This is a genomic window from Pseudomonas sp. S32, from assembly GCF_016648095.1.
Taxonomy (GTDB): domain Bacteria; phylum Pseudomonadota; class Gammaproteobacteria; order Pseudomonadales; family Pseudomonadaceae; genus Aquipseudomonas; species Aquipseudomonas parafulva.
Genome location: NZ_JACVVF010000013.1, coordinates 52,710 through 108,986, shown reverse-complemented (window position 1 = coordinate 108,986; position 56,277 = coordinate 52,710). Strand labels below are relative to the sequence as shown.

The following is a 56,277-nucleotide window of genomic DNA, read 5'->3' as shown; positions in this document are numbered from 1 at the left end:
CGCGACGAGGCAGCACTGGGCCAGACCCTGATCGAACACTACCAGCGTGGCGAATCGGTGCTGATGCTGTACCGCAAGGGGGCCGATCGCGCCCTGATGAGCGAGCACCTGTACAGCGTGATGCAGGCCGAGTCGGCGCTGCCCCCCGAGCAGCGTCGGTTGCGCCAGCTCACTTACCACAGTGCCAAGGGCCTGCAGGCCGACGCGGTGTTCATGCTGGGTGATTGCCAATACCTCACCCGTTCACCTTACAAGAACCAGGTGTACCGCCTGGCGGGGCTGGGCAAGGCTGGCGATGGCCAGCCGTTCGACACCGCGCAAAAGGACGAGGTGCAGCGCCTGGCTTATGTGGCCGTGACCCGGGCGGTGCAGCACTGCTACTGGCACGTGGAGCCGGCCAATGGGGAGGGTGTGGTGGCCGTGCGAGCGTCCAGCCAGGTCGATGCCGGGCAGGTATTTTTCGAGGACTACCGCGGGCAGTAGGGTCGGTGACGGTTAAGTCACCGTCGGTGAGGGGCCAGTGGCGGGGCGTTTCTTGGGCCAAGGTTGAGTGTCGGCGCCCAGAGCGGCCCGGCGCAAGGGTTGCCGCTGGCGACAGGAGTCGAATGCCACGGTGGCGTATTCGGCCTGGAGCGGTCGTACCAGGCATCATGTCAGGAAGCGTACCCATGCGATCATCATCCACACCCAAGGATCACCCCCTCGACCTCAACGGCATCGAAATCGCGGTGCGTTGCTGGGGGCCGGAAGACGGCATCCCCGTGCTGGCATTGCACGGCTGGCTCGACAACGCGGCCTCGTTCGAGCGCCTGGCGCCCATGCTTGATGGCTGCTTCGTGGTAGCCCCCGACCTGGTCGGGCACGGGCGCTCCGACCACCGTCGACACGACAGCGGCTATTACCTGTGGGAACACGCCGAAGACATGCTGGCCGTGGCTGAAAGCCTGGGCCTGGGGCAGTTTCACGTACTGGCCCATGGTATGGGTACCGGCGTGGCGTCGCTGCTGGCCGCCATGACCAGCGCCATTGCCAGCATGACCTTTCTCGACGGCATGGGCGCACCCTTCACGGTGGCCGAGCATGACCGGGTTCAGCACCTGGCCCGGGCCTACCGCCTCAAGCGCATGGTACAGCGCAGCCAGTTGCAGGGTTTCAGCGAGCGTGATGTGCAACGTTTCGACGACCTGGACACCGCCCTGGCCCAACGCCGCGAGCGCCTGGACACCGGCCTGTCCGAAGCCTCCGCCCGGCTGCTGGCCCTGCGCGATTTGCTGCAACTGAACGAGGGTTACTGCTGGCGGCACGACCCTCGGCTGGTGCTCCCCGAGCCCATGCCGCTGACCGAGCGCGAGGCCTGCGACCTGCTCGCCCAGATCCGCTGCCCGCTTTACCTGTTGTTCGGCCGCCAGGGCGCCTTCAGCGGTGAAGCCTTCGGCCGGCGCGAAGCCGCATTGCCCAGCCAGGCCAAAGTGTCCTGGCACCCGGGCGGGCACCACTTCCACCTGGATGCGCCGGACCGCGCGCTGGTGGACCAGTTGCTGCGCATTCTGGCGCGTCATGAAGGCGGGGTACTGCAGCGCCTGGTCAATGAGTAGGTGGAGTCAGTCGAAGTAGCCCCGCAGGCTGAAGCTGTAGCGGGTGTCCACGGTCGTGGCTTCGCCGCGGCTCCAGCGCGGGGTCAGGACGAACTCGAAGGCCGGCTCGTACAACCCGTCGCGCACCAGTGCACCGGCCAGTACCTCTACACCGTACCAGCCGTTTGCCACTTCGATCATGGGGCGGCCTGGAGCCTGGTAGCGCGCCATCAGGTCGCCGAGTGTCTTGGCGGTGAAGTGCTGCAGGATGCGCCAGGTGTACAGCATCAGCGCGCCATGTTCGACCCGTACCACGTAGCCATCGCGTTGATGCTTCAGGCGGCTGCCCGGCATGCGCAAGGCCGGTGTCTCGCCCTCGAGGGTGAACAGGATGTGGTAGGGCAGGTTGTCTACCCCTGCAAGTGGCAACACCACGCCCTCGCGCACCGCCTGGTCGCCGGAGTCGTTGTGGGTGAACGCGTAGGCCAGGTCATCTGGCAGTGCATGCTCCTGCTTGAAGCGCTCAAGCAGCTGGATATCCCCGAGCAGAAAGTAGTCCACCAGGTCGTTGAGCACTTCACTGAATTCGTGGCGCATCTGTTTTCCTTGTAAGTGCACAGAAACGGCTGAGGCAGATTAGCCCTACCTGTTGCCGTCTGGATGCCCTGCGCGTCCCGGTGGAGCAGCCTATCGGCTAATGTTTCTGGGTGATTTGTATCAGGTTGCCGCAGGTGTCATCGAACACCGCCGTGAGGGCAGCGTCTGCTTCTGAAGGTGGCTGGGTAAACTGCACGCCTGCCGCGCACAGCCGGGTGTATTCGGCCTGCAGGTCGCGCACGCCAAACGACGCGGCGGGTATGCCGTCATGCTTGAGCGCCGCTTTGTACACTTTGGCAGCCGGGTGTGCATCGGGTTCGAGCAGCAGCTCCACGCCGTTAGGGTCGTTCGGGGAGGTGAGGGTGAGCCAGCGGTGCCTTCCCATCGGTGTATCGTGCTTGGGTTCGAAGCCGAGTACGTAATGGTAGAAGGCCAGTGCTTTGGCCTGGTCGTCGACGAGGATGCTGGTGACCATGATCTTCATAGGCATGCACCTGGGCTGGGGCTGTTACTACCAGTAAAGACGCTCCCGCGGGTTTGACCAGCCTTGGGCGCAGCGGGTGACCATAAAAAACCTGCTCTGGTCATAGCCAAATGCTTGCCAGTACTGCGCCACCCGTGGCCCTGCGGGAGGTAAAGTGTGGTCATCATTCCCGAGCGCCCTGACGCGTCAGAGAGGAACCTGTGGCCGCCTACACCTTGCGACAACTCAAGTACTTCGTTACCACCGTTGAAGCCGGGAGCGTGGCCGAGGCCTCACGGCAGCTTTACATCGCACAGCCGTCCATTTCCACGGCGATCAAGGGCCTGGAAGAAAGCTTCGGCGTGCAGTTGTTCATCCGCCATCACGCTCAGGGCGTATCGTTGACCCCTAGCGGCAAGCGCTTCTACGCCAAGGCCAAGTCGCTGCTGCAAATGGCCCATGAGTTCGAGCAGAATGCCCTGGCCGACAATGACACCGTCGCCGGGCAGATCGACATCGGCTGTTTCGAGACGGTCGCGCCCTTGTACCTGCCGCGCCTGATTGCAGGGTTCAGGCAGCGCTACCCTGGCGTGGACATCCGCTTGCGCGACGGCGAACAGCAAGATTTGATTCAAGGCCTGACCGCGGGCACCTTCGACCTGGCGTTTCTGTACGACCATGACCTGGATGGCACCATCGAGGCCGAGCCACTGATGCCGCCGCAGAAGCCCTATGTACTGCTGCCGGAAAACCACCGCTTTGCCGGGCAGGCGCAGGTGTCGCTGCGTGACCTGTGCCCGGAGCCGATGATCCTGCTGGATGTTGCCCCGAGCCGCACTTATTTCGTCAGCCTGTTCAATGAAATGGGCCTTACCCCCAACATCGTCTTCAGCTCACCCTCCATCGAGATGGTGCGCGGCATGGTGGGGCAGGGCTTTGGTTTCTCGCTGCTGGTCACCCGCCCTCATTCGCCTTACACCTACGATGGCCAGCGCCTGGCGATGCTCGACATTACCGAGCCGGTCGCTCTGTCGGGTCTGGCGGCCGCCTGGTTGAAGCGGGTGCACCTGACCAAGCCTGCACAGTTGTTCGTCGAGTTTTGCCGGGAAGAGTTGGCCAAGTTTTAAGGGCACTGCGCTAATGCTTGGCGCCGAACACGTTGTGAAGGTGGCCTCGGTAGGCGTCGAAGGCGGCAATGGCGCCGTCGATCGCTTCGGTTTCCTGGTGCTGCGTCAGGCTCAGTTCATCGACGCCGGCAACGAAGGCCTGCCAGTGCAGGGCGCGCCCTTGTGGGTGGGCGGCCAGATGGCGGGCACCGCAAGTGCCGTCCAGGCCCAGGTGCTGGGCCCACTTGAACAGAAAGGCCGCCCCCAGGTTCGAACCCTCGCAGCAGTACAGCCAACCCAGCGCCTGGGCTGGGCTTGCCCGCACCGGCGTGGGCACGGGCGGTTGCTGTAGCAGCAGGTCCTGCATGTCCTGCTGCACTGCGGCAAAACGCGATAACCCATTAAGGCCCGGCAGTTGCTCGTTCAGCTGTTCATCCTGATAAAGCCCCACAAGGCTGCCGTGGAACTGGTACTGCACCTGCAAAAAACGGGCATAGCGTTCACGGCTTTCGAATGGCCGTGCGGCTACCACCAGCTGATCGACGCTGTCGTGCTCCCGGTGGGTGGACGCTTTCAGGCGTTTGCAGCGGCTTGCTTCAGCAGGTGGCAAGGGTACAACGGTCATCGGCAAATCCGCAGCATCAAGTAAGGTGCCCATGATGCTTGCCATTACGGCATCGCGGCAAGCTTGACGGGCGGTTACCATAGACCAGCCCTACGCCTCACCCAAGGACAACCGCCATGCCCACGCTTCAATTCCGCTCCCCGGTGGCAGAGGATGCCTACCGCTGCCATGCCATCGAAACCGGCGCCTACGAAGGGGACGAAGCCGCCACACTGGAAAAGATCGCCACCCGCATCACCCAATACCCCCAAGGCTTCCTGCTGCTGGAGAGCGATGGCGATATCGTTGGCTTCATCAACAGCGGTTGTGCCCACCAGGTGGTCATGGCGGACGAGGCCTTCAAGGAGCTGGTGGGGCACGACCCGGCCGCACCGAACGTGGTGATCATGTCGGTGGTGGTCGACCCCGCCCAGCAGGGCAAGGGCTACGCCAGGCAGCTGATGCAGGCCTTTGTCGCCCAGATGAAGGCCGCAGGCAAACAGACCATCCATTTGATGTGCAAGGCCCAGCATGTGCCGTTGTACGAGAAGATGGGCTACCGCTATGTGCAGCCGTCACCTTCCGAGCATGGGGGCATGGCCTGGCACGAGATGGTGATGGCGCTGTGAAAACGGCCGGGCCTGCGCACACCCCGCGCGGGCCCGGCTGGGCGGTCAGTCGCCGCTGACCAGCTGGCGCGCCAGCTGGTTGTGGCGCTCCAGTACCCGTGGCAGGTCCACGGTAACCAGGTGGCCGCCCTGCACCACGACGCGGCCATTGATCACGCTGGTGTGCACCTGGGTTGGGGTGCAGAACACCAACGCCGCCAGCGGGTCGTGGTGAGCCCCGGCATAGGCCACGTTCCCAAGGTCGAAAGCGACGAAGTCGGCCACCATGCCAGGGGCCAGTGCGCCGATATCATCACGGTTAAGCACCTTCGCCCCGCCCAGTGTGGCGATCTCCAGCGCCTCGCGCGCGGTCATGGCATCCGGCCCGAACCCTACCCGCTGCAGCAGCAAGGCCTGGCGTACCTCGCCAATCATGCTGGCGCCATCGTTGGACGCCGAGCCGTCCACCCCGAGGCCCACCGGCACCCCGTGATCCCGCATGCGGCGCACCGGGGCAATACCCGAAGCCAGGCGCATGTTCGAGCAGGGGCAATGGGCAACACCGGTGCCGGTGCGGGCGAACAGTTCGATGCCGTGCTGGTCCAGTTGCACGCAGTGGGCGTGCCAGACATCGTGCCCCACCCAGCCAAGGTCTTCGGCGTACTCGGCAGGGGTCATGCTGAATTTTTCCCGGCTGTAGGCGATGTCGTTGACGTTCTCCGCCAGGTGCGTGTGCATCGACACACCGTAGTGCCGGGCCAGCACGGCCGCTTCTCGCATCAGGTCGCGGCTGACCGAAAACGGCGAGCAGGGCGCCACCACAATGCGGCGCATGGCGCCGTGGCTGGCGTCGTGGTAGTCCTCGATCAGCCGTTGCGACTCCTTGAGGATGTCGGGTTCCTTCTCCACCACCGAGTCTGGTGGCAGGCCGCCCTGGCTTTGGCCCACGCTCATGCTGCCGCGCGCGGCATGGAAGCGCATGCCGATGTCGGCGGCCGCGTGAATGCTGTCGTCGAGCTTGCAGCCGTTGGGGTAGATGTACAGGTGGTCGCTGGAGGTGGTGCAACCGGACAGGATCAGTTCGGCCATGGCGGTCTGGGTCGATACCGCGATCATTTCCGGGGTCAGCCGTGCCCAGATCGGGTACAGCTGGGTAAGCCAGTTGAACAGTTCCCCATCCTGGGCGGCAGGCACTACCCGGGTAAGGCTCTGATACATGTGGTGGTGGGTGTTGACCAGCCCCGGGATAACCACCTTGCCGGCCATGTCCAGCACCACGTCCGCGTGTTGGGGCAGGGTGTCGCTGGGGCCAACCTGGGTGATCAGGTTGTCTTCAATGAACAGGCCGCCGCCGCGTATTTCGCGGCGGAGGCCGTCCATGGTCACCAGCAGTTCAGCATTTTTGACCAGCAGTGTTTTCTTGGGTTGTACGAGTGACATGGCTTGAGCCTGTCGCAATACGCGTCAGCGATGACAGACGTCGTAGGCGAGCGGTTATGTAATCAGGAATCTGAAAAGTTGTATACATCAGCCGTTTATTGATGATCTGGATTCAGGCAATTTGTGAAATATGGCCGGCAATTAGAAGCCAGAGAATGAATAGACTGATGCTTTACCGTCGTGAGTATTAACCGATGCCTATTGCACAACCTGATCTTGCCGCTCCCCCCGTTGATCGAAACGCCGGGATCAGCATCGCCATCCTGGCCTTTTCCGCCTTTCTAATCGTGACCACCGAATTTCTGATCGTCGGCCTGTTGCCCGCGCTCAGTCGCGACCTGGGGGTGTCGATTTCGGTGGCTGGGCAATTGGTCACCCTGTTCGCGTTCACGGTCATGCTGGCGGGGCCCTTGCTGACCGCGCTGTTGGCCCACCTGGACCGCAAGCGGCTGTTTATCGGCATTCTCGTGCTGTTTGCCGCCTCCAATGCGCTAGCCGCCGTCTCGGACAGCTTTTGGGTACTGGCCATTGCGCGGGTGATTCCGGCCTTGGCGCTGCCGGTGTTCTGGGGCACTGCCAGCGAGACGGCTGGCCAGTTGGCCGGGCCGGGCAACGCCGGGCGGGCGGTATCGAGGGTATACCTGGGCATTTCGGCAGCCATGCTGCTGGGTATTCCGCTGGGCACCCTGGCGGCTGAGGCCATGGGCTGGCGCGGCGCGTTCTGGATGCTGGCCAGCTTGTCGCTGCTGATGGCCTTGGCCATGTGGGTGTGGATGCCGCAGGTGCCCCGTACGGCGAAGGTGGATTTTGCCCGTCAGGCGCGGATCTTCACCGAGCGCTTCTTCCTCGCCAACGTGCTGCTGTCAGTGGTGGTGTTTACCGCCATGTTCACCGGTTACACCTACCTGGCCGACCTGCTACAGCGCGTCGCCGGCGTGCCGGCAGCCCACACCGGCTGGTGGCTGATGGGCTTCGGAGCGGTCGGGTTGCTGGGCAACTGGGCCGGTGGCCGGGCGGTGGAGCGTTCGGCGCTTATGGCCACTGCCGGTTTTCTGGCGTTGCTGGCCATGGGCATGGCAGCACTGGTGCCGCTGGCACATATGGGCGTGCTGTTTTGCCTGGCGCTGGCGGTGTGGGGCGTGGCCAACACCGCGTTGTACCCCATCAGCCAGGTCCGGGTGATGGCGTCGGTAAACCACGCTCAAGCGCTGGCGGGTACCACCAACGTTTCCGCAGCCAATGCCGGTATCGGCTTGGGGGCCGTGCTGGGTGGCCTGGCCATTCCTGGCCTTGGCATCGAAAACCTGGGTTATGTGGCCGCAGCGGTGGCGCTGTTGGCGCTGTTGCTGGTGCCCCTGGTGCGGGGCCTTGCACCTCAGGCTGACGGCCCTGGCCGTGTGCCGTGTGGCGCCAGCCGCGCCAGCAGGTAGTCAAGCAACGCCCGTACCTTGGGCAGGGCTTCGCGGCTTTTCAGCCATACCAGGTTCATCGGCAGGCCGTCGGTCGCCAGCCCTGGCAGCACTTCCACCAGGTCACCCCGGTCCAGGTGCCGTTGGGTCAGCCAGGTGGGCAACTGACCGATCCCATGGCCGGCCAGCACGGCCGCGACCTCACCCTCGCCATCGCCCACCGCGATACGCGGTTGCAGCGTGCGTTGCTCCATCTCGCCCGGTTGGCGGCCCTTGAACAACCAGGGGCTGACCTGGCCGTCGGTATGGCCATAGCCGACGCAGTGATGGTGTTCCAGCTCCCGCTCGTGCTGGGGTACGCCGTGCTCGGCCAGGTAGGCGGGCGCTGCGCAGAACACCAGGCGCTGTGCACCGAAATACTGGTGCCCCAGCGCGGCTGGCCAGGTGTCGGGGCCGCCGATGCGTACCACGATGTCGATGCCTTCGTAGACCGGGTCGACGAAACGGTCCGAGAACGACACATGGGGCTGCAGCAAAGGGTGCAGGCGAATGAAGTCGAGGATCAGCGGCAACACATGCAGGCGCCCGTAGGACGCCGGCAGCTCGATGCGTACCTTGCCGTGGGGCTGGTCGCCTGTTGCCAGCAATGCGTGCTCCACCTCTTCGAGGTCGGCCAGTACGCAGGTGCAGGTGCGGTAAAACGTCACGCCGGCTTCGCTGAGTGCCAGCCGGCGAGTGGTGCGGTTGAACAACCGCGTGCCCAGGCGCGCCTCCAGCCTGGCAATGCTCTTGCTCACCGCAGAGCCGGTAAGGTTCAGCCGCTCGGCGGCTGCCGTGAAGCTGCCGAGGTCGGCTACGGTAACGAACACATCGATGCCTTTCAGGCGTTCTGAGGAATACATGAGCAACCTTGGCTAAACCCGTTTCACTGCCCTGGCAGCATACGGGATCCTGTGTGAGACTGCCGATTGGCAGCATGAACACCGTTTGGGCAGCGCTGTGATGGAACACTGAACGCCCCCTCGTACTCTTAGCTGCACTATCCACCACCGGACGCCCTCGCTGTCCGACATCGCCCGGAGCGCAAGCATGACCGTTACGCTGCTGACCTTCTTCGGCACCCTGGCAACCATGGAAGCCGTTGCCTGGCTGGCGCACAAGTACATCATGCATGGCTTCGGCTGGGGCTGGCACCGCTCGCACCATGAGCCGCGCACTGGCCTGTTCGAGAAGAACGACTTGTATGCGGTGGTGTTTGCCGTGTTGGCCATCATCCTGATCGCCCTGGGCAACGCCGGGTGGTACCCGCTGCAATGGGTAGGCGCGGGCATGACTGCCTACGGCCTGCTGTATTTCGTGGCCCACGATGGCCTGGTGCACCGGCGCTGGCCGTTCAAGGTGGTGCCGCGCCGGGGCTACCTGAAGCGGCTTTACCAGGCCCACCTGTTGCATCACGCGGTACCGGGCAAAGAGGGGTGCGTCTCGTTCGGCTTCCTGTACGCGCCGTCTATCGAGCGGCTGCGTCGGCAACTGCGTGCTCATCATGATGGGCCACTGCGCCGCAAGGGCGCTGCCACAGCTGCGCAGGCCGCCGAGGGTGGCGATGCAGCCGCCGGGTCAGGGCCTGCCACAGGCCACTGAGCAACGCGCCCACCTTTTCCAACCGTGTGGTGGACAGGCGCCCGTCCCAGGCGTCGGTGCCTGCCCGCATCACCTTGTGGCCAATACGCCGATACACCTGGCCAGCGGTGGCCACGGCCCACGCGCAGCGAAGCGGCAGTGCTGTCAGCCCCGCCTGGGCGCTGGCATAGTAAGGCTCGGCTTCGGCCACCAGGCGCTGGGCCATGCTTGCCACGGCGCGGCGGTGGCGGGGGTCGGCCAGTGCCTGGGCGGGTACCTGGAACTCAGCCAGCCAGGTGGCTGGCAAGTAGCAGCGGCCCACCCGGGCATCGTCGACGATATCCCGGGCGATATTGGTCAGCTGCATGGCCAGGCCCAGGTCGCAGGCCCGGTCCAGTACCTGTTGTTCATGAACCCCCATCACCCTTGCCATCATCAGGCCGACCACGCCGGCCACGTGGTAGCAGTAGCCCATTACCTCGTCCAGGGTCTGATAGCGGCAGCCCGAGACATCCTGGGCAAAGCCCTCCAGCAAGGCGAATGCCTCGTCCCGGGTGACGCCGTGGCGGCGCACCACCTCCTGCAAGGCGGCGAAGGCCGGGTCATGCACCGGCCGGCCGGCGCAGGCGGCGTCGGTCTGCAACTGCAGTGTGGCCAGGCGTTCGCGGGCCTGCTCAGGTGTCAGTACCACCGCATCGTGGCCCGCCTGCTGTCCATCGATCACATCGTCGCAGTGCCGGCACCACGCGTACAGCAGTACTGCGCTGCGCCGGGTTTGCGCGTCGAACAGGCGAGAGGCGGCGGCGAAGCTCTTGGAGCCCACCGCGATGCTGTGTTCGGCGTGGGCCAGCAACGCGTCATGGCTGGCCGGGGTCATGGGTGCAGGTCCTCCAGCATCAGGGCGGCGGTGGCCTTGGCCGAAGCGATCACACCGGGCACCCCGGCGCCCGGGTGAGTACCAGCGCCCACCAGGTACAGGTTGCTCACCTGGCTGTCGCGGTTATGCGGGCGGAACCAGGCGCTTTGGGTCAGCAACGGCTCCAGCGAGAAGGCCGACCCTACGTGGGCGTTGAGCTCGTGGTGGAAGTCCTGCGGGGTGAAGATGCGGCAGGTGACCAGGTCGTCGCGCAGGCCGGGGATGTAGTGGTGCTCCAGGTACTGCAGGATACGGTCCCGCAAGCGTGGGCCTTCCACTTCCCAGTCGATCGCGGCATTGCCCATGTGCGGCACCGGCGCGAGCACGTAGTGGCTCGAGCAGCCCTCGGGCGCCAGGCTGGGGTCGGTGGCGCAGGGGGTATGCAGGTACAGCGAGAAGTCATCAGGCAGGGTGGAGCCGTTGAAGATATCGTCGATCAGCTCGCGATAGCGCGGGCCGAAGCACACAGTGTGGTGCCGCAGGTGGGGCTGGGGGCGTTTGAGGCCGAAGTGCACCACGAACAGTGAATTGCTGAAGCGCTTGCCCTTGAGCCGTTTGCCCTCCTGGGTGCCGCGGGGGTGCCCGCCCAACAGGTCGGCATAGGTGTGCACCACGTCGGCATTGGAGGCCACCGCGTCTGCCTCCCAGCGGCGCCCGTCACGGGTGCGCACGCCGGTCACGCGGCTGCCCTGGGTTTCGAAGGCCTCCACCTGGGCGTTGAGCTCCAGCGTGCCGCCCATGTCGGTAAACAGCTTGGCCATACCCTGCACCAGGGCGCCGGTGCCACCTTTGGGGAACCACACGCCCCAGGTACGCTCCAGGGCATGGATCAGCGTGTAGATCGATGAAGTGGCGAACGGGTTGCCGCCGACCAGCAAGGCGTGGAACGAGAACGCCTGGCGCAGTTGATCGTCCTTGATGAACTTGGCGACCATGCTGTACACGCTGCGCCACGCTTGCAGCCGCGCCAGTTGCGGGCCAGCGTGGAGCATGTCGCGAAACGACAGGAAGGGCACCGCGCCGAGCTTGATGTAGCCCTCCTGCAGAACGTCCTTGGAGTAAGCCAGAAACTGCCGGTAACCCTCCACATCCGCTGGCTCGAAAGCTTCGATCTGGCGCTCCAGTTCGGCCTGGTCGTTGCCATAGTCAAAGGCGCGGCCATCTTCCCAGCACAGGCGGTAGAACGGCGCCACTGGCAGCAATTGCACGTAGTCCTGCATGGGGCGCCCGGCCAGGGTGAACAGCGCCTCGATGGCGCTCGGGTCGGTGATCACCGTGGGGCCGGCGTCGAAGGTAAAGCCCTGGTCGTGATAGACGTAGGCGCGCCCGCCCGGCTTGTCGCGCCCCTCCAGCAGGGTGGTGCGTACACCGGCAGCCTGCAGGCGGATGGCCAGGGCCAGGCCGCCCAGGCCTGCGCCGACAACCAAAGCGGATCGTTCGTTGCTCATGAAGGGTCCTTGAAATGGGCTGGAGAATGGCGCAAGGCGGCCTGGATGGCCTCACCGACCGGCACTGGCGGCTTGCCAGACAAAATGCGCAGGCGGTCGCGCCAGGTGTTGTGGCCCGCATAGAACCGGGCAATCAAACCTTCGGGCAGTTGGTAAAAGCGTTGCATCACACGCCAGCGCTGGTCCGGTCGCCCGGCCAGGAACAGCATGCGGTTGAGCAGTCGGTAAAAGCGCTGGTCTCGCCAGCGGTGTTCCAGGTAGCCGCCCAACGCCTCGGCCAGCGAGGCTGCGCTGTCCAGTGGTTGGGCGGCCAGCCAGTCGGCCAGGCGTACCGCGTCCGGCAACGAGTAGCCGGTGGTGCAGTGGAACAGCCCGGCACGCAGGCCGACCGCAGGCTGGCGATGCTGCGCCGCCCACCAGGCGGGAAAATCGTCGGCCAGGGTGATGGGCAGTACGCCTTGTTCTTCGCGCAGGCATTCGGCAATGTGCCAGCCGCGCTGTTGCAGGTAGGCGCCGATATGTTCGCGCAACTGCTCGGGGGCCGGTGCCTGGCGGTCCACGTAGTGGGTGTCTTCCACCAGCAGGGTGTCGCTGCTGAACGGCAGTACATAAACAAAGCGATAGCCTTGGCCTTGCGGCACCCGGGCATCCATCAGGATGGGGGCCTGCAAGCCGTGGGGCGCGGTCAGGCGCAGCACCTGACCGAGAAACGCCTGCTGGCCGAGTACCCGGTGCGGGCTGGGCTGAATGCCGCGCCCGTCCAGCACCACGTTGGCCTGCAGGGTTTCGCCACTGGCCAGGGTGACCTGGTCGGGGCGAGCCTCGGTTACGTGGCAGCCCGTGCGCAGGGAGGAGCCCAGGGCAGGGGTGATGACCTGGGCGAAGCGCTCGCTGGTGATGCTGGCGTAGCCACTGGCAAGGCACCGCGAAAAAGCCGGGAAGTGCACGTGGTAGGCCGGCCAGCGCTTGACCACCAGCGGTGCCAGCCAGCGCTGCTGCGGTGGCGTCAGGTCGGCATCATGGAACGACCAGGTGTGGTTGCCACCCAGCTCGGCGGCTTGCTCCAGGCACAGCACGCGCAGTTCGGGTCGCAGTTGCTGCAGGCGCCAGGCAATCAGGCCATTGGCCAGGCCGCCGCCCAGCAGAATCAGGTCATGGCGCACAGGTTGCCCTCCTGCAGCACAGGTTTGCCGCTGCGTAATGCGGTTTCAAGGATGTCAGCGCCGCGCTGGACGCCGCCGCAGGTGGCGAGTTCGGCCTGCAGCGCGGCGTGTGTGGGGGCTGGCTGGCTGAGCAGCCGCCCCAGTGCATCGGTGATGGGGCCGGCCCCCGCATGGCGCGACAGCACCTCACCGAGCCGGTGGTAGCGCACGCGCGCAGCCACGCCAGGCTGATCGAAGGCGATGGGGATGACCAGCAGTGGGGTGCCAGCCGCCACCGTGTCGAGCACGGTGTTCAGGCCGCCATGGCTGACCACCACGCTGGCCTGGCGCACGGCCCAGTGTTGGGGGGCGAAATCGGTGACGAGGGTGGCGCCCAGTTGCAGCAGGCTTGCCTGTTGTGCCGGGCTCAACCCGCCGCAGTGGGCAACCAGCAGCTGAGCATCCAGGCGGCGGCAGGCTTGGGCGATACGCGCGAACAGCTCGAAGCGGTGACCTTGCAGGGTGCCCAGGCTGGCGAATACCAGTGGTTTGCCGGCGTCGAACGCCCAGTCGGGTGTTGCAGTGCAAGGTGCGCTGCGCAACGGGCCCACCGCATGGAAGTGTGCGGGTAGCCCTTGCCGGTGGAAGTCCAGGCTGGAGGGTGTCTGGCTCAACTGGGCCAAGGGCGACAGGCACTGGTGGGCCGCCTGGCGTGCTGGCAGGCCCAGCGCCAGGCATGCCTGTTCCAGCGCATGCTGCATGGGCCGCATCAGCCAGTCATGCACGCGCTCACTGCCTTCGTAGATGCGCGGGTCTAGGCCATGGTTGAAGGGCATGACGGGCAGCGGCAGGCCGGGCTCCCGGTTGATCGGCAATGCGCAGGCAACCGAGAAGAACGGCAGCCCACAATGTTCGGCGGCCAGTGCACCTGCGGGCTCCATCTGGTCGCAGATCACCGCATCCACGTGCTGTTCCCGCAGCGCTGCAGGCAGCCATTTGCACAGCATGGCAGTGGTCTGGGCCAGGTGCCGGATCAGCTGGCGCAGTTGCAGCGGCCCGGTTGGCCTGGCCACCAGCCCCATGGCGTGGTCCAGGCTACCCGGCGGGCAGTCGGCATGGCCAACCTCGACGTAACCCAGCCGTGTATCGCTGACCCAGCGCTGCGCTTCAGGCTGATGGAAAAAACTCACCCGGTGCCCGCGCGCGACCAACTCGGCGCCCAGCGCCTGCATGGCCGCAAAGTGGCTGGGGTAGGGCGGTGCAACGACCGCAAAGTGGCTCATGCCAGGTCCAGGCGCGGCGGCACCAGGCGTGCCCGACGCAACTGGGCAAGGTTTTGCGAGCCGGTGCAGAAGCAGACGATGCGCAGTTGGCGGATGATCACGTCGAAATGCGTCACCACCGCTTCGGTTGACGCCATGGCCGCGGTCAGCACCCCGGCGGCCTGGCCCACCAGGTCGGCGCCCAGGCGGATGGCCTTGGCCACATCCACCCCGTCGCGCACACCGCCCGAGGCGATCAGGCCGATACCGGGCACGGCGCGGTGTACCGCCAGCAGGCTCTGCGCCGTGGGGATGCCCCACCCGCTGAACGCCATCGCCACCGCGTGATCGGCGGCATTCTGGGTGCGTTCGGCTTCCACGGCAGCCCAGCTGGTGCCACCGGCGCCTGCCACGTCGATCATCGCGACGCCTGCATCGCTCAGCTGGCGTGCCACTGCCGGGGAGATGCCAGCCCCTACCTCCTTGATGACAACGGGCGCCGGTAGATGCCGGCACAAGTGCTCGATGTGCGCCAGTACACCCTGCCAGTTGCGATCCCCCTCGGGCTGCACGGCTTCCTGCAAAGGGTTCAGGTGGATGATCAACGCATTGGCCTGCAAGCTGTCCACGGCGCGCCGGGCCAGGTCCAGGCCATCGGGCTCACGCAGCTGTGCAGCGCCCAGGTTGGCCAGCAGCGGTGTATCAGGTGCCAGCCGGCGCAGTTCACCGGTCAGGCCTTGATCCTGGCCGGTGCGCAGGCTGACCCGCTGGGAGCCCACCCCCATGGCAACGCCGAGTGCCTGGGCTGCTTCGGCCAGGTGATGGTTGATAAAACGGGCCCGTTCCGCCCCTCCGGTCATCGAGCTGATCAGCAACGGCGCCCGCAGGGGCATACCGAACAGCTGGGTGCCCAGGTCTACGTCGTCCAGTGCCATTTCAGGCAGGGCGCAATGCTCGAAACGCAGCGCCGACCACCCCGGGTCGACCCCGTGGCTGGCGCTGCTGTTGGCCAGGACGATATCCAGGTGATCGTCCTTGCGTTGACTCAACGGGCTTTTGTTCATGCCGGCTCCATTGCCAGGGAATCATCCTGCGGTGCGTGCGGTCTGTGTGCATGAGCCAGACAACTTGTACAACGCGACGCGCTTTGTATAGCTAAGCTGAAAATTGGCACAGCATCAGGCAACGGCGTGCATCAGTCGTTCCTTTTCTACTACGGTCAATGGGCCGCCCACTTCGCGAGGCAAGGATGACGACCACAGCCCCCACGCTCAGCGCCGCCGACGCCGGCCACGATCACCAGCTGGCTGCAGCGCATGCCGCCATCGAAGCCCGGCTGGCCGCCTTGTTGCCACCCGCAGGGCATGAACGGGACCTGGTCGCGGCGGCCATGCGTGACTGCACATTGGCACCGGGCAAACGCCTGCGGCCCATGTTGCTGCTGTTCACGGCCAAAGGCCTGGGGGCTTGCCCGCAGGCAGCGCTTGACCTGGGCTGCGCCGTGGAGATGGTGCACGCGGCCTCCCTGGTGCTGGACGACCTGCCTTGCATGGACAACGCAGCGCTGCGCCGTGGCCGGCCAACGCTGCACCTGGCCTTCGGTGAGGATGTAGCGGTACTGACGGCGATTGCATTGCTGTCGCGCGCCTTTGGCGTGGTCGCCGGGCTGCAGACGGTGGCGCCGGAAGTGCGCAGCGATTTGGTGGTGACCCTCACCGCTGCCATCGGCAGCGAGGGCTTGGTCAAGGGTCAGCTACAGGATTTGCGCGATGGCGCGCGCCCGCGCACGGCGGCGGAAATCGCCGAGACCAACCAGCTCAAGACGGGCGCGTTGTTCGCCGCGCTGTTGGGCATGGCAGGCCGGCTGGCCGGTACCGGCACTGCGCAGCTGGCCTGCTTGCACCGCCTGGCCGACGCCCTGGGCCAGGCGTTTCAACTGCACGATGACCTGCACGACCGTGACCCGGCCAGCGGCAAGAGCACCGGCCTGGACCAGGGCAAGTCCACGCTGCTGGCCATGTGTGGTGAGCGTGAGGTGCGCCAACGGCTGGAGGCGCACCTGCAGCACGTAGAGCAGTGCCTGGCGAACCTGGCGCTGGCCGATTCGCCGATCTGCACGGCCATGCGCAGGGTCTTTGCGCGAAGCCCAGGGCAGGCCGGTGGCACCACGGGCGCGTGGTGCCAGAACCGGCTGGACGCCTCAGCGGGCGGCGCCTTTACCCAGCATGTCTGAACCGTTGGCTGCCGCTGGCTGTTCATACGCGGTGGCACCGGCAATGTGCCGGCCTGCCACGTAGCCGAAGGTAAGCGCCGGCCCCAGGTTGATGCCCCCTGAGGGGTACCAGCCGCCAAAGATGCTGGCCATGTCCGTGCCCGCTGCGTACAACCCTTCGACCGGTTTCCCGTTGGCGTCCAGCACCCTGGCACTGCCATCGGTGCGCAGGCCGGCGAACGTGCCAAAGCAGCCTGGTTTGACTTTCACGGCGTAAAACGGCCCATGTTCTATTGGGGCCACGCAGGGGTTTGCGCCGTTGTGCTGCGGGTCGCCCTGCTTGCGGTTGAACGGTGTCGAGCCGCGGCCGAAGGCCGGGTCCTGGCCAGTGCGGGCATGCAGGTTGAAGGCATCCACCGTCGCGCGCAGCCCCGCAGGGTCGATCCCGCATGCCTGCGCCAGCAACTCGAGGGTGGCAGCCCGCTTAAGGTAGCCGCTGCGTACATGTGGGCCCAGCGGCAGCGGTGCCGGGCGCGCATGGCCCAAGCCGTAACGGCGAATGAACCGATGGTCGCACAGGAGCCAGGAGCACACCTCCTGATCCTCCGGTACCGCCGCCACCATCGCAGATACGTAGTCGTAGTAACCGTGCGCCTCGTTGACGAAACGCTTGCCGTTGGCGAGCACGCCGATGATGCCCGGCTTGCCTCGCTCGATGATGTGCGGAAAGTGGCCGAGGCTGCCGTCGCTGTGCGGTACCTGGGAGACCGGCGCCCAGGCCACGGGCGACTTCAAGTCGGTGGCAACGATACCGCCCGCCGACTCACCCAGGCGCAGCCCATCGCCTGAGCAGCCCTTGGGGGGCAGGGCCAGGTTGTCGTGGCCGCTGTTGTCGCGGGGGAATAATTGCTGACGGCGTGCGGTGTCGTGGGGGAACCCGCCCGCGGCCAGCACCACGGCGCGGGCGCGGATGCGTTGCTCGCCATTGGGTGTGGTGACCGATGCGCCACAGACCCTGCCTTGCTCGATCAGCAGGTGCCTGGCCGGCGACGATGCCTGCAGGCGCACACCCAGGTCCTGCGCCGACTTGGCCAGGCGTGCAACCAGCGCCACCCCGTTGACCAGGTGCATGGCCCGGCCGTAGCGTGCCAGGTGATAGAGGTGGCGGCCGAAGCGTTTGCACACGTGCAGCAGCGCTTTGGGCGAGCGGGTCATGTTGAGGAACGCGGCCAGGTCTGGCCCCGCCATGATGGGCATCCCCATGAACGAGGTTTCGCGCAGCGTCTTGCGCAGGCGCGGCAGCAGCGCGCCGACTTCGCGGGCGTCGTAGGGTGCAGCAATCACCTGGTGCCCCCCCTGTGCCGCGCCTGGGGTATCGCCATGCATGTCGGGGATGCCATTACCGTCCACGAACTGCAGCGCTGTGTGCTGCTCGAAGAACGCCACCATGTGCGGGCAGGCGTGCAGGAAGGCCTCGACGCGCTCGGCGTCGTAGAACGCGCCCAGTTCATGGCGCAGATACGTCAGTGGCTGGGTGATGTCTTCATCGATGCCGGCACGCCGCGCCAAGGGGTTGCGCGGTACCCAGGCCCAGCCGCCGGACCAGGCGGTGGCCCCGCCGAACACGTCATCCTTTTCCACTAGCACTACCTTTTGCCCGTGCCAGGCAGCCGTAACGGCAGCGGCCAGGCCGGCAGCACCAGAGCCAATGACCAGTACATCGCATTCGGTTTCAACGGGCGCGGCAGACATCGCGAGATTCCTGTATTTTATTGGAACTTGATTCCATATTCTTATGAGGGCCGGCATTGGCCGCAAGTAGCGGAGCGTCAAAGCCCGCGTTTTATGGGCGATAATCGGTCGAATCGACCCGTTCAACACTGCACGCGCCTTTATCGACATGGAATCATCTTTCACAATTCGTTCCCTTTTTCAGGACACTCCCTATGGCCGGCAGTCAAATCGAGCGCGCATTCAGCCTTGTCGAAAGCCTTACCGGGGAGCCCCAGGGTTTGGCCCTGCAAACCCTTGCAGATCGCCTGGGTATTCCCAAAAGCGCCACTCACCGCATGCTTACCGAGCTGGTGCGGCTGGGTTACGTGCGCCAGAACCGTGACACCAGCCGCTACCAGTTGTCGGCCAAGCTGGTGGCGCTGGGCTTCCGCTACCTGTCCAGCAGTGGTGCCGACATCGTCCAGCCAATCCTTGACCGCCTTGCCCAGGACAGTGGCGAACTGGTGCGCCTTGGGGTAATCGACGGTGCCCGCCAGGTGTGGATCGCAAAATCCCAAGGCGCGCGCTCCGGCCTGCGGTACGACCCGGACATGGGCCGTGACGCGCCGCTGTTCTATACCGCCTCCGGGCATGCCTGGCTGGCCAGCCTGGAGGACGAGCAGGCCGTGCAGATGGTGCTGCGCCAGGGTATCGCCGACCCCGAACAGTTTGGGCCGAACGCGCCGCGCTCCATGGACCAGTTACTCGGTTACCTGCACCAGGCCAGGGAGCGGGGCTACGCCTGGGTGGAGCAAACGTCCGCAGTGGGCATGTCTGCCCTGGCGGCTGTAATTCGACGCCCCAGCGACCTGGGGGTGATCGGCGTGCTGAGCATTGCCGGGCCCAGTGCACGGCTTGCGCCAGGGCGCTTGGCCGAGCTAGCGCCACTGTTGCTGGCGGCGGCCCAGGAGCTGTCGGTGGCAAGCCCCGCCAGTGAGCTGTTTGCCTGAGGCGTTTACTGGTCGATTACCGAACAATGTCTAATGGCAGGGGTGTTGAAATCAGGAACGAAGTTCTACAGTGCTTTTTATTGAATCCGGAACAATGTTCCAGAAAACCTATAATAATGCACCGAGGACCTTCAGTTGAGCTCACCCCTTCGTATCGCGCTGGTCGGCGCAGGCATCATGGGCCGCCAGCACTACCAGCACCTGCAGCATGTGCCAGGCGCGCAACTGTGCGCGGTAGCAGACCCCGGCCCACAGGCCGAGGCGTTCGCTGCTGAATGCGCAGTACCTTGGTTCGCGGACCACCGCGTGATGCTCGACAAGGTGCAGCCGCAGGCCGTGATTGTCGCCAACCCCAACAACCAGCACGTGCTGACGGCCCTGGACTGTGTGCAGGCGGGCGTGCCTGTGCTGGTGGAAAAACCGGTGGGTGTGCACCTGGATGAAGTGCGCACCCTGGTGGAGGCCTCACGGCGCACGGGTGTGCCCGTTCTTGTCGGGCACCACCGCCGGCACAACCCGCTGATCGCCAAGGCCCATCAGGTCATTGGCGACGGCGCGCTCGGCCGGCTGATCAACGTTACGGCCATGTGGCAACTGCAAAAGCCTGACAGCTACTTCGACACCGCGTGGCGACGCGAGCCGGGAGCGGGCTTTCTCCTGACCAATCTCATTCACGACCTCGACCTGCTGCGTTACCTGTGCGGTGAAGTGGTGCAGGTGCAGGCTTTCACCCGCAACGATGTGCGCGGTTTCGCCAATGAAGACAGCGCGGCCGTGCTGCTGCAGTTCGAGAACGGCGCCCTGGGCAGCCTGACCGGTTCGGACGCTGTGGCGGCGCCCTGGAGTTGGGAACTGGACTCGGGTGAAAGCCCGGTTTACCCACGTCAGCCGGATCAGCCGTGCTACCTGCTGGCGGGCACCCGGGGCTCACTGAGCATTCCGCAGCTCAAGCATTGGCATTACGCCCAGGCGGGGGCGGGGTGGCATACGCCATTGCTGCAAAGCCAGGAAAGTATCCCGGCTGGCGAAGCCTTGACCCTTCAGTTGCAGCATTTCGTGCGCGTGGCCCGTGGCGAGCAGGCCCCATTGATTGATGCCGCCGATGGGGGGCGTACCCTGGCACTGGTCGACGCTATCCGCCAGGCAGCCGCCAGCGGCCGGGCCTGTGCTCCAGAATTGATCGCCTGACGGGCGTGTTCTTTATTGACGGTGAAGTAAAATGACGGATCGAATTTTTTCCCTGGCAGCGCTTACGGTACTGGAGCTGTCCCCGCCGGACATGGTGGAAGCCGCTGCCCGCGCGGGGTATAGCCACGTAGGCCTGCGCCTGGTGCCGGCGACAGAGCAGGAACAGCACTTCCCGCTGGTGGCCGACGCGAGCCTGCGCCGGCAAACCCAGGCGCGCTTGCGCGACACCGGCACCAAAGTGCTGGACCTGGAGATTCTGCGGCTCAAGCCGGATACCTGCGTAGCGGATTTCAAGGCCATGCTCGACGTGGGCGCAGAACTGGGCGGTACCGAACTGTTGGTGGCGGGCAACGACCCTGATGAGTCACGGCTGACCGAACGGTTTGCGCACTTGTGTGACCTGGCCGCAGACTACGGCATTTACCCGCATCTGGAGTTCATGCCCTGGACAGAGGTGCGTGACCTGCGCCAGGCCATGCGCGTTGTGGCCAATGCTGATCGCGGCAATGCCTGTGTATTGGTGGATGCCTTCCATTTCAACCGCTCGGCTTCGGCGCTGGCAGACCTGGCCACGCTGGCACCCGAGCGCCTGCGCTATGCCCAGTTGTGTGATGTGGCGGGCCCGGTACCGGATGACATGGATGAAATCCTGCGCCAGGCGCGCAACGAACGGCGCTTTCCGGGCGACGGCGATGCCGACCTCGTAGGGTTGCTGCGTGCTCTGCCAGCGAACGTGCCGCTGAGCCTGGAAATACCGACCCGCCAGTTGCTGGAGCAGGGTATCAGTGGCGAACAACGGGCACGTATGGCCCTGCAACGGGCCAAGGCCGTGCTCGCCAAAGCCACCTCTCTTCCGTAAAAGCGAGCGATGCGCCGCAAAGCGGCGCTGCTTGCAGCCATCGCCCTTTCACACCCCTCCACGCCGCACATGCTTGGCCAGCACCTGCTCCAGCATTTCCCACATCAACGGGTCCAGGCTGAATGCCACGTTGAAGCGCATCCACCCGGTCTGCCCGGCATCGACCATGAACAACTGGCCAGGCCCGAGCATGATGCCTTTTTCCAGCGCATCGTCCAGCAGCAGCGCGCTGTCGGGAATAGCCGGGTGGCGGGTCCAGATGTACATGCCTTCGTCCGACTCGGTGAACAGCTCGAAGCCCAGCCGGTGCAAGTGCCGGCCGACTTCCTGGTGGGCTTCGGCCAGGCGTTGGCGCAGGCGTTTGAGGTGCTTGCGCCAGCGGCCGTCGATGATCGCGGCATACACCACACGCTCCATCACCTGGGACGTGGTCAGCCCCGAGCGCATCTTCATCTGCAGCAGCTGCTGCGCCAGGCCCGGGTTGGCGAGCATATAGCCCACCCGCACATTGGGTGAGATGCTCTTCGAGTAACTACCCACATACACCACCTGCTGCAGATGATCGAGGCTGGCCAGGCACGGCTGGGGTTCGGCGACCATGTCGGCGTACAGGTTGTTCTCGACCAACCGGAAGCCATGCTGGCCGGCCAGCTGCAGCAGGCGGTGCAGTTGCGGCAGCGGGGTGCGCGAGCAGGTCGGGCTGTGTAGGTGCGGCTGGGTGAAAAACGCCGTCGGGCGGTGTTGCGTCAGCAGGTGCTCGAGGTGGTTCAGGTCGTAACCGGTAGGCGTGCGCGGTACGCCCACCAACGTGGCACCCTGGGTACGCAGGATGCTCATCAGGTTGGGGTAGCCAGGGTCGTCCACCAGCACCACGTCACCCGGCCGAACCAGCGTGCGCACCGCCAGGTCCAGGGCCTGGCTGGCGCCGTGGGTAAGCATCAATTGCGCAGGGTTGGCGACAATCGACAGCTCCTGTTGCAGGTTCTGCGCGGTCAGGGTACGCAGCTCCGGCAACCCCATGGGGTCGCCGTAACCAGACAACTCCAGCGGGCTGCCGGCCACCTGGCGCAAACCCCGGCGCAGGCCGTCTTCGTACATCCAATCGTTGGGCAACCAGCCGCACCCCGGCTTGAACGGCAACTGGCGGATCTCGAAGATCTGCTGCAGGTACCATTCGGAGTTGAACGTTGGTCGGCTGGCGTCAGCCTCGGCAGTGTGCTGCTCCAGCAGTTCGCCCGCGGCCCGGTTGACGAAGAACCCCGCATTGCCCCGACTCACCAGCAGGCCTTGAGCGACCAGGCGGTCGTACGCCTCGACCACGGTGAAGGTGCTCACCGAGTAGGTGGCGGCAAAGGCGCGGATAGACGGCACCTTGGCGCCAGGCTTGAGCGTTTGGTTGTCGATAAGGGTGCGAAGCCCGTCGATGATCTGGTTGACCAGCGGCGTCGTGGACTCTGGATGTAGTTGCAGCATGGGGTGCCTTCAGGTGGGTGTAGCCAGGCGCCTTGCCGGTGTACTGGGTCGGCGGCCTATACAGTGCAGTGCGAGTTTCATGCCACTGTGCATGGCTCTCTGCGTCGGACATTTTTACATTAGGTGTCGGATATCGCCACATAAAGCATGTTCAGTTCGCCCCAGGCGTCAGCCCTGGGGCGCGTCAGCAGGCCGCCATGGAAGGCCTGCGTGTGTTTGTCACACCATCCTGCCCGCATTAGCACTGATGTACAGGTGAAGCCGCCAGCCATCGGGGTTTCACGCATTTCCTTGGATAAAAAGAAGCACGGGGTACACAACTGATGGACGCAACATCCACAACAACCACCGCGAAAGGCGGGCACGAGAGCAAGCTCAGTGCCTCGCTCAAGTCGCGCCACCTGACGATGATGTCCATCGCCGGGGTGATCGGCGGCGCCTTGTTCGTCGGCTCCGGCAGCGTGATTCACAGCGCCGGGCCGGCTGCGGTGCTGGCCTACCTGGCAGGCGGCATCCTGGTGGTGCTGATCATGCGCATGCTGGGCGAAATGGCGACCTCGTCGCCCGACACCGGTTCGTTCTCCACCTATGCCGACCGCGCCATCGGCCGCTGGGCCGGGTTCACCATCGGTTGGCTGTACTGGTGGTACTGGGTCATCCTCATGGCCTGGGAGGCCTACGTGGCGGGCAAGATCCTGCATGGGTTCTTCCCGGATGTGAGCGTCAACGTCTTCGTGCTGGCCACCACCCTGGTGCTGATCACGGTCAACTTCTTCAACGTCAAGCACTACGGCGAGTTCGAGTTCTGGTTTGCGTTGATCAAGGTGATCGCGATCGTCTGTTTCCTGATCGTGTGTACCGCCGCGGTGTTGAACATCTGGCAGTTCGGTGAAGTGCGCGGCATCACCCACCTTACCGCCGAAGGCTTCATGCCCAACGGGATCACCACGGTGATCGGGGCCTTGCTGGGCGTGATGTTCGCCTTCCTGGGCGCCGAGATCGTCACCATCGCCGCCTCCGAAGCCAAGGACCCTGCCGCGCAGATCGTCAAGGCCACCAACTCGGTGGTGTGGCGCGTGTGCCTGTTCTATGTGGGCTCGATCTTCCTGATCGTCTGCCTGGTGCCGTGGAACGACCCGCACCTGGGCGTCTCCGGTTACGGTGCCTACCGCCGTACCCTGGAGCTGCTGGGCGTGCCTTACGCCGAGCTGCTGATGAACTTCGTGGTACTGACTTCGGTAAGCAGCTGCCTGATCTCCGGCCATTACACAGCTTCGCGCATGCTGTTCTCCCTGGCCCAGCGCGGCGATGCACCGTCGTTCTTCAAGATCACCCGGGCCGGCACCGGCGTACCGGTGTACGCAATCATGGGCTCGTGCGCCGTGGCCGTCGTCTGCGCGCTGATCAACTTCAGCGAGACGCTGCGCCCCAAGGACGTGCTGGATACCCTGATGAACACCACCGGCATGATCGCCTTGCTGGTGTACCTGGTGATTGCCTGCTCGCAGCTGCGCATGCGTCGCAAGCTGATTGCCGAGGGCAAGGAAGTGCGCCTGAAGATGTGGCTGTTCCCTTGGCTGACCTACCTGGTGATCGCTTTCATCGTTGCCGCCCTGGTGACCATGGCCTTCATGCCTGACTACCAGATTTTGGTGATCTCCACCGGTATCGCCGCTGCGGTGGTGGTGGCAATGGGCGTGGTGCATCAGCTGCGCAGCAGCCGCCAGCACTAAGCGTCAACGGCGTTACGCTGCGGCCGGCTCCCTTGGGACCCGGCCGCTTTGCATTGTGGGCCTTCCCCAGCCCCAGACACCCGGCAGATGGCATATGCTGCACCCATCGCTCAAGGAGATTGCTCCCATGTCCTGGTCCGCCACCCAGTATTCCCTGTTCGAAGACGAACGCACCCGCGCCGTGCGCGACCTGCTGGCCGCGGTGCCCCCGCGCCCGGTGCGCCACGCCACGGACCTTGGGTGCGGGCCTGGCAACTCGACAGAAGTGCTGCTGCAGCGTTGCCCCGACGCCCAGGTGACGGCGCTGGACAGTGACGCCGACATGATCGACAAGGCCCGTGAGCGCAAGCGCCTGTGCATTCCGCGGGTGCGCATGGTCACTGCCGACATTACCGGCTGGTGCGCGGCCGAACCCCAGGACCTGATCCTGGCCAATGCGTCGCTGCAGTGGGTACCCGACCACGCCAGCCTTTATCCGCACCTGGTCCAGCAGCTCAGCGAGGGCGCCAGCCTGGCCGTGCAGACCCCCGACAACCTGGAGGAACCGGCCCATGCCGCCCTGCGTGAAATCGCCAGCCAGGGCCCATGGGCGGCAACGTTCGCCGATTTCCGATTGCCACCCAGGCATGGCGCCAGCTTCTACTACGATGTGCTCAGCCCGCTGTGCACGCGGGTGGATGTGTGGCGTACCACCTACTATCACCCGCTGGTCGGCGGCGCCCAGGCGGTGGTGGAGTGGTTCAAGGGCTCAGCCCTGCGGCCCTACCTGGCACGCTTGCAGCCCCAGGAGCAGGCGCAGTTCCTGCAGATGTACCTGCAGGCCATGCAGCACGCCTATCCGGCGGCCAGCGATGGCAAGGTGCTGTTGCCGTTTCCGCGGTTGTTCGTGGTCGCGACCCGTTGAGGCGCGGCCTGATACCGACATGTGTTGTCGATCACGGGGCAGAGGCGTATAAAATGCACCCACTTTTTGTGCCGGTCGCTTCCTGAACCGGCCGCTGAAACAAGAGAGTCGACATGGGCGCACAGTGGAAAGCCAAACATAAAGAAGCCGCGGCCAACGCCAAAGGCAAGGTCATGGGCAAGCTGTCCAAGGAAATCCAGATTGCCGCCAAGGCTGGCGCCGACCCGGACATGAACCCGCGCCTGCGCCTGGCCATCGACCAGGCCAAGAAAGCCTCGATGACCCGCGAGACCCTGGAACGGGCCATTCGCAAAGGTGCGGGCCTGGACGGTGATGCCGTGCAGTACGCGGCGGTCAGCTACGAAGGCTTCGCGCCGCACCAGGTGCCGTTGATCGTCGAGTGCCTGACCGACAACGTCAACCGCACCGTCGCGCAGATTCGTGTGCTGTTCCGCAAGGGCCAGCTGGGTGCCAGCGGCTCGGTCGCCTGGGACTTCAACCATGTTGGCCTGATCGAAGCCACCCCCACCGGCGACGCCGACCCGGAAATGGCTGCCATCGAAGCCGGTGCCCAGGACTTCGAAGCCGGTGACGAGGAAGGCTCTACGCTGTTCATCACCGACACCACGGACCTGGATGCGGTGCAGAAGGCGTTGCCGGAGCAGGGCTTCACCGTGACCTCTGCCAAGCTGGGTTACACCCCGAAAAACCCGGTGAGTGCGGCCAGCCTGAGCGCCGAAGCCCTGGCCGAGGTTGAAGCGTTTCTGGAAGCCATCGACGAAAACGATGACGTGCAGAACGTGTACGTGGGCCTGACCGAGTGACCTGCCTGGGCCGCTTTCGCGGCCCGATCACCTGCAACGCCGGCGGCCACGGCCGCGCGTGACCTCCGCCAGGTTGCGCCTGGCCTGTGGGGCTGTCGATACCCCCGAGGGCAGCCTGCATGAACCTTAGTTTCGCCTCCCTCAGCCTGGCGCACCTGCGCACGCTGGAGCATCTGCTGCAACTGAAGAACCTGAGCCACGCTGCCGAGCGGCTGGGCGTCAGCCAGTCGGCCCTGAGCCGGCAACTGGCCCACCTGCGAGCAGCGTTCGACGACCCGCTGCTGGTGCGTCAAGGGCGTGGCTACGTGCTCAGCGAGCACGCCGAGGCCCTGGTCGAACCCCTGCGCCAGGTGCTTGAAGAGCTTCACAGTCTGCGCCAGCCCGCCGTCTTTGACCCTGCCCGCTGTGAACGGCGTTTTTGCCTGGCCGCCTCGGATTATGTGGCCGAGCACATGTTGCCGCTGCTGGTGGCAGCGCTGGAGCAGGAGGCGCCTGGAGTGTGTCTGGAGTACCGCACCTGGCAGGCCGGGCAATACGCCTTGCTTGCCAGTGGCGAAATCGACCTGGCCACCACCCTGTTCGACGAGTCGCCGCCCAACCTGCACGGGCGCCTGCTGGGCGAAGACCGGGCCGTGTGCCTGATGCGGCGCAACCACCCGCTGGCCGCCCACCCCGTGCTCGGCCAGAACGATTACCTGGCGCACAAGCACGTGCGTATTTCCGGGGGTGGCGACAAGGACAGCTTCATCGACCGCCATTTGCGGGCGCAGGGCCTGCAGCGTCGGGTAGGCCTGGAGGTGCCGTTCTTCTCCGCTGCGGTGCAGGTGATCGCGGCCAGCCAGGCGGTAGCGACCGTGCCCGAGCATATTGCGCGGCAACTGTGCCGGCTGCATGCGCTGGCCTGGCGGCCACTGGGCTTCGTGGAACACACCCAGCGTTATTGGGTGGTCTGGCATCAGCGCCTGCAGGCCTCGGCTGAGCATCGCTGGTTGCGCAACCGGGTGTTCGAGCTGTGGCGTCAGTCGCAGTTCGGCGTGCAGGGTGGGGTCGCCTGACAGCCACGGGCATCAGGGCGGTTGGCTTCAATAGTACCGTCGCGGGTCCGAATCGATCAGGCTGGCCAACTTGGTCAAGGCAAAGCGCAATTCATCGTGACTGGTTGGCGACATCAGCACCAGCCTTACGCAGCGGTTATCCCCCCCACGCTCGGCCTGGAACTGGGTGCCGCTCAGCACCAGCACGCCGTTGGCGCGGGCGAGCAGGGTGAACTCGTCGGCGCTCCAAGGCTCAGGCAGGGTGAGCCAGAGGTGGTACGAGTAAGGCTGGGTCTTGAACTGGAAGCCTGCAAAGATTTCCCGGGCGATTGCCTGGCGCTCTGCCGCCTGGGTACGCTGGATGCGCACCAGCTTGCTGTCCAGGCCTTCGGTGATGACATTACTGGCCAGTTGGGCGGTGAGCGGGGAGGGCATCCACACACTGCTGCGCACCATGGAGGTCAGGCGCGACAGCAGTTTGGGCGGACTGTACAGGTACCCCACGCGCAGTGCCGGCATGATCGCCTTCGACAGGCTGGTGAGGTAGACCGACCGGTCTGGTGCATACGCCGAGAGGGGCTTGATAGACGGGTCCGTAGCCAGGAAGCCATAGATATCGTCGTCGAGGATGATGAAGTCGAACTCTTCGGCCAAGGCCGCGATCTGCGCGCGGCGAGCAGCCGACATGATGGCAGCCGTGGGGTTCTGGCAGGTCGCAACGCACACCAGCATGGCCGGCTTTTCACGCAGGCACAGCTCGCGTAACGCATCGGGGAGGATGCCCTCGTCATCCATGGGTATGCCGCGCAGGCGGCGCTCCAGGCTGTGGGCGACCGAAATGATGCCGGGGTAGCACAACGCTTCGCACAGCACCAGGTCGCCGGCATGGGTCAAGGCACTCATCGCCACCATCAGGCCGTGTTGCGCCCCGGCAGTGATCACGACTTGCTGCCACTGGGCATCGGGCAAGGCGTGGCGCAGCCACTGCGCACCCGCCTCGCGGTGGGCAGGGTGGCCGCCGTCAGGTGCGTAATCGAGGGCGCGGGCGAAATCCGTGCTCTTGGCCATGCCGACCAGGGCCCCGCGTAGCCAGTACTCAAGCGTTTCGCTGTAGGGCTTGATGATCGACAGATCAAGCAGCTCCGACTGCCCCAGGTTCAGCGGGGCAGCGCTGTTGCTGGCCGGCAGTTCCAGCTGGCCCTGGCTGAGCACGTAGGTGCCGCGCCCCACTTCCCCCTGTACCAGGCGACGGCGATGGGCCTCGTTGTAGGCCCGGCTGATGGTGCCGGGTGTGACGTTCAGGGTAGTCGCCAGCTCGCGCAGCGTCGGCAGCCGATCACCCTGGTTCAAGACGCCACTGTTGATATCCCGTGCCAGCGCATCGGCGATCGACAAGTACATCGGCTGATTGGACTCGTTTAGCTGGGGAACCCACATGAATGACACTGCCATCGAATAAATGATCAATGCGCGAGGATATCACAGCGGCATTGATCCACCAGTAAAACCCAGCAACAGCGATTCATTGATTCGAATCAATGAGCTGGGCCGGTAACCGATGGGGCATTGGAAAATTTCATTTGCGTGTTATTCCCTATAAATCAACGTACTACATGGTTGTTAGGTTGTTTTTACAGTCGGTATTCACAAAAATTGAACCAATGATGGCAATCAGGTATTGAATCATTTCAATTTGTTGCAATACACTCATCGCGCATCGAATCAATCGACTCAATCTTGCTAACCAATGCGCAATGCCGCCGCGCCAAGCCGAGGCCTCATGGACACAATCAGAAAGGATCTATCGCTCTCCGCCGTGATCGCAGGCCTCATCGCCGTGATCATTTCCTATGCCGGGCCACTGATCATCGTGTTCCAGGCCGCCAGGCAAGCGCACCTGCCGGATGACGTGGTGTCGTCCTGGATCTGGGCCATTTCCATCGGCAGCGGGGTCACCGGCCTTTTGCTCAGCTGGCGCCTGCGCATCCCGGTCATCACGGCCTGGTCGACGCCAGGGGCGGCCCTGCTGGTGTCGCTACTGCCCACCATCACGCTGCCACAGGCCGTGGGCGCCTATGTGGTGGCGTCGCTGATCATTGCGGCGGTGGGTTTGTCCGGTGCGTTCGACAAATTGATGAACCGTTTGCCCAAAGCCATCGCTGCGGCGATGCTCGCCGGCATTCTGTTCCGCTTCGGCACCGAGCTGTTCACTTCAGTGACGCTACAGCCGGCGCTGGTGCTGTCGATGATCGCGGCTTACCTGATCTTCAAGCGCCTGTCGCCCCGTTACGCGATCCTCTCGGTGCTGGTTGTCGGCTGCGCCGTAGCGGGCTCGCTCGGCACCCTCAACAGCGGCTCGATCGTGATCGCGGTGGCCCACCCCGTATTCACCGCACCGCAGTGGAACTGGCACGCCATCATCAACCTGGGCCTGCCGCTGGCGCTGGTGACGCTCACCGGCCAGTACGTACCCGGCATGGCCGTGTTGCGCACCTCGGGCTACACCACCCCGGCGCGCTCGATCATCTCGGTCACTGCGATCGGTTCGGTGCTGATGGCGCCGTTTGCCTCCCATGGCTTGAACCTGGCGGCCATTACGGCAGCGATCTGCACGGGCCGCGAGGCCCACGAGGACCGCGACAAACGGTATGTCGCCGGAATCGCCTGCGGCCTCTTCTACATTCTGATGGGGATTTTCGGTGCGACCCTGGCGTCGGTCTTTTCCGCGCTGCCCAAAGAACTCATCGCATCCCTTGCGGGCCTGGCCTTGTTCGGCGCGATCAGTGCCGGCCTGACCGGCGCCATGGCAGACGACAAACAGCGCGAAGCCGCATTGATCACCTTCCTTGTCACGGCCTCGGGCATGAGCTTCCTGGGCCTGGCGGCTGCGTTCTGGGGGCTGGTGTTCGGCCTGGTCGCCCACTTCGCGCTGACCTGGACCCGGGAAAGCAAAACCGTCGCCATCACCGAGGGCAGCCGACCATGAGCGGGTCTTACGATTTCATTGTGGTGGGTGGCGGCATCGCCGGGGTGTCGATGGCTTACGAACTGGCCGCTCATGGCAGCGTGTGCCTGCTTGAGCAGGAGCAGCAACTGGCCTATCACACCACGGGCCGCTCGGCTGCGATCTCAATGGAGAGCTATGGCAACCAGCAAATCCGCTCCTTGACCTGTGCCTCGCGGGCCTTCTTCGAAAACCCGCCCGAAGGCCTGGCCGAGCACCCGCTGTGGGCACCCCGGGGTGCGCTGATCGTGGCGCAAGCAAGCCGCGAAGACAAACTCAGGGCACGGTTCAAGGCCGTGTCGGCCCAGGTGCCCAGCGCCTGCTACCTCGATGCCAAGCAGGTGCTGGAGCATGTGCCTTACCTGGCCGAAGGTGCCTGGGCCGCCGGTATCTACGAGCCCAGCGCCTTCGACCTGGATGTGCATGCTATCCACGGTGCCTACCTTGGCGGGCTGCGCAAACGGGGCGGGGTGGTCAAGCGGGCGTGCGAAGTGCTCAGAGGCGAATGGCAGCCCGGCCACTGGACATTGCTTACCCAGGACGGTCAGCGCCTGCAGGCAGCCATCGTCGTGAACGCCGCCGGCGCCTGGGCCGACGAGCTGGCAGAGCGCTGCTCAGTATCCAGGGTTGGCGTGCGGCCGCTGCGCCGTACCGTACTGGCCGTGGACCCGCAGTGCGACGTCCATGGCACGCCGTACCTGGGCACGGTCGACGAAGACATCTTCATCAAACCCGAAGCCGGGCGGCTGATCGTTTCGCCGTGCGATGAAGACCCTTCGCCACCCTGCGATGCCTTGCCGGATGAGCTGGGGCTGGCGATCACCATGGACCGGCTGCAAACCGTAACGCGGCTGCGGCCCCGGGCGATCATCAATAAGTGGGCGGGCCTACGTACGTTTGTTGCCGATCGCTCCCCCGTGCTCGGCCAGGACCCGCAACACGAAAACTTCATCTGGTTGGCCGCACTGGGTGGCTATGGCATTCAGGCCGCCCCCGCCATCGCGCGGCTGTGTGCGCATGCTGCGCTGGGCGTGGCCGTACCGCAGGACCTGGCGGCCCTGCAACTGAACTACCTGCTTTTTTCCCCGGCGCGATGCCGTGATACGGCGTTCGCCAGCCTGGCCGTGAAGAAGGTTGCCGACCTGCACTAACCCTCACACTCAACAAGGACCGTCACCATGCAAAGCACTGCTCAAATCAATACTGCTGGCACCCCTTTCCTGGCCGAGGAAAACGTGATTTTCACCAACAAGGCCCCGTTGCCGCTGGGCACTTATTCCCAGGGCATCAAGGTGAGCCGCGGGCAGACCATCTACCTGTCGGCACAGACACCGGTTTCGGCGTTGACCAACGAAGTGTTGGCACAGGATTTCGAAGGCCAGCTGCGCCAGACCCTCGACAACCTGGCGCAGATGGCCGAGGCGGCAGGCGGAACACTGGCAAACGTGGTGAAAGTAACCGCGTTCATCACCGACTTGAGTGAGTTCCCCACCCTGAACCGCGTGATGCAAGAGTACTTCACCCCGCCATACCCGGCGCGCACTACCGCAGGGGCCAGCGCCCTGGCGCGCAATACCCTGGTTGCCATCGACGCCATCATGGTGGTCTGAAGCGCCCTTTGTCAGCGAGTGCCCGTCGGTTCTGTGCAGCGAACCGACGTCGGCAGGGAAAGCACCCGCACAGCACACTCCCTAAGGATGGCCATGAAGAATTCGTACAAAGCGTATGCATTGCAGTGCCTGGTGTGCGACCGCCAATACCAGCCCCATGAGGTCAGTTACTTTTGCCCACATTGCAAGGGCGAAGGTGCCCTCGATGTGCTTTACGACTACCCCACGCTGAAGCGTGAATGGCCCCGAGCAGCCCTGGCGCACCAGCAGGCCCGCGGCATGTGGCGCTATGACCGGCTGATGCCACTCAGTTCGACCCAGTACGTACCGCCGCTGCTGGTGGGGAATACGCCGCTGTATGCGCCGGCCAATCTGCTTGGCGAAGGCTCGGCGATCAAGGTGTTGATCAAGGACGAATCCAGGCAGCCCACGGGGTCGCTGAAGGACCGCGCCAGTGCGCTGGCTGTAGCCCATGCCTTGCAGTCGGGCGCCCGCACCGTGGCCGTGGCCAGCACAGGCAACGCCGCCTCGGCGCTGGCCGGGATGAGTGCCAGCATGGGCCTGCACAATGTGATTTATCTGCCACGCACCGCACCCCGGGAAAAGCGCGCGCAGATGTTGGGCTATGGGGCCGAGATCGTATTGGTGGACGGCCAGTACGATGAGGCATTCGAGCAATGCCTGGCCGGCTGCCAGGCGCACGGCTGGTACAACCGAACCACCGGTATCAACTCGTACATGAGCGAGGGCAAGAAGACCGTTGCCTTCGAGATCTGTGAACAGCTGCACTGGCAGGTGCCCGATCTGATATTCGTGCCGGTCGGTAATGGCTGCATCCTGGGTTCAGTCTACAAGGGCCTGTTCGATTTGCTGCAACTGGGCTGGATCGACCGTATGCCGCGCCTGATCGGTGTGCAGGCCGAACACAGCAACTTCATGTACCGGGCGTGGCGCAGCGACCGCTCCATGGCACGCACCGCACGCATCGCACCTACCAGCCTGGCCAGCAGCATCAACGTGGCATTGCCACGCGATCGCCTCAAGGCCATGCGCGCGGTAACAGCCAGCAACGGCGAATTCATGTGCGTCAGTGACCAGGACATCGTGACAGCGGCGTCCAGGCTTGCCTCGCGCACCGGTGTATTCGCCGAAGCGGGTGCTGCCAGCGCCTTCGCCGGCCTGATCAAGTATGCCCAGGCACATCCCGATACCGCGCAAACCGCTGTGGTGCTGATCACCGGCAGCGGCTTGAAAGACACCTCCATCTTCCTCTCCGGCAGCGCCGGCGGCCCGCCAGGCGCACTGGCGGGTCAGTTGCCGGCGCCGTTGAACACAGCGCCATCACAAGGAATCTCCGCATGAGCTTGCAATTTCGCGACCCCGCCATCGCTCGTCTGATTGACCGCGAGCGCAATCGTCAGGAAACCCACCTGGAGCTGATCGCCTCGGAAAACTACGTGAGCGAACAGGTGCTCCAGGCCCAAGGCTCGGTACTCACCAACAAGTATGCCGAAGGCTATCCAGGCCGCCGTTACTACGGTGGCTGCAAGGTCGTCGACGAAATCGAGAACCTTGCCATCGACCGAGCCCGCCAACTGTTCGGCTGCGAATATGTCAACGTTCAGCCGCACTCCGGCTCACAGGCCAACCAGGCAGTTTTCCTTGCGGCGCTTGAGCCGGGCGATAGCATTCTAGGGATGTCACTGGCTCACGGCGGCCATCTGACCCACGGCGCCTCGGTGAATTTTTCGGGCAAGTTCTTCCAGGCCTTTGCCTATGGCCTTGAGCCAGGCAGTGAGACCCTCGACTACCAACAGATGGAAGCGCTGGCACGCGAGCATCGGCCGAAAATGATCATCGCAGGTGCATCGGCCTATTCCCGCGTCATTGATTTCTCGCGCTTTCGCAAAGTCTGCGATGAAATCGGCGCCTACCTGATGGTCGACATGGCCCATTACGCTGGGTTGGTAGCGGCAGGCGTGTACCCCTCGCCAGTCGGTATCGCCGACTTCATCACCTCGACCACCCACAAGACCCTGCGCGGCCCGCGCGGCGGCTTGATTTTGGCCAAGGCTGAATACGCGGCCCTGCTCGACAAGACGGTGTTCCCGGTGTACCAGGGCGGGCCGCTGATGCACGTGATTGCCGCCAAGGCGGTGGCGTTCGGCGAAGCCCTGAGCGACGACTTCAAACAGTACCAGCGACGGGTGATCGACAATGCCCGGACCATGGCTGATGTGCTGACCCGGCGCGGCTTGCGGGTTGTGTCCGGCGGCACCGACAGCCACATGTTCCTGCTTGACCTGCGCGCCATGAACATTACCGGCAAGGATGCGGAAGCCCTGCTGGAAAGCGCCCTTATCACCCTGAACAAAAATTCGATTCCAGGCGATCCGCAGAAACCGACGATCACCAGTGGCATCCGTATTGGCACACCCGCACTGACGACCCGTGGGTTTGGCAAGGTTGAATGCGCTGAAGTGGCTGGCCTGATCGCCGACCTGCTGGCGCAGCCCAACGACAGCGCACTGCTGGAAAACACCCGACGCCGTGTGATGCATCTGTGTGAGTGCTTCCCGGTATACCTGCTGGCATGAGGAGCCTTGCGGGTTCGCCATAGCAGCTATGCACGAAGCGGGGTTATTCGCCAGGGGCGCTGTGCCTAGACTAGAGCAGTATCTGGCAATCACATTCCTCAGGAGAGCCCCCGTGACCCCCGAACAATTCCGCCAATACGGCCACCAGCTGATCGACCTGATTGCCGACTACCGCCAGACCGTGGGCGAGCGGCCGGTGATGGCCCAGGTTGAGCCCGGCTACCTGAAGGCGGTCTTGCCGGACGCCGCTCCGCAACAGGGCGAGGCGTTCGAAGCGATCCTCGCGGATGTCCAGCAGGTGATCATGCCTGGGTTATCCCATTGGCAGCACCCTGACTTCTACGGCTACTTCCCCTCCAACGGCACCTTGTCGTCGGTGCTGGGCGATTTTCTCAGTACCGGCCTGGGCGTGCTGGGCCTGTCCTGGCAGTCCAGCCCGGCCTTGAGCGAGCTGGAAGAAACCACCTTGGGCTGGTTGCGTGAGTTGCTGGGTTTGTCGGCCCAGTGGAGCGGGGTGATCCAGGACACCGCGTCGACCAGCACGCTGGTTGCGCTGATCAGCGCCCGTGAACGCGCCACCGATTACGCCCTGGTGCGTGGCGGCCTGCAGGCCGAAGCCAGGCCGCTGATCGTGTATGTCAGCGCCCATGCCCACAGCTCGGTAGACAAGGCGGCGCTGCTGGCCGGCTTCGGGCGCGCCAACATTCGGCTTATCCCCACCGACGAACGCTACGCCTTGCGCCCAGAGGCACTGCAGGCCGCCATCGAACAGGACCTGGCGGCAGGCAACCAGCCGTGTGCGGTGGTTGCTACCACTGGCACCACCACCACCACGGCCCTCGACCCGCTAAGCGCTATCGGCGCCATCGCCCAGGCGCACAAGCTGTGGTTGCACGTGGATTCCGCCATGGCGGGTTCGGCGATGATCCTGCCCGAGTGCCGGTGGATGTGGGATGGCATCGAGCTGGCGGACTCGGTGGTGGTCAATGCGCACAAGTGGTTGGGGGTGGCGTTCGACTGCTCGATCTACTACGTGCGTGATCCGCAGCACCTGATCCGCGTCATGAGCACCAACCCCAGCTACTTGCAGTCGGCCGTGGATGGCGAGGTGAAGAACTTGCGCGACTGGGGTATCCCGCTGGGGCGCAGGTTCCGGGCCCTGAAGCTGTGGTTCATGTTGCGCAGCGAAGGGGTAGAGGCGTTGCAGGCACGTCTACGGCGTGACCTCGACAATGCACAGTGGTTGGCCGGGCAGGTAGCGGCTGCCGCCGATTGGGAGTTGCTGGCGCCGGTGCAGTTGCAAACCCTGTGCATTCGGCATCGGCCTGCGGGGCTGGAAGGCGAGGCGCTGGATGCCCATACCCGGGGTTGGGCGCAACGGCTGAACGCTTCCGGGGCAGCTTACGTGACACCGGCCACGCTGGATGGCCGCTGGATGGTGCGGGTTTCGATTGGCGCGTTGCCGACCGAACGGGCAGATGTGGAGCGGCTGTGGCGGGGGCTGCAGGGGGTGGTGAACTGATTGTCAGACAGCGCCTTGGGTGGCGGAGCGCAGCTTGCGATCCGCCACCCAAGGCGCTGGGATCAATGACCGATCACTGGCTCACGGCCTGCAAGCTCCCCTTGCGGCTGGCCTCATAGGCCTCCTTCTCCATCGGCTTGGCCTGCGGATTACCCAAGTCTTCCATGGTCAGGCGATGGGTTTCCGGCGCGATGTAGGCCGCCAGTGCACACACGCAAGTGATGAAGAACGCCAGGCCGCCAACCACCAGCGGAATGTTCTCCGAGCCAGGCGGCGCCACCAGGGCGAACAGCGCAGGCAGCATGGCGGTGAGCATGGTGCCGATGTTCTGCGCGATGGCCATGGCCGAAACGCGGTAGCGGGTCTGGAACAGCTCTGGGTAGAAGCTTGGGAACACCGCGTTGTAGCCCTGGTAGACCATGCCCCACATGACGATCGACGAAGCGAAGGCCAGCGGCACGTTCTGGATGCTGATCGCGTACAGGTACACGAAGGCCAGCAGCCCCGAGCCCAGGCACCCGGCAATCATGGTCGGGCGACGGCCAATGCGGTCTGAAAGGTTGCCCACGAACGGGATCACCAGCACTGCCACGATATTGCCCACCACCGGAATCCACAGGTACACGCTCTTGTCGAACCCGATGCCATAGGCCGGCTGTACCGCGTAGGCCGCGCCGAAGATGGTGGCGACCACTGGGATCACGTTCATCAGTGCCATGAACATCACCAGCACCATGTGCTTCCAGCTGTGGCGGAAGGCTTCGCTGATGGGTGACTTGGCAACCTTGGCCTGCTTTTCTTCCTTCACGAATGCGGGGGTTTCATGCACTTCCTTGCGGATGATGAAGCCTGCAATCAGCACCACTGCGCTCATCAGGAACGGAATGCGCCAGCCCCAGTCGTTGAACGCCTCGCTAGGCATGAAGTATGCCAACGGCAGGAACACGGCGGCAGCCATCACCTGGCCCGCCTGTACCCCTTGCAGGGTAAAGCTGGCGTAGTAACCGCGTCGCCCGAACGGGGCATGCTCCATGATCATCGAGCTGGCGCCGGAGATTTCACCGGCCACGGCAAAGCCCTGAACCAGCCGCAACAGCACCAGCAGGGCCGGTGCCAGCATGCCGATGTCGTGGTAGGTGGGCAGCAGGCCGACGGCCATGGTCGAGATGCCCATCAGGAACATGCACAACAGCAGCACGTTCTTGCGACCGCGCGTGTCGCCCCAGTGGCCGAGCACGAAAGCACCGACCGGGCGCGCCAGGTAGCCCACACCGTAGGTGGCCAGCGAGGCAATGATGGCCATTTTAGGGTCGGTATTGGGGAAGAATATCTGCGGGAAAATCAATGCAGCGGCTTGGGCGTAGATGAAGAAGTCGTAGTACTCGAGTGCCGAGCCTATCCATCCACTGGCGGTCGCTTTCTTGGCTTGAGAGCTGGAGTGAGCCATCGTTGTCTCCGTTGTTATTGTTGTAGCGCAGGCTCCGGCTGGAAACGCCAAGGCAGGAGGCGGTGAACATTGGGCCTGCGTCTGTGATGCATGTTGACCACGGGCCAGCGGTCAGGCAATTCGCTAAAACGGGTTTCGTGCGATAATCGAACGCAAAACTAACCATTCCGTACAAAGGGATTGAAGCGCCGACTTTACCTGCGAATAATCCATCGTGCCAGAAACTGTAACGGGGGTTTTGTATCCCCGCTGGCCCTGTGATCCCCTGACAACAAGGAACTCCCGCCATGCAGCGTTCGATCGCCACCGTGTCCTTGAGCGGCACCCTGCCGGAAAAGCTCGAGGCCATCGCCGCCGCCGGCTTCGACGGCGTCGAAATTTTCGAGAACGACCTGCTGTACTACGCCGGCAGCCCGCGCCAGGTACGCCAGATGTGCGCCGACCTGGGGCTTGCCGTGACGCTGTTCCAGCCATTTCGCGATTTCGAGGGCTGCCGCCGCGACCGCCTGCAGAAAAACCTTGACCGAGCCGAGCGCAAGTTCGACCTGATGCAGGAACTGGGCACCGACCTGGTGCTGGTGTGCAGCAACGTGCAGGCCGACGCGCTGGGCGACGAACACCTGCTGGTCGACGACCTGCGCCTGCTGGCTGAGCACGCTGGCAAGCGCGGCTTGCGCATTGGTTACGAGGGACTGGCCTGGGGCCGCCATGTGAATACCTACCAGCAGGTATGGAACCTGGTGCGCCAGGCGGATCACGCCGCCCTGGGTGTGATCCTGGACAGCTTCCACACCTTGTCGCTCAAGGGTGACCCCGCCGCCATCCGCGACATTCCCGCCGACAAGATCTTCTTCGTGCAAATGGCCGACGCGCCAATCCTGGCCATGGATGTGCTGGAGTGGAGCCGCCATTTCCGCTGCTTCCCGGGGCAGGGTGAGATGGACATGGCCGGGTTCCTGGCGCCGATTCTGGCCACGGGTTACCGCGGGCCGTTGTCCCTGGAAATCTTCAACGACGGTTTCCGCGCTGCGCCGCCGCGGCAGAACGCCGCCGACGGCCTGCGTTCACTGCTGTACCTCGAAGAGCAGACGCGCTTGCGTCTGGAGCAGGAAGGCACTGCCATCGAACCGGGCGTACTGTTCGCGCCGCCAGCTGCCAGCACCTACGATGGCGTTGAATTTCTGGAGTTTGCCGTCGATGAAGCGGTGGGCGCGCGCCTGAACGGTTGGCTCAAGAAACTGGGCTTTGCCGAAGCGGGCCAGCACCGGAGCAAGGACGTACAACTGCTGCGCCAGGGTGATATCAACATCGTGCTCAATGCTGAGCCTTACTCGTTCGGTCACAACTTCTTTGAAGCCCATGGGCCTTCGCTGTGCGCTACTGCCTTGCGGGTGAAGGACCAGCAGGCGGCCCTGAAGCGCGCCACGGCGTTCCGTGGCCAACCGTTCCGCGGGCTGGTCGGGCCCAACGAGTGCGAGGTGCCGGCCGTGCGCGCCCCGGATGGCAGCCTGCTGTATCTGGTGGAGCAGGGCAGTGCGGGCCAGAGCCTGTATGACACCGACTTCAGCCTGAACCCGGGCGCCGCGCCCACCGGTGGGCTGCAGCGTATCGACCACATGGCGCTGGCGCTGCCGGCCGAGTCGCTGGACAGCTGGGTGCTGTTCTACAAGAGCCTGTTCGGCTTTGCCGCTGATGACGAAGTGGTGCTGCCTGACCCTTACGGCCTGGTGAAAAGCCGCGCCCTGCGCAGCCCCTGCGGTACGCTGCGCTTGCCGCTGAACATCTCGGAAAACCGCAACACCGCCATTGCCCATGCGCTGTCCAGTTACCGGGGGTCGGGTGTGCACCACATCGCATTCGATTGCACGGACATCTTCCGCGAAGTGGCCCGGGCCAAGCTGGCGGGGGCGCCGTTGCTGGACATTCCGCTCAACTACTACGATGACCTGGCTGCGCGCTTTGACTTCGATGACGAGTTTCTTAGCGAGCTGGCCTATTACAACGTGCTTTATGACCGTGATGCGCAGGGGGGGGAGCTATTCCACGTGTATACCGAGCCGTTTGAGGATCGGTTCTTCTTCGAGATTATCCAGCGCAAGGGGGGGTACGCGGGGTATGGGGCGGCCAACGTGGCGGTGCGGTTGGCGGCGATGGCCAAGGCTCGTAGTGGGGTGGCGCGTAAGCCGGTGTTGTAGCGTTGGGTTTGAAGGTTGAATGCGCTTTGTGGATTTTGATAGGGGGCATAGTCCGTTTGCTGGGGGGACGCTGATTCAGTTTTTGGCGGACTGTCATTCTTGTTCGGGCCGATAGTGGCCTGCCGACGGGCAGGCCGTTATACGACGGCCGTTCAGAACTTCCAGCGAGCGTTGATCACCGCGTTGCGCGGGTCGCCGTAGGACCCCGAGTTGAACGTGCCCAGCCCGTCGTAATACTTCTTGTCGAACAGGTTGTTCACGTTCAGACCCACGCTCAGGTTCGAGTCGACTTCATAGTTGGCCAGCAACCCGACCACGCCGAACGGCCGCTGGTGAGCCTTGGTCCCAAAGGCTTCGTTGACCGCGTAAATGTCGCTCTGCCAGGTCATGCTGCCGCCCACCGTCAGCTTGTTCAGTTCGCCGTGCAGGCGATAGGTGGTGCCGAGTTTGAACAGGTTCATCGGCTGGTTGGTTTCGACGCGATGGTCATCCTTGTCGTGGGATTCGCGGTAGGTGTAGCCGCCGATGACGTTCCAACCGGGCAGCACTTCGCCGGAGATTTCTGTCTCGACGCCCCGCGTGGTAGTACCGCTGATGGCCTGATACACCTCGCGGCCGTCTTCGCCAGTGTCGACGAATTGCGGTGTGTTCTTCTGCTTCACCTCAAACAGCGCAACGCTCGCGTTCAGCGCGCCGTCGTAGAACGAGCCCTTGAGGCCCACCTCGTAGTTGTCGCCTTCCAGTGGTTTGAGCGAGGTGTTGCCTGCCGTTTTGTAGAAGGTCTGTGGCAGGAAAATGCTGGTCCAGCTGGCGTAGACCGAGTAAGTATCGTTCAGGTCGTAGATGACGCCTGCGTACGGCGTGACCACGCCAGTCTTCTTGGTGCGGTCACGGCTGGTGGATTCGCCGGTGAAATCGTCGCTGCTGTCGTCCTTTTCCGTCCAAGAACTGACCCGCGTGCCGAGGATCACCGACAGCGCATCCGCAGGTTTCAAGCGCACGGCCCCGTAGACGCCGTTCTGGCTCAGGCGCGTCAGGTTCTCACCGGTTTTGCCCAGGTGCGGTTTGCCACCGGGGTTGCCATCGTAGGTGTAAATGTTGTCGACCGAGGGCGTTGCACGCTCATAGTCCGGGTAGTTGAGGTGGGTGTACGCCACGTTGGCGCCGAACACCAGCTCATGATCGCGGCCACCCAGTTCAAACGGCCCGGTGACGTACAGGTCGCCGTTGTCCTGGGTCTGATAGCTGTCCAGCCGGTTGACGTACATGCGCACGCCGCCACCGGTTTCGAAATCCGGCGCACCGGCACTGGCCGAGCCGACCACGCCGTGGCGGTAGCCGTACTGATGGGTGTAGGCGGCTTTGAGGGCCCAGTTGTTGGCGAGTTTCTGTTCCAGCACGGTGCTGAAGTTGTACTGCGTGTTGTCCAGGTAGCTCCATTTCGCGCCGGGGTTGAATGAACGGGAAAAATGGGTCGCGGTGCCGTTGCTGTTGAACAGCGGGATGTGGCCGAAGCTGACGCCGTCGGAGTCGTTGTTCTGGTAATCGAGGCTCAAGCGCAGCAGCGTGTCTTCGCTCAGGTCCATGTCCACCGCGCCGTACATCACGCGTTTCTCGGTCTTGTACGAGTCGATGAAGGAACCGGCGGTTTGGTACACACTGACCAGCCGCCCCCGCACATTGCCGCTGTCGGTCAACGGCCCCGCCACATCGGCCTCCGCCCGATAGCGGTCCCACGCACCGGCCTCACCGTACACGTACCCCTGAAACTCCGAGGTCGGGCGTTTGCGAATCAGGTTCAGCGTCGCCGACGGTGTGCCCGCGCCGCTCAACAGGCCGGTGGCGCCGCGCACAACTTCCACGCGGTCGTAAATCGCCATGTCGGCCAGGGTGCTGGTGTACTGCTGGGATTCGTTGGCTGTCTGGGAAGGAATGCCGTCGTATTCGAAGTTCTGAATCTGGAAGCCGCGCGAGTAAAAGGTGTAGCGATCACTGTCTCGGTGGTTGCTGGACAGGCCCGGCGTGAACTTGACCACGTCGTCCAGCGACGCCAAGTGGTGATCGGTCATGACCTGGCGCGGGATCACAGTGACGGACTGCGGGGTCTCTTTCAGCGACAGCCCCATCTTGGTGGCGGTGCTGGTCTGGCGCGGGGTGTAAGTGCCGGTATTCTCGGTGGTCTCATCGATTCCCGTACCGACGACGCTGGTGGCGCTGAGTTGCAGGGCCGAGGTTTCTTCGGCGCGGTACAGCACGTAAACCCTTTGTACGCCGGGGGTGGCGATCAGGTCCGAGCCCGCGAGCAACGCCGCGAAGCCTTGTTCGACGCTGTACGTGCCGTTGAGTCCGGCGCTTTGCTTGCCATCGGTCAAACCCGTCTGAAACGACAGCACCACGCCTGCTTCATTGGCGAAACGGCCCAATACCGCGCCCAGCGGCCCCGCTGCGATGGCGTAGTTTTTCTGCACGTTGGCTGCCTGCGCGTACGCCCCGCCCAGCAAGATTGGCTCCAGCCACGCGAGCGATGCCCCCAGTACGGCGAGTTTCAAGGTGTTGCGGGACTTGAACACAAAGGGATGTCGGGTGGCGGGTTTTGACGGGGTGCGCATGTTGGCTCCTGATGCCCTTTTCGGGCGTTGTAAGGGTCTCTTACAAGGAGTCGCGCGAGCGTGGGCAAATCGACAATGTCACCCAAAAAAAAATGAAAAAAGTCAGACGGACGCTTGATGCTCCACCAGGCGCGTCCAGAAATCGGTATAGCGCACCACCTTGACCGGCAACGAGCGGGCAATCGCTGACAGCGCCAGATCGATGTCATCCAGCGGATAGGAACCCGAGACCCGAAGGTGCGCAATCTCTGGCGCGCAACCGAGGTATCCGCTGCGATAGCGCTGCAATTCACCGATGAGACGGTCCAGCCGCCAGCCATCGACCACGAGTCGGCCGCTAACCCACGTGTCAGCCAGAGGGTCCAGCGGGTGACGATCGAACAACGTGCGAGCGTTGAGGCTCAGGGTCTGGCCGCTGTCGATGATCGTCTGCTCCCCCGGCGCGCCTTCAGGGCGAACCGCCACCGCATGCTGAAACACGGTCAACTGCGTGACACCGTCCTGCTGCCGCACGCTGAAACGGGTGCCCAGTGCCTCCATGTCACCCTGTGCGCTGCGCACGATGAAGGGCCGGGGATCCTTGGCGGTTTCGATGAAGATTTCGCCATGGCGCAGCAGAATCAGTCGCGCCTCTGCGTTGAACACGATGTCCACGGCACTGGCCGTGTTCAGGACAAGCGTACTGCCATCGGCCAATGTGCGGGTCAGGCGCTCGCCAGTGTCAGTGCGCAGATCGGCGAGCAACACGGGCGCTTCACGATACCCCGCCCAGCCCAGCGCGCCAAGACCGGCACACAGCGCAACCGTTTTGAGCACGCCACGTCGCCCGACTGAAGCGCGACCTGCGCGATCCAGTACCTGATACCCCAGCGCGCCCCTGGCATTGCCCAGTTGTGCCTGCAACAGCGCGACCCGTTCCCAGGCCCAGGAGTGCAAGGGGTTTTCGTCGTGCCAGGTCTGGAACTGGCGCTGCATCGCGGCGTCACCTGGCGTGGCGCCCATGCGTGCAAACCAGTGGGCCGCTGCGCTCAAGGCCTGATGTTCGGGGGAATGGTTCACGCGCCGTGCTCCAGCTGGAACAGCAGACAATGTTCGGTGGCGCGGGCGATGTATTTGGTCACCGAACTCACCGATACGCCCAGTTGTTCAGCAATGTCCTTGTAAGCCAGACCCTGCAACTGCGCGAGCAGGAACACGGTCTTCACCCGCTTGCCCAGCCCGCTGAGCATCGCGTCCAGCGCGTGCAGGGTTTCCAGCAGCATCAGGCGTTCTTCCGGGGAGACAGCGTAATGGTCGGGCTGTTCAGCGAGGATTCGCAGGTAGGCCTCTTCCACCGACCGACGCCGAAAACTGTCGACCATGACCCGTCGGGCGATGGTGACCAGAAAGTGTCTGGGTTCGATCAATTTGTGGGTGATCGGTTGTTTGCGGTCCTCCAGCAACACGCGCATGAACGTGTCTTGCGCCATGTCGGCGGCCTGATGAGAACAGCCCAGACGGCCCCGCAGCCAATTCACCAGCCAGCCATGATGAGCGCCATACAGCGTCGCGACGCCCTGATCAGAATGGGGAGAGGAGGAATAAGCGGCCATGGTGAGAAACACAGGCAAACAGGAATGTTTCGCAATATATTTCAATCGGAAACATTCGGCAATGTACGTCGCGCCAGGCTGTCGAGGAGGCAGTAATCATACCTCGTTCGCTGCTTTCGTAATCTCCAGAACCACCAACGGGGTTTGGTGGCTTCGGAATAGAAAGGCATGACCATACATTGCCGCCCCCGAAATGCTTTTCAAAAACCGGGGGACACGACCACTACCCTGACACCGGGGGTTCCCGACCTAGTGCTTGAAGGTCAATACACCCCGGCGCTGGTGTCCGATGTCGGCATGCCTTTGAACGCCCCCGCCAGGTCCCGCAGCCCACGCATCAGCACTGTGGTATCGACACCCACCGCAACAAATGCTGCACCCAGTTCGATGTACCGCCGTGCCAGCCTCTGGTCGGCACTGAGAATACCCGCCGCCTTGCCGGCCTTGGCGATGCGCACGATCGCATCCTCGATGGCCGCCTGCACCTGCGGGTGCCCCGGGTTGCCACGGTGCCCCATGGCCGCGCTGAGGTCAGCTGGCCCGATAAATACACCGTCCACGCCGTCCACCGCCAGGATACTGTCCAGGTTGGCCATGCCTTCGGCGTTCTCGATCTGCACCAGCAGGCACATCTGCTCATCCGCATGGTCGAGGTAGCCGGCGATGCTGTTCCAGCGTGAAGCACGGGCCAGCGCACTGCCCACGCCCCGGATGCCGTGAGGCGGATAGTGCACAGCCTTCACCAGCTGCCGGGCCTGCTCGGCCGTTTCGACCATCGGTACCAGCAAGGTCTGGGCGCCGATATCCAGCACCTGCTTGATCAGCGCGGTGTCGCCCACCACAGGGCGGATGACCCCGTGGCTGGGGTAGGGCGCTATGGCTTGCAACTGTGCGAGCATCCCGCGCAGGTCGTTGGGGGCGTGCTCGCCGTCGATGAGCAACCAGTCGAAGCCAGCGTTGGCGGCCAATTCAGCGCAGTAGGCATCAGCCAGGCCGAGCCACAGGCCGATCTGGGGCTGCCCGCTGTGCAGGCGTTGCTTGAAGTGATTGATGGGCATGTCCATGGTCGGTCCCTCAGACGAAGCGGCAGGCGATGGAGCCGAGCATGTCGTAGTCCACGTGGAACGTGTCGCCAGGGCGGGCGGCCACCGGCCGGGTGAACGAGCCGCCGAGGATGATCTGCCCAGGTTGCAGAGTTACGTCGTACGCCGCCAGCTTGTTGGCCAGCCAGGCAACGCCCTTGGCCGGGTGGTTGAGCACGGCCGCACTGACCCCCGATTCTTCGATCACGCCGTTGCGGTACAGCACCGCCGGTACCTTGCGCAGGTCGACGTCGCCCGGCCGCACCGCCCGCCCGCCCATCACCACACCGGCATTGGCGGCGTTGTCGGAGATGGTGTCGAACACCTTGCGTGTAGCCTGGGTAACCGGGTCGACCTGCTGAATACGCGCGTCGATGATTTCCAAGGCCGGGATGACCCACTCGGTGGCTTCCAGTACGTCGAACACGCTGACATTGGGGCCTTTGAGCGGCTTGCCGAGGATGAACGCCAACTCCACTTCCACCCGCGGCACGATGAACCGGTCTAAGGGAATGTCACTGCCTTCGTCGAACAACATGTCGTCCAGCAGCGCGCCGTAGTCCGGCTCGGTGATGTTGGAGGACACCTGCATGGCGCGTGAGGTCAGGCCAATCTTGTGGCCGACCAGTTTGCGCCCGGCGGCCATTTTCCTGGCCACCCAGGCACGCTGGATGGCATAGGCGTCTTCGATGGTGATCGCCGGTACGTCCTGGGAAAACTGGCGGACCTGCTCGCGTGAGCGCTCGGCCTGGTCCAGGCGTTCAGCGGCCTGCTGGATGAATGCGGTATCAAGCATGGTGACGATCTCTGTATTCAAGGGTTGACGATGGCAGCCCGGGTGCGCAGTACCAGCAGGGCGCCCAGGGTGATGAAACAGGCGAGTGCGTATAGCGCAAGGCTTGCGCTTTGCGTGGTGTCGCGCACCCAGCCGATGAAGTAGGGCGCGGCAAACGACGCAATGCTGCCCAGTGAACTGATCAGGGCAATGCCGGCGGCTTGCGTGCGCGCGTTCAGAAATGCCGGGGGTAATTGCCAGAACATGGGCAGCGCCGCACTGGCGCCCATGCCCGCCAGCACCAGCCCGCCCAGCACGGGCCAGGGTTGTTGCGGGGCCAGGCCGGTGATGGCGATGCCAGCGGCGGCCATCAGCAAAGGCACACACAGGTGCCAGCGGCGCTCGCGCCTGTGGTCGCTGGACCGCCCGCACGCCAGCATGAACGCGCAGCCGGCCAGGTAGGGCAGGGCGCTGAGCAGCCCAACACTGGCATCGCTGCCGATGCCGGCGCCGTGGATGAGGCTGGGCATCCAGAACGCGAGGGTATTCACCGCGAGCATCACTGCGCAGTAAACCGCCACCAGCAGCCAGATCGCCCGGCTGGCAACGAGGCCGCTCAGGGATGTCACGGGCTTGCGCTGTTCTTCATGGCCAAACTGGGCGCGCAAGGCGCTCTTCTGGGCGGTGTCCAGCCAGCTCACCTGTTCGAAGCGCTCCGGCAGCACTGCCAGCACCACCAGGCCCAACAGAATGACGGGTGCACCTTCGAGCAGGAACATCCACTGCCAGCCCCGCAGCCCGCCTGCATCGTGCATGAACGCCAGGATCGCCCCCGATACCGGCCCGCCCACTACGCCCGCCAGCGGCACGGCGATGGCGAACAACGCGGTGATCTGCGCCCGGCGCCCGGCCGGGTACCAGCGGTTCAGGTACACCAGGATGCCTGGGAAGAACCCGGCCTCCGCGGCACCCAGGGCGAAGCGCAGCAGGTAGAAGGCGGTGCTGCTTTCAATCAGCAGCATGCTGGTCGACAGTGCTCCCCACACCACCATCAGCGTGGCGATCCAGCGGCGTGGCCCGATGCGTTCGAGCATCAGGTTGCTGGGTACGCCAAACAGCGCGTAGGCAATGAAAAACAGACCGGCGCCCAGGCCGTAGACGGTGTCGGACAACTGCAGGTCCTGGCTCATCTGCATCTTGGCGAAGCCGATATTGATGCGGTCGAGGTGGGCGAACAAGTAGCAGATCAGCAGCAACGGCATCAGCCGCCAGGTGATTGCACGGTGGGTGGCATCGGCCAGCGCTGAATCGGGCCGGCCCAGGGAGGCATGTTCGAGAGTGCTCATGGTTTTTGTACTTGTTGTGTGATGAGACAGCATCCAGCCTGGGCTCAGGCCGGGCGGTTGAACAGGGGGTGCAACGTACTGTGCTTGGCGTCGTAGACCTGCTGGCTGCTTTCGTCGATTTGCAGGGTGATGCCGACCGGTCGTTGCGCCAGTACGGGGCTCAAGTGCTGCGTGAGCACCTGCAGCAGGTTGTCGCCTACCGCCTTGTGGGTCGCAGCGCTGCGGCCTGTGCCCATACGCAGGTTGGCGTACAGGAAGCCGTAGTTGCCGTTGCCGTCAGCCACCGCGCAATGGGCGGCCGGGTAAGCAAGCACGCGCGTGCCGCCGGTTGGAAACACTGCCTTGCCGGTGTCATCGCGCTGTTCCAGCATGCAGTCAGCCAGTGCCCGGCACAGGCCAGGCATATCGGCCTCGGCTTCCAGGTCGGGGGTGTAAAGCAGAACCAGGTGTGGCATGGGTGCCTCCTGTGAGCGAGGGCGTCAGGCCGCCGAGCGGTGGCCTGGCAGGTGGGTCAGAGGCGGCTGGTGGAAACCACGCTCGCCAGATCGGTCGCTTGCGCAGGCGGTATGGTCGAGCCGTCCTGGGGGGTGATAGGGAAGATGGCATTGATTTGCCCGGTCCCCGAAGACCCAAAGTAAGGCGTCACCACCTCGGCCTTGCCGGCGTAGCTGGACCAGCCGAGCACGCCCAGCAGCATCGCGGTGTCGTGCATGAAACCCTCACCGTGGCCCTTGGCGGCGTACTCGGGCAGCATTGCGCAGAACGCCTCCCACTCGCCGTTCTCCCACATCTTCACCACACGGTGGTCCAGCGTCTCCAGGAACGGGCTCCACACTTTGGTGGCAAAGTCCGGTGCCTGGCCGTTCTGCGCGAAGCGGTGGGACAGCGACCCGCTGGCGAGAAACGCCACGGTACCGTCGTAATGGTCTTCCACGGCCTTGCGCATGGCCCAGCCTAGGCGGGCGCTGTCGGCCAGGTAGTGGGAAGTGCACAAGGCCGAGACCGAAATCACCTTGAAGTGCTGGTCCTGGTTCATGTAGCGCATGGGTACCAGCGTGCCGTATTCCGGGCCCAGAGTAGTGGCGTGGTGGGCCATGGTTTCGACGCCGAACGCATTGCACGCCTCACCCAGGATCACGCCCAGTTCCTTGTTGCCCGGGAATGCGTAAGCCATGTTGCTGATGAAGTGCGGCAGCTCGTTGGAGGTGTAGACACCGTTGAAGTGCTCGCCACACAGGATGTGGTAATTGGCATTGACCAGCCAGTGGGTGTCGAACACCACAATGGTATCCACCCCCAGTTCACGGCAGCGGCGGCTGATTTCGTAATGCCCGTCGATGGCCGCTTGGCGAAACCCCTGGCGCGGGCCAGGCAGTTCGGACAGGTACATGGACGGTACATGGGTGATCTTGGCAGCGAGAGCGACTTTGCCCATGTGTAACTCCGGTTAGAGGATGATCTTGTTATCGTGTGAGGGCGGGCAAGGCCGCGCCCTCAGGGTTACCCACTTTGCCTGGAGCCCTACACCCCCCAGCGCGGGATGTGATGGCCGCCCATGGAAATGCAAACGTTCTTGATTTCGGCGAACACCTCGAAGCTGTACTGGCCGCCTTCACGGCCGGTACCGGAGCCCTTCACCCCACCAAACGGCTGACGCAGGTCGCGCACGTTCTGGCTGTTGATGAACACCATGCCGGCTTCGATGCCACGGGCCAGGCGGTGGGCCTTGCCGATGTCCTGAGTCCAGATGTAGGAGGCCAGGCCGTACTCGGTGTCGTTGGCCAGTTGCAGCGCCTGGGCCTCGTCCGTGAACGGGATCAGGCACGCCACCGGCCCGAAGATTTCTTCCTGGGCAATGCGCATCTTGTTGTTCACATCGGCAAACACGGTCGGCTGGATGAACTGCCCCTTGGCCAGGTGCGCAGGCAGGTTGGCGGGCCGCTCCAGGCCGCCGGCCACCAGGCGGGCACCTTCTTCCATACCAATCTTGATGTAACCGGTGACCTTGTCGTAATGCGCCTGGGTAATCATCGAGCCGACCTGGGTTTTGGGGTCGGTTGGGTCGCCAACGATCAGGCGCCGGGCCCGGGCAGCGAACTCGGCGACGAACTGCGGGTAAACGCTTTCCTGGATGAAGATGCGGCTGCCGGCGGTGCAGCGTTCACCATTGAGCGAGAAAATGGTGAACAGTGCTGCGTCCAGCGCCCGCTCAAGGTCGGCGTCCTCGAAAATCAGCACGGGCGACTTGCCGCCCAGTTCCATCGAATACTTTTTCAGGCCGGCGGTCTGCATGATCTTGCGGCCGGTGGCGGTGCCGCCCGTGAACGAAATGGCGCGCACGTCAGGGTGGCGCACCAGCGCGTCACCGGCGGTGGCGCCGTAGCCCTGGATCACGTTGAGCACGCCCTTGGGGATGCCGGCTTCCACCGCCAGGCGGCCTAGCTCATTGGCGGTCAGCGGCGACAGTTCGCTCATCTTGAGCACCGCGGTATTACCCAGTGCCAGGCACGGCGCGGTCTTCCAGGTGGCGGTCATGAAGGGCACGTTCCAGGGCGAAACCAGGCCACACACACCTACCGGCTGGTACAGGGTGTAGTTGAGCATCTGGTCATCAACTGGATAGGAATGGCCGTCCATGCGCGTGCACACTTCGGCAAAAAAGTCGAAGTTGTGGGAAGCACGCGGGATCAGCACGTTCTTGGTCTGGTGGATCGGCAGGCCGGTGTCGAGGGTTTCTAGCTCTGCCAGCTTCGGCACGTTCTGGTCGATCAGCTCACCCAGCCTGCGCATCAGCCGCGCACGCTCCTTGGCTGGCGTGTTGGCCCACTTGGGGAAAGCGTCCTTGGCCGCCGCTACGGCCTGCGCCACTTCCTCGGCACCGCCGCTGGCGACTTCGCCGATGGCGTCGCCGATGGCCGGGTTGTAGTTGACGAACGTGTCTTTGCTCTCGACCTCACGGCCGTTGATCCAGTGCTTGATCATGCTGCTCATGCCTTGTTGTTCTTGAAGAAGTCAGCTTCGCTGACGATGCGGTTGACCAGGCGACCGACGCCTTCCACCTCCACCACCACTTCATCGCCTGGCACCACATCGGCGAGCCCCTCCGGCGTGCCGGTGGCGATCATGTCGCCTGGCTGCAGGGTCATGAAGCTGGAGAAGTATTCGATCAGATGCGGGATGTCGAAGATCATGTCCGCCGTGGTGCCTTCCTGCTTCAACTCACCGTTGATCCAGGTGCGCAGTTTCAGGTTGCTGACATCAGGTACATCGGCCGCATCGACCATCCACGGGCCTACCGGCGTGGTGGCATCGCGGTTCTTCACCCGCAGGTTGGGGCGGTAGTAGTTTTCCAGGTAGTCGCGGATCGCGTAGTCGTTGCAAACCGTATAGCCGGCCACATAGGCCATGGCGTCTTCACGCTTGACGTTTTTCGCCGGTTTGCCGATGACCGCGACCAGCTCGCACTCGTAGTGCATGTAGTCGACGTTGTTTGGGCGCCAGGTGACCTGATCGTGTCCGGTGTAGGTGCCTGGGGATTTGACGAACGCCAGGGGCTCCGTGGGCGGCGCAAAGGCCAGTTCCCTGGCGTGGTCGGCATAGTTCAGGCCGAGGGCGAACATGCTGCCGTTGGCCGGTGGCAGCCACTCGACCTGATGCTCGTCGAGCACTCGGCCGTCGGCCAGGCGCAGGGTGCTGTCGGCTTCCACGGTCGCCGCGTGCACGGTGCCTTCATAACGGATGCGCGCGTGTTTCATGCGGGTTCTCCCAGCTCGGCAACAATGGTGTTGGCCAGGCGGCCAAGGCCTGTGATCTCGACGGCCACGCGATCACCCGGGCGCACGTCGACCCGGCCTTCAGGGGTGCCGGTGATCAGCACGTCCCCGGCATGCAGGGTCATGAACTCGCTGAGTTCGGCGATGAGTTGCGGGATGCTGCGCACCAGGTTTGCGGTGGTGTTTTCCTGCACTACGGCACCGTTCACGTACAGCTTCAGCGTCAGGTCGTGCGGGTCGGAAACGGCCTGCACGGGCACAAGGTCCGGGCCGATGGTGCAGAACCCGTCACGGCACTTGGCTTTCACCGCAGGGCGGTAGTAGCTGTCTTCGGGCAGGCTGTATTCGTTGACGATGGTGAACCCGGCCACATGCGCCAGGGCATCAGCCGCGCTCACCCGGGTAGCATCCTTGCCGATGACCACGCCCAGTGCCGGGCCTGGTTGCAGGCGTTCGCCGGCGGGGTGAACCACCTCGCCACCGTGGGTATTACGGGTATTGGGCGTTTTGATGAACAGCACCGGCTTCACCGGCGCCTGCTTGTAAGGCGGCTTGTCGAACTCGGCCAGACGCTGCTGCAGCAGGCCGTTGTAGTTCAGCGCTACGCCGAACACGGTGCCGTTCGCAACGTCATGCAACGCATGGCTCATGCTTTTCTCCTGGCGGTGGTGGAGCAGTGTGCCGCCCCAATAATCGTTAATGTGTTAATGTTATAGTTAATATGTTAACAATGGTCAAGGCTTCCCTTGTGGTGCCCCCTTGGCGGGCGCACCATGCGCCTTGGCAACGTAGCTAGCGTTTTTGGCGGGCAACCAGCAATGAGCAACCGGCACCCCATTCCCAACATCAACATCGGGCAGGTCTACGACCAGCGCTACAGCGAGAGCGAGGTGCACCACGACCGGCTGGGCAACCTTGCCGGCTTCTTTGGCCGCAACATGCCGGTACACCGCCACGATCGCTTCTTTCAGGTGCATTACGTGAAATCCGGCAACGTCTGTGTCTACCTCGACGACCAGCAGTTCATCGAAGCGGGGCCGATGTTCTTCCTTACCCCGCCCACGGTGACGCATTCTTTCGTCACTGATCCTGACAGCGACGGGCATGTGCTTACGGTTCGGCAACAACTGGTGTGGCAGCTGATCGAGGCGGATGCGAGCTTGTTGCCGGCCGGCATGCAGGTGCGCCCGGCCTGCGTAGCGTTGGCGCGCTTGTCGGCCACTGACCAGGCCGAAGCCCGGCGCCTGGAAGGGTGGCTGGACGCACTCAGCGACGAGTTTTCCCGCCCTGGCCCGGGGCGCGACGCTGCGCTGCAATCGCTGACCCGGTTGATCATGATCAGCCTGCTGCGGCTTTGCCCCCATTCGCGCGAGGCCACCCCGGCGCGCCATGAAGACTTGAAAATCTTCCACCGCTTCAATGCGCTGATCGAAGCGCACTACCTCGAGCATTGGCCGCTGGCGAACTATGCGGCGCAGATCGGTGTCACCGAGGCGCGGCTCAATGACATTTGCAGGCGCATGGCCGACTTGCCCTCCAAGCGCCTGGTGCTGGAGCGGCTGATGCAGGAAGCCAGGCGCCTGCTGCTGTTCTCCGGCAGTTCCGTGAACGAAATCTGCTACCAGCTGGGTTTCAAGGACCCGGCCTATTTCAGTCGGTTCTTCAACCGTTACGCGGGGCTCACGCCGGGTGAGTACCGGCAGCGGCAAGCGGAGTTGCAGTGATGTGGCCACGTGGCGATACCTGCGGGTACTTGTCGTTGTTTGCAGACGATGCTCGCAGCTTGCCGTGGTGGCTTGAATGGGTTTTCCGTGGAACAGCTTGCACTTTCCACAGGCCGTGCCAGTTGCCGCACCGTGCGTCAGCTCTTACTCTCGTGGGCTGGATCAAACGGCACAGGCAATACCCATGACCAAGACGCGCCCCTCGTTGACGCTGAGCCTGCTGCAGGCCCGCGAGGCTGCAATGGCATTTTTCAGGCCACTGCTCAACGCACATGACCTGACCGAGCAGCAATGGCGTGTCATTCGGATCCTGCACCAGCACGGTGAACTGGAGAGCCACCAGCTTGCCCACTTGGCCTGTATTCTCAAACCCAGCATGACGGGTGTGCTCAGCCGCCTTGAGCGTGACGGGTTGGTAGGCCGGCGCAAGGGCACAGAGGATCAACGGCGGGTCTTCGTGATGCTGACCGTAGCCGGGCAGGCGTGCTTCAATGCCATGCGCGAGGGCATGGAAGCCAACTACAGCAAGATTCAGGCTCAGTTTGGCGAAGAAAAGCTGACGCAGCTGCTGCAGTTGCTCAACGAGCTTAAACGCATCGAGCCTTGAGTGGCGGGCAGACCGATTTGAACCATCCTCAATTTCAACACAAGGAAACCTGGCGAATGGAAACGCGTTGCACCTCTCTGGACGAAGTCCGCCAGCGCATCGATGAGATCGACCGGCAAGTCGTGTCGCTGCTGGCCAGCCGCGGCGACCTGGTGGCGCAAGCTGCCGGCTTCAAGAAAACCACCGACGACGTACGTGCCCCGGCGCGCGTCGAGCAGGTCATCGCCAAGGTACGCGCCATGGCGCAAGAAACCGGTGCCTCGCCGGTAGTCGTCGAGCAGGTCTACCGGGCAATGATCTCGGCGTTCATCGCCGAAGAACTGGCCACCCATGCTCAATTGGCCAACCAGGCTTCAGCCACCTGACGAGCGTGACGATGGAGGTGGTGGCAGTGTTCAAACGCGCCAGTATTACCCTGCTGATGCTTGCAGTGACCTCGCTCACTGCCTGTGTCCCCTGGCAGCGCGAGCGTGCTGCGTATGCGGACCTGTGCGAGTCCGAGTTCCAGTTCAAGGTGTCCGGCCCGCAGGGTGAGACCACGGTGTACCTTGAAACCTACCTCTACGACCACGCCGCCCGCTGGCGGGATCAGCCCTACGAACAGGGGTTGCACGTGGAGTACCCTGGCGAGCGGTACAAACAGCCAGAGTTCTACGTGCAGATGATTGCCTACAACCAGGACCGCGCCCGGCCTTCATCAGGCTCGACCCGTGGCGTGCCACCTGTGCCGGTGCTCTACGACAGCCGCCAGGCCTATATCACCTTTGCCGATGGTACACGGCTGAACGCGCGCCCCGAGGTCTATGTTGGCAGCGACGACATTCACGATTTCCCCTCGTTGACCGAGCAGTCCGCCCGGCCTTCGCCCTATGACATCAACAGCGATGAAGTGCACCGGCTGATTCCCAAACTCACCAACAACAAGCGATATGGCTCGGCCTACGTGATCTTCCAAACCAACCAGTTCAATGCCGACTCCAGGTGGACCATTCACCTGGGGAGCTTGCAGGTTGGGGGGCAGACGCTGGCCATCCCGCCGCAGAAGCTCTGCTATCACCCGGTCAAGAAATGGATCGGCATAGAGCCCCTCCTGCGGCCCTGACGAGTTTTCCGCCAGGTGCGTGTGCGATGGATGGAACGATTCAGCAGCCATTGCCGTCGGTACTTCAGGTCTTTTGAAAGGAGTACCCCATGAAGTACCGTGCACTTGGCAATACCGGGCTGATGGTGTCCGAACTGGTCGTAGGGACCGTCCCGTTTGGTGGGCGCGGCGCCTTCGAGAAAACCGGCAGTGTGGATGTGGACCTGGCCAGGCGCATGTTCGACGCGGCCTTTGATGCGGGCGTCAACCTGGTGGACACGGCCGACCTGTATTCCCATGGGCTGGCTGAGGAGATCGTGGGCAAGGCGCTGGGCGAGCGACGTCAGTCGATCATCCTGGCCAGCAAGGCGCGCAGCCCGATGGGTGACAACCCCAATGACAGCGGCGCGTCACGCTATCACCTGATCCGCGCTTGTGAAGCCAGCCTCAAGCGCCTTGGCACTGACCATATTGACCTGTACCAGATCCACAACTGGGACGGCGTTACGCCTGTCGAGGAGACCCTTGCAGCCTTGGACCACCTGGTGCAAAGCGGCAAGATCCGCTACTTCGGCACCTCCAACTACACCGCCTGGCAGATGATGAAAACCCTCGGCAGTGCCCAACTCAATGGCTGGCAGCAGCCGGTGTCCCAACAGATCTACTACACCCCTGAGTCGCGCGAGGCCGAGTACGAGCTTTTGCCGATGGCCATCGACCAGGGCTTCGCAACGCTGGTGTGGGGGCCACTGGGGGAGGGCTTGTTGACCGGCAAGGTCCGCCGCGGGCAGCAGACGCCAAAGGGCACGCGCCAGGGCAACGATTGGCCGGAACCCTATGTGCACGACCGCGAGCGCGCCTACGACATCATCGAAACGCTGATTTCGGTCGGGGAACGGCATGGCTGCTCACCCGCGCGGGTGTGCCTGGCTTGGCTGAAGGACCGGCCCGGCATCACCAGCGTCATTACCGCCGGGCGCACCCTTGAACAGTTGCAGGACAACCTGCAGGCCGTGGCGCTGAAGCTGACGTGCGAAGACCTGCAACAGATCGAGAACGCTACCCGCTTGGCACCGCAGTACCCTTACTGGCACCGCATTGCGGCCGGCATGGACCGGATCGATCCTGCCGAAGCGCCATTCATCGAGGCCTATCGAGAAACCATGAAGCAGTAGCCGTTACCTCAACAGGGCGGGTCTGCCCTGATGGATAGGGCCGCGAGCACCTCGACATGAATCTTTTCCTGTCCTGTCGGTCAGGTAATAAGTCTCCCACTCATGATCGAGGTGCTCATGCAAACGTTCACCGTTCACTACCTACTCAACGGCAACGCGTCCAGCCATACCTTTGAGCTGAACCAGGCTGAGCTTCCTGCCCACGACGCTGCACTGCACCTGATCGTGCTGCATTTTGGTGATGGCGAGAACAGCCTGGTGATGCCGCCAGCCGATGCCACGCCTGCAGAGGTACTGGCGCAGGCTGAAGTGTTGGGGCTTACGCAGATAGAGGTCGGTTGAGGGCAGCGCGCGCCGCTGTTGTGGCCGTGCAATAAGCCCTCCCGATCATTGCTGCGCCATTGGTCGCCCGTCAGGCACTCCTGGGTCAGCCAGCGGCTCTGAATTTCAGGTGCCCATTCAAGCGCCTTTATCAGGAGAATGCCAATGTCCATTGATCACAACATCCCTGACACCAGTGAAGGCCATGGCTCCGGCCTGGAGCAGACGCCATCCGAACCTAAGCAGGGTGCTGGGGAAAATGGGGCCCAGCAGCGGCCCGAAGACTGGAACCCACCGCCAGGGAACCCCGGTTCCGATCAGGACAGCCAGGTACCACGCGACAACGGCACTGCACGTACCCACGAGGACGAGGCCCGTGATGCGGATGTGCTGGAGGAGGACATGAAGGATGTTGAGGCTAACAACTCCGTGTCAACTGAGCATCCTTGAGCCGACATTTGCAACCTGAACGCCATGCTCGGGAAATGAGCCTACAGCGCCGCCTGCGACGACCCCGGCGCAGGCGGTTGCTGTTAATCAAAAGCCGGTCCCTGACTGCGCCCCGCCCAGAGGGGCTATCGCCCACCCCGGCTCAAGTCGCCCAGCCGGCTTGAGATCGACTGCATGCCTTTGCCGAGTTCACGCAGTGCATTGGCGTCCCGTGCCCCTTGCTCGCTG

The 56,277-nt window shown here is 63.9% G+C and carries 52 protein-coding genes and 2 pseudogenes (2 of these 54 running past the window's edge); 28 read left to right on the top strand and 26 right to left on the bottom strand.

Translation table 11 applies throughout. The features are described from left to right. A protein-coding gene (locus tag IAE38_RS09940; protein ID WP_201217414.1) for a UvrD-helicase domain-containing protein crosses the window boundary here: on the top strand, nt 1-483 show its 3' portion. 1,929 nt of this gene lie to the left of the window's left edge; the window shows 483 of its 2,412 coding nt (coding positions 1,930-2,412); the start codon falls outside the window, past its left edge; the stop codon is at nt 481-483. A 185-nt stretch (nt 484-668) separates the two neighbouring features. Further along, complete coding sequence (locus tag IAE38_RS09935) at nt 669-1,595, top strand: alpha/beta fold hydrolase (protein ID WP_201217412.1); 927 nt, start codon at nt 669-671, stop codon at nt 1,593-1,595. A 6-nt stretch (nt 1,596-1,601) separates the two neighbouring features. Here IAE38_RS09935 and IAE38_RS09930 read toward each other — a convergent pair whose 3' ends face one another. After that, nucleotides 1,602-2,171 carry a hypothetical protein gene (locus IAE38_RS09930; protein WP_201217411.1) on the bottom strand — a complete coding sequence of 190 codons (570 nt, stop codon included), beginning with the start codon at nt 2,169-2,171 and terminating at the stop codon, nt 1,602-1,604. A 97-nt stretch (nt 2,172-2,268) separates the two neighbouring features. Continuing rightward, on the bottom strand, nt 2,269-2,655 hold the full coding sequence (locus IAE38_RS09925; RefSeq protein ID WP_028634376.1) for a VOC family protein: 387 nt from the start codon (nt 2,653-2,655) through the stop codon (nt 2,269-2,271). A gap of 200 nt (nt 2,656-2,855) precedes the next feature. Here IAE38_RS09925 and IAE38_RS09920 point away from each other — a divergent pair, with 200 nt between their 5' ends. Continuing rightward, nucleotides 2,856-3,761: a LysR family transcriptional regulator gene (locus IAE38_RS09920; protein WP_028634375.1), complete on the top strand. Its 906-nt coding sequence runs from the start codon at nt 2,856-2,858 to the stop codon at nt 3,759-3,761. 10 nt (nt 3,762-3,771) lie between these two features. On the opposite strand, the gene IAE38_RS09915 is transcribed toward IAE38_RS09920, so the two are convergent. Then, a complete protein-coding gene (locus IAE38_RS09915; RefSeq protein ID WP_201165382.1) occupies nt 3,772-4,365 on the bottom strand; it encodes a biliverdin-producing heme oxygenase in 594 nt (197 codons plus the stop codon). 116 nt (nt 4,366-4,481) lie between these two features. Between IAE38_RS09915 and IAE38_RS09910 the strand changes: the two genes are divergently transcribed. Then, entirely contained in the window at nt 4,482-4,973 is a 492-nt protein-coding gene (locus IAE38_RS09910) for a GNAT family N-acetyltransferase (protein WP_201165381.1), read from the top strand. Between the two features lie 45 nt (nt 4,974-5,018). Here IAE38_RS09910 and IAE38_RS09905 read toward each other — a convergent pair whose 3' ends face one another. Continuing rightward, nucleotides 5,019-6,392 (bottom strand): 8-oxoguanine deaminase, encoded by a 1,374-nt coding sequence (locus IAE38_RS09905; protein WP_201217409.1) that lies wholly within the window; start codon nt 6,390-6,392, stop codon nt 5,019-5,021. A 194-nt stretch (nt 6,393-6,586) separates the two neighbouring features. On the opposite strand from IAE38_RS09905, the gene IAE38_RS09900 reads away from it, so the two are divergent. Then, entirely contained in the window at nt 6,587-7,822 is a 1,236-nt protein-coding gene (locus tag IAE38_RS09900) for an MFS transporter (protein ID WP_201217407.1), read from the top strand. Here IAE38_RS09900 and IAE38_RS09895 read toward each other — a convergent pair. After that, on the bottom strand, nt 7,768-8,703 hold the full coding sequence (locus tag IAE38_RS09895; protein ID WP_201164347.1) for a LysR family transcriptional regulator: 936 nt from the start codon (nt 8,701-8,703) through the stop codon (nt 7,768-7,770). The genes IAE38_RS09900 and IAE38_RS09895 overlap by 55 nt on opposite strands. Nucleotides 8,704-8,890: 187 nt before the next feature. Between IAE38_RS09895 and IAE38_RS09890 the strand changes: the two genes are divergently transcribed. Then, nucleotides 8,891-9,442 (top strand): sterol desaturase family protein, encoded by a 552-nt coding sequence (locus IAE38_RS09890; protein WP_028634370.1) that lies wholly within the window; start codon nt 8,891-8,893, stop codon nt 9,440-9,442. Here the strand turns inward: IAE38_RS09890 and IAE38_RS09885 are convergent. The 5 genes and pseudogenes from IAE38_RS09885 to fni form a co-directional block, all read right to left on the bottom strand. Beyond that, nucleotides 9,366-10,298 (bottom strand): annotated as a pseudogene (locus tag IAE38_RS09885) (phytoene/squalene synthase family protein); the annotation flags it as partial. The gene IAE38_RS09890 and the pseudogene IAE38_RS09885 sit on opposite strands and share 77 nt — an antisense overlap. Then, the gene (locus IAE38_RS09880) at nt 10,295-11,785 is read right to left on the bottom strand and encodes a phytoene desaturase (protein WP_201217405.1); all 1,491 of its coding nucleotides are present in this window, start codon (nt 11,783-11,785) and stop codon (nt 10,295-10,297) included. The pseudogene IAE38_RS09885 and the gene IAE38_RS09880, both read right to left, overlap by 4 nt. Continuing rightward, nucleotides 11,782-12,948, bottom strand: a complete 1,167-nt coding sequence (crtY, locus tag IAE38_RS09875; protein ID WP_201217404.1) for a lycopene beta-cyclase CrtY — start codon at nt 12,946-12,948, stop codon at nt 11,782-11,784. The genes IAE38_RS09880 and crtY overlap by 4 nt, the downstream gene beginning before the upstream one ends. Further along, entirely contained in the window at nt 12,933-14,210 is a 1,278-nt protein-coding gene (locus IAE38_RS09870; protein WP_201217402.1) for a glycosyltransferase, read from the bottom strand. The genes crtY and IAE38_RS09870 overlap by 16 nt, the downstream gene beginning before the upstream one ends. Beyond that, the gene (fni, locus tag IAE38_RS09865) at nt 14,207-15,253 is read right to left on the bottom strand and encodes a type 2 isopentenyl-diphosphate Delta-isomerase (RefSeq protein ID WP_201217400.1); all 1,047 of its coding nucleotides are present in this window, start codon (nt 15,251-15,253) and stop codon (nt 14,207-14,209) included. Before fni ends, IAE38_RS09870 begins: the two co-directional genes overlap by 4 nt. A gap of 185 nt (nt 15,254-15,438) precedes the next feature. Here fni and IAE38_RS09860 point away from each other — a divergent pair, with 185 nt between their 5' ends. Then, the gene (locus IAE38_RS09860) at nt 15,439-16,422 is read left to right on the top strand and encodes a polyprenyl synthetase family protein (protein ID WP_201217399.1); all 984 of its coding nucleotides are present in this window, start codon (nt 15,439-15,441) and stop codon (nt 16,420-16,422) included. Here IAE38_RS09860 and IAE38_RS09855 read toward each other — a convergent pair. Continuing rightward, nucleotides 16,390-18,153 carry an FAD-dependent oxidoreductase gene (locus IAE38_RS09855; protein ID WP_201217398.1) on the bottom strand — a complete coding sequence of 588 codons (1,764 nt, stop codon included), beginning with the start codon at nt 18,151-18,153 and terminating at the stop codon, nt 16,390-16,392. The genes IAE38_RS09860 and IAE38_RS09855 overlap by 33 nt on opposite strands. A 194-nt stretch (nt 18,154-18,347) precedes the next feature. Between IAE38_RS09855 and IAE38_RS09850 the strand changes: the two genes are divergently transcribed. The 3 genes from IAE38_RS09850 (at nt 18,348) to IAE38_RS09840 (ending at nt 21,171) form a co-directional block, all read left to right on the top strand. Next, a complete protein-coding gene (locus IAE38_RS09850) occupies nt 18,348-19,124 on the top strand; it encodes an IclR family transcriptional regulator (RefSeq protein ID WP_201217397.1) in 777 nt (258 codons plus the stop codon). Nucleotides 19,125-19,259: 135 nt separating this feature from the next. Further along, nucleotides 19,260-20,312, top strand: coding sequence for a Gfo/Idh/MocA family protein (locus IAE38_RS09845; protein ID WP_201217396.1), 1,053 nt, complete (start codon nt 19,260-19,262; stop codon nt 20,310-20,312). Between the two features lie 31 nt (nt 20,313-20,343). Next, entirely contained in the window at nt 20,344-21,171 is an 828-nt protein-coding gene (locus IAE38_RS09840; RefSeq protein WP_201217395.1) for a sugar phosphate isomerase/epimerase family protein, read from the top strand. A gap of 48 nt (nt 21,172-21,219) precedes the next feature. Here IAE38_RS09840 and IAE38_RS09835 read toward each other — a convergent pair whose 3' ends face one another. After that, nucleotides 21,220-22,644: an aminotransferase-like domain-containing protein gene (locus IAE38_RS09835; RefSeq protein ID WP_201164357.1), complete on the bottom strand. Its 1,425-nt coding sequence runs from the start codon at nt 22,642-22,644 to the stop codon at nt 21,220-21,222. 323 nt (nt 22,645-22,967) lie between these two features. Here IAE38_RS09835 and IAE38_RS09830 point away from each other — a divergent pair, with 323 nt between their 5' ends. The 4 genes from IAE38_RS09830 to IAE38_RS09815 all read left to right on the top strand — a co-directional run bounded on the left by IAE38_RS09830 (nt 22,968) and on the right by IAE38_RS09815 (nt 27,160). After that, nucleotides 22,968-24,377, top strand: a complete 1,410-nt coding sequence (locus IAE38_RS09830) for an amino acid permease (protein ID WP_201217394.1) — start codon at nt 22,968-22,970, stop codon at nt 24,375-24,377. A 127-nt stretch (nt 24,378-24,504) separates the two neighbouring features. Further along, nucleotides 24,505-25,281, top strand: a complete 777-nt coding sequence (gene tam / locus IAE38_RS09825; protein WP_201217393.1) for a trans-aconitate 2-methyltransferase — start codon at nt 24,505-24,507, stop codon at nt 25,279-25,281. 113 nt (nt 25,282-25,394) lie between these two features. Continuing rightward, nucleotides 25,395-26,105 (top strand): YebC/PmpR family DNA-binding transcriptional regulator, encoded by a 711-nt coding sequence (locus IAE38_RS09820; protein ID WP_028634360.1) that lies wholly within the window; start codon nt 25,395-25,397, stop codon nt 26,103-26,105. A 119-nt stretch (nt 26,106-26,224) separates the two neighbouring features. After that, nucleotides 26,225-27,160 (top strand): LysR family transcriptional regulator, encoded by a 936-nt coding sequence (locus IAE38_RS09815; RefSeq protein WP_201217392.1) that lies wholly within the window; start codon nt 26,225-26,227, stop codon nt 27,158-27,160. Nucleotides 27,161-27,187: 27 nt separating this feature from the next. Here the strand turns inward: IAE38_RS09815 and IAE38_RS09810 are convergent, their stop codons facing one another. After that, the gene (locus tag IAE38_RS09810; protein ID WP_028634358.1) at nt 27,188-28,576 is read right to left on the bottom strand and encodes an aminotransferase-like domain-containing protein; all 1,389 of its coding nucleotides are present in this window, start codon (nt 28,574-28,576) and stop codon (nt 27,188-27,190) included. A 343-nt stretch (nt 28,577-28,919) separates the two neighbouring features. On the opposite strand from IAE38_RS09810, the gene IAE38_RS09805 reads away from it, so the two are divergent. From IAE38_RS09805 to IAE38_RS09780, 6 genes are all read left to right on the top strand, one after another. After that, nucleotides 28,920-30,125 carry a benzoate/H(+) symporter BenE family transporter gene (locus IAE38_RS09805; protein WP_201217390.1) on the top strand — a complete coding sequence of 402 codons (1,206 nt, stop codon included), beginning with the start codon at nt 28,920-28,922 and terminating at the stop codon, nt 30,123-30,125. Next, nucleotides 30,122-31,294 carry an NAD(P)/FAD-dependent oxidoreductase gene (locus IAE38_RS09800; RefSeq protein WP_201217388.1) on the top strand — a complete coding sequence of 391 codons (1,173 nt, stop codon included), beginning with the start codon at nt 30,122-30,124 and terminating at the stop codon, nt 31,292-31,294. Before IAE38_RS09805 ends, IAE38_RS09800 begins: the two co-directional genes overlap by 4 nt. Nucleotides 31,295-31,321: 27 nt before the next feature. After that, entirely contained in the window at nt 31,322-31,753 is a 432-nt protein-coding gene (locus tag IAE38_RS09795; RefSeq protein ID WP_201164362.1) for a RidA family protein, read from the top strand. A gap of 93 nt (nt 31,754-31,846) precedes the next feature. Next, on the top strand, nt 31,847-33,115 hold the full coding sequence (locus IAE38_RS09790; protein ID WP_201217385.1) for a threonine synthase: 1,269 nt from the start codon (nt 31,847-31,849) through the stop codon (nt 33,113-33,115). Continuing rightward, complete coding sequence (gene glyA, locus IAE38_RS09785) at nt 33,112-34,350, top strand: serine hydroxymethyltransferase (protein ID WP_201217383.1); 1,239 nt, start codon at nt 33,112-33,114, stop codon at nt 34,348-34,350. The genes IAE38_RS09790 and glyA overlap by 4 nt, the downstream gene beginning before the upstream one ends. A gap of 112 nt (nt 34,351-34,462) precedes the next feature. Then, nucleotides 34,463-35,872 carry a DOPA decarboxylase gene (locus tag IAE38_RS09780; protein ID WP_201217382.1) on the top strand — a complete coding sequence of 470 codons (1,410 nt, stop codon included), beginning with the start codon at nt 34,463-34,465 and terminating at the stop codon, nt 35,870-35,872. A gap of 73 nt (nt 35,873-35,945) precedes the next feature. Here the strand turns inward: IAE38_RS09780 and IAE38_RS09775 are convergent, their stop codons facing one another. Further along, nucleotides 35,946-37,319 (bottom strand): MFS transporter, encoded by a 1,374-nt coding sequence (locus IAE38_RS09775; protein ID WP_201217380.1) that lies wholly within the window; start codon nt 37,317-37,319, stop codon nt 35,946-35,948. A gap of 287 nt (nt 37,320-37,606) precedes the next feature. On the opposite strand from IAE38_RS09775, the gene quiC reads away from it, so the two are divergent. Continuing rightward, a complete protein-coding gene (gene quiC / locus IAE38_RS09770) occupies nt 37,607-39,514 on the top strand; it encodes a 3-dehydroshikimate dehydratase QuiC (protein ID WP_201217378.1) in 1,908 nt (635 codons plus the stop codon). Between the two features lie 152 nt (nt 39,515-39,666). On the opposite strand, the gene IAE38_RS09765 is transcribed toward quiC, so the two are convergent. From IAE38_RS09765 to IAE38_RS09715, 11 genes are all read right to left on the bottom strand, one after another. Then, a complete protein-coding gene (locus IAE38_RS09765; protein WP_201217377.1) occupies nt 39,667-42,123 on the bottom strand; it encodes a TonB-dependent siderophore receptor in 2,457 nt (818 codons plus the stop codon). A 102-nt stretch (nt 42,124-42,225) separates the two neighbouring features. After that, nucleotides 42,226-43,182, bottom strand: coding sequence for a FecR domain-containing protein (locus IAE38_RS09760; RefSeq protein ID WP_201217375.1), 957 nt, complete (start codon nt 43,180-43,182; stop codon nt 42,226-42,228). Continuing rightward, the gene (locus IAE38_RS09755; protein ID WP_201217373.1) at nt 43,179-43,715 is read right to left on the bottom strand and encodes a sigma-70 family RNA polymerase sigma factor; all 537 of its coding nucleotides are present in this window, start codon (nt 43,713-43,715) and stop codon (nt 43,179-43,181) included. The genes IAE38_RS09760 and IAE38_RS09755 overlap by 4 nt, the downstream gene beginning before the upstream one ends. A 263-nt stretch (nt 43,716-43,978) precedes the next feature. Beyond that, entirely contained in the window at nt 43,979-44,779 is an 801-nt protein-coding gene (hpaI, locus tag IAE38_RS09750) for a 4-hydroxy-2-oxoheptanedioate aldolase (RefSeq protein ID WP_201217372.1), read from the bottom strand. A 10-nt stretch (nt 44,780-44,789) separates the two neighbouring features. Next, entirely contained in the window at nt 44,790-45,593 is an 804-nt protein-coding gene (gene hpaH / locus IAE38_RS09745; protein ID WP_201217370.1) for a 2-oxo-hept-4-ene-1,7-dioate hydratase, read from the bottom strand. Between the two features lie 17 nt (nt 45,594-45,610). Continuing rightward, nucleotides 45,611-46,918: an MFS transporter gene (locus tag IAE38_RS09740; protein WP_236403791.1), complete on the bottom strand. Its 1,308-nt coding sequence runs from the start codon at nt 46,916-46,918 to the stop codon at nt 45,611-45,613. Between the two features lie 44 nt (nt 46,919-46,962). Continuing rightward, the gene (locus IAE38_RS09735; RefSeq protein WP_201164374.1) at nt 46,963-47,373 is read right to left on the bottom strand and encodes a 5-carboxymethyl-2-hydroxymuconate isomerase; all 411 of its coding nucleotides are present in this window, start codon (nt 47,371-47,373) and stop codon (nt 46,963-46,965) included. 56 nt (nt 47,374-47,429) lie between these two features. Beyond that, nucleotides 47,430-48,353 carry a 3,4-dihydroxyphenylacetate 2,3-dioxygenase gene (hpaD, locus tag IAE38_RS09730; protein ID WP_201217367.1) on the bottom strand — a complete coding sequence of 308 codons (924 nt, stop codon included), beginning with the start codon at nt 48,351-48,353 and terminating at the stop codon, nt 47,430-47,432. A gap of 86 nt (nt 48,354-48,439) precedes the next feature. Further along, on the bottom strand, nt 48,440-49,900 hold the full coding sequence (gene hpaE / locus IAE38_RS09725; RefSeq protein WP_201217425.1) for a 5-carboxymethyl-2-hydroxymuconate semialdehyde dehydrogenase: 1,461 nt from the start codon (nt 49,898-49,900) through the stop codon (nt 48,440-48,442). Between the two features lie 5 nt (nt 49,901-49,905). Further along, entirely contained in the window at nt 49,906-50,673 is a 768-nt protein-coding gene (locus IAE38_RS09720; protein ID WP_201217365.1) for a fumarylacetoacetate hydrolase family protein, read from the bottom strand. After that, the gene (locus tag IAE38_RS09715; RefSeq protein WP_201217364.1) at nt 50,670-51,341 is read right to left on the bottom strand and encodes a fumarylacetoacetate hydrolase family protein; all 672 of its coding nucleotides are present in this window, start codon (nt 51,339-51,341) and stop codon (nt 50,670-50,672) included. Before IAE38_RS09715 ends, IAE38_RS09720 begins: the two co-directional genes overlap by 4 nt. Nucleotides 51,342-51,509: 168 nt before the next feature. Here IAE38_RS09715 and hpaA point away from each other — a divergent pair, with 168 nt between their 5' ends. From hpaA to IAE38_RS09680, 7 genes are all read left to right on the top strand, one after another. Continuing rightward, entirely contained in the window at nt 51,510-52,415 is a 906-nt protein-coding gene (hpaA, locus tag IAE38_RS09710) for a 4-hydroxyphenylacetate catabolism regulatory protein HpaA (protein ID WP_201217362.1), read from the top strand. 184 nt (nt 52,416-52,599) lie between these two features. Further along, nucleotides 52,600-53,022: a homoprotocatechuate degradation operon regulator HpaR gene (gene hpaR / locus IAE38_RS09705; protein ID WP_201164379.1), complete on the top strand. Its 423-nt coding sequence runs from the start codon at nt 52,600-52,602 to the stop codon at nt 53,020-53,022. 56 nt (nt 53,023-53,078) lie between these two features. After that, a complete protein-coding gene (locus tag IAE38_RS09700; RefSeq protein WP_201164380.1) occupies nt 53,079-53,387 on the top strand; it encodes a chorismate mutase in 309 nt (102 codons plus the stop codon). An 11-nt stretch (nt 53,388-53,398) separates the two neighbouring features. Then, nucleotides 53,399-54,124, top strand: a complete 726-nt coding sequence (locus IAE38_RS09695) for a hypothetical protein (protein WP_201217360.1) — start codon at nt 53,399-53,401, stop codon at nt 54,122-54,124. Between the two features lie 89 nt (nt 54,125-54,213). Then, complete coding sequence (locus IAE38_RS09690) at nt 54,214-55,278, top strand: aldo/keto reductase (protein WP_060481301.1); 1,065 nt, start codon at nt 54,214-54,216, stop codon at nt 55,276-55,278. Nucleotides 55,279-55,395: 117 nt separating this feature from the next. Further along, entirely contained in the window at nt 55,396-55,620 is a 225-nt protein-coding gene (locus IAE38_RS09685; RefSeq protein ID WP_201217359.1) for a hypothetical protein, read from the top strand. Nucleotides 55,621-55,764: 144 nt separating this feature from the next. Then, on the top strand, nt 55,765-56,049 hold the full coding sequence (locus tag IAE38_RS09680; RefSeq protein WP_201164385.1) for a hypothetical protein: 285 nt from the start codon (nt 55,765-55,767) through the stop codon (nt 56,047-56,049). A gap of 125 nt (nt 56,050-56,174) precedes the next feature. Here IAE38_RS09680 and IAE38_RS24280 read toward each other — a convergent pair. Further along, nucleotides 56,175-56,277, bottom strand: a pseudogene (locus IAE38_RS24280) (methyl-accepting chemotaxis protein) (its annotated part continues 491 nt past the right edge of the window); the annotation flags it as partial.

Excerpts from the sequence above, each read along its gene's own strand:
- IAE38_RS09935 (WP_201217412.1), top strand. The coding sequence starts at position 669 with ATGCGATCATCATCCACACCCAAGGATCACCCCCTCGACCTCAACGGC.
- IAE38_RS09930 (WP_201217411.1), bottom strand. The coding sequence starts at position 2,171 with ATGCGCCACGAATTCAGTGAAGTGCTCAACGACCTGGTGGACTACTTT.
- IAE38_RS09925 (WP_028634376.1), bottom strand. The coding sequence starts at position 2,655 with ATGAAGATCATGGTCACCAGCATCCTCGTCGACGACCAGGCCAAAGCA.
- IAE38_RS09915 (WP_201165382.1), bottom strand. The coding sequence starts at position 4,365 with ATGACCGTTGTACCCTTGCCACCTGCTGAAGCAAGCCGCTGCAAACGC.
- IAE38_RS09910 (WP_201165381.1), top strand. The coding sequence starts at position 4,482 with ATGCCCACGCTTCAATTCCGCTCCCCGGTGGCAGAGGATGCCTACCGC.
- IAE38_RS09905 (WP_201217409.1), bottom strand. The coding sequence starts at position 6,392 with ATGTCACTCGTACAACCCAAGAAAACACTGCTGGTCAAAAATGCTGAA.
- IAE38_RS09900 (WP_201217407.1), top strand. The coding sequence starts at position 6,587 with ATGCCTATTGCACAACCTGATCTTGCCGCTCCCCCCGTTGATCGAAAC.
- IAE38_RS09895 (WP_201164347.1), bottom strand. The coding sequence starts at position 8,703 with ATGTATTCCTCAGAACGCCTGAAAGGCATCGATGTGTTCGTTACCGTA.
- IAE38_RS09890 (WP_028634370.1), top strand. The coding sequence starts at position 8,891 with ATGACCGTTACGCTGCTGACCTTCTTCGGCACCCTGGCAACCATGGAA.
- IAE38_RS09880 (WP_201217405.1), bottom strand. The coding sequence starts at position 11,785 with ATGAGCAACGAACGATCCGCTTTGGTTGTCGGCGCAGGCCTGGGCGGC.
- IAE38_RS09870 (WP_201217402.1), bottom strand. The coding sequence starts at position 14,210 with ATGAGCCACTTTGCGGTCGTTGCACCGCCCTACCCCAGCCACTTTGCG.
- fni (WP_201217400.1), bottom strand. The coding sequence starts at position 15,253 with ATGAACAAAAGCCCGTTGAGTCAACGCAAGGACGATCACCTGGATATC.
- IAE38_RS09860 (WP_201217399.1), top strand. The coding sequence starts at position 15,439 with ATGACGACCACAGCCCCCACGCTCAGCGCCGCCGACGCCGGCCACGAT.
- IAE38_RS09855 (WP_201217398.1), bottom strand. The coding sequence starts at position 18,153 with ATGTCTGCCGCGCCCGTTGAAACCGAATGCGATGTACTGGTCATTGGC.
- IAE38_RS09850 (WP_201217397.1), top strand. The coding sequence starts at position 18,348 with ATGGCCGGCAGTCAAATCGAGCGCGCATTCAGCCTTGTCGAAAGCCTT.
- IAE38_RS09840 (WP_201217395.1), top strand. The coding sequence starts at position 20,344 with ATGACGGATCGAATTTTTTCCCTGGCAGCGCTTACGGTACTGGAGCTG.
- IAE38_RS09835 (WP_201164357.1), bottom strand. The coding sequence starts at position 22,644 with ATGCTGCAACTACATCCAGAGTCCACGACGCCGCTGGTCAACCAGATC.
- IAE38_RS09830 (WP_201217394.1), top strand. The coding sequence starts at position 22,968 with ATGGACGCAACATCCACAACAACCACCGCGAAAGGCGGGCACGAGAGC.
- tam (WP_201217393.1), top strand. The coding sequence starts at position 24,505 with ATGTCCTGGTCCGCCACCCAGTATTCCCTGTTCGAAGACGAACGCACC.
- IAE38_RS09820 (WP_028634360.1), top strand. The coding sequence starts at position 25,395 with ATGGGCGCACAGTGGAAAGCCAAACATAAAGAAGCCGCGGCCAACGCC.
- IAE38_RS09815 (WP_201217392.1), top strand. The coding sequence starts at position 26,225 with ATGAACCTTAGTTTCGCCTCCCTCAGCCTGGCGCACCTGCGCACGCTG.
- IAE38_RS09810 (WP_028634358.1), bottom strand. The coding sequence starts at position 28,576 with ATGTGGGTTCCCCAGCTAAACGAGTCCAATCAGCCGATGTACTTGTCG.
- IAE38_RS09805 (WP_201217390.1), top strand. The coding sequence starts at position 28,920 with ATGGACACAATCAGAAAGGATCTATCGCTCTCCGCCGTGATCGCAGGC.
- IAE38_RS09800 (WP_201217388.1), top strand. The coding sequence starts at position 30,122 with ATGAGCGGGTCTTACGATTTCATTGTGGTGGGTGGCGGCATCGCCGGG.
- IAE38_RS09795 (WP_201164362.1), top strand. The coding sequence starts at position 31,322 with ATGCAAAGCACTGCTCAAATCAATACTGCTGGCACCCCTTTCCTGGCC.
- IAE38_RS09790 (WP_201217385.1), top strand. The coding sequence starts at position 31,847 with ATGAAGAATTCGTACAAAGCGTATGCATTGCAGTGCCTGGTGTGCGAC.
- glyA (WP_201217383.1), top strand. The coding sequence starts at position 33,112 with ATGAGCTTGCAATTTCGCGACCCCGCCATCGCTCGTCTGATTGACCGC.
- IAE38_RS09775 (WP_201217380.1), bottom strand. The coding sequence starts at position 37,319 with ATGGCTCACTCCAGCTCTCAAGCCAAGAAAGCGACCGCCAGTGGATGG.
- quiC (WP_201217378.1), top strand. The coding sequence starts at position 37,607 with ATGCAGCGTTCGATCGCCACCGTGTCCTTGAGCGGCACCCTGCCGGAA.
- IAE38_RS09765 (WP_201217377.1), bottom strand. The coding sequence starts at position 42,123 with ATGCGCACCCCGTCAAAACCCGCCACCCGACATCCCTTTGTGTTCAAG.
- IAE38_RS09755 (WP_201217373.1), bottom strand. The coding sequence starts at position 43,715 with ATGGCCGCTTATTCCTCCTCTCCCCATTCTGATCAGGGCGTCGCGACG.
- hpaI (WP_201217372.1), bottom strand. The coding sequence starts at position 44,779 with ATGGACATGCCCATCAATCACTTCAAGCAACGCCTGCACAGCGGGCAG.
- hpaH (WP_201217370.1), bottom strand. The coding sequence starts at position 45,593 with ATGCTTGATACCGCATTCATCCAGCAGGCCGCTGAACGCCTGGACCAG.
- IAE38_RS09740 (WP_236403791.1), bottom strand. The coding sequence starts at position 46,918 with ATGAGCACTCTCGAACATGCCTCCCTGGGCCGGCCCGATTCAGCGCTG.
- IAE38_RS09735 (WP_201164374.1), bottom strand. The coding sequence starts at position 47,373 with ATGCCACACCTGGTTCTGCTTTACACCCCCGACCTGGAAGCCGAGGCC.
- hpaD (WP_201217367.1), bottom strand. The coding sequence starts at position 48,353 with ATGGGCAAAGTCGCTCTCGCTGCCAAGATCACCCATGTACCGTCCATG.
- hpaE (WP_201217425.1), bottom strand. The coding sequence starts at position 49,900 with ATGATCAAGCACTGGATCAACGGCCGTGAGGTCGAGAGCAAAGACACG.
- IAE38_RS09720 (WP_201217365.1), bottom strand. The coding sequence starts at position 50,673 with ATGAAACACGCGCGCATCCGTTATGAAGGCACCGTGCACGCGGCGACC.
- IAE38_RS09715 (WP_201217364.1), bottom strand. The coding sequence starts at position 51,341 with ATGAGCCATGCGTTGCATGACGTTGCGAACGGCACCGTGTTCGGCGTA.
- hpaA (WP_201217362.1), top strand. The coding sequence starts at position 51,510 with ATGAGCAACCGGCACCCCATTCCCAACATCAACATCGGGCAGGTCTAC.
- hpaR (WP_201164379.1), top strand. The coding sequence starts at position 52,600 with ATGACCAAGACGCGCCCCTCGTTGACGCTGAGCCTGCTGCAGGCCCGC.
- IAE38_RS09700 (WP_201164380.1), top strand. The coding sequence starts at position 53,079 with ATGGAAACGCGTTGCACCTCTCTGGACGAAGTCCGCCAGCGCATCGAT.
- IAE38_RS09695 (WP_201217360.1), top strand. The coding sequence starts at position 53,399 with ATGGAGGTGGTGGCAGTGTTCAAACGCGCCAGTATTACCCTGCTGATG.
- IAE38_RS09690 (WP_060481301.1), top strand. The coding sequence starts at position 54,214 with ATGAAGTACCGTGCACTTGGCAATACCGGGCTGATGGTGTCCGAACTG.
- IAE38_RS09685 (WP_201217359.1), top strand. The coding sequence starts at position 55,396 with ATGCAAACGTTCACCGTTCACTACCTACTCAACGGCAACGCGTCCAGC.
- IAE38_RS09680 (WP_201164385.1), top strand. The coding sequence starts at position 55,765 with ATGTCCATTGATCACAACATCCCTGACACCAGTGAAGGCCATGGCTCC.